Genomic DNA, 57,671 nt, shown 5'->3' on the forward strand with positions numbered 1-57,671 from the left:
GCCTTTTGTCCTGTTACAAAATAAGGTTAGAATGCCGGCTTCCTCCGTTTAATCAAAGAAGCAGTGGTCTATGTTCACAAAGCTTGCAACCAAGATGTTCGGCAGTAAAAACGCCAGAGAAATCAAGAGAATGCGTAAAGCTGTCATACGCATTAATGAGCTTGAAGAGCAATATGGCAATCTGTCTGACTCCGAGTTGCAAGGCAAGACCGCGGAGTTCCGTCGCCGGATTGACGAGGGCGAATCCCTCGATGCCCTGCTACCGGAGGCCTTTGCAACCGTGCGCGAAGCGGGTCGCCGGGTTATGGGCATGCGTCATTACGACGTCCAGCTGATCGGGGGTATTACCCTGCACGAAGGCCGGATCGCGGAAATGAAAACCGGTGAGGGTAAGACACTGGTTGCTACCGCCTCGGTGTATCTCAATGCATTGTCTGGCAGGGGCGTCCACGTTGTTACCGTGAACGATTACCTGGCCCGTCGTGACGCCGACTGGATGGGCAAACTCTACCGGTTCCTTGGCATGCAGGTTGGTGTCGTGGCTTCGGGCCAGCCAGCGGAGGAAAAACGGGCAGCCTACCAGGCGGACATTACCTACGGGACCAACAACGAATTCGGCTTCGACTACCTGCGCGACAATATGGCGTTCAGTACCGAAGACAAGGTCCAGCGTGGGCTGAACTACGCCATCGTGGACGAAGTGGACTCAATCCTCATTGATGAGGCCCGGACACCGCTGATTATCTCCGGTGCCGCTGAGGACAGTTCCAGGCTCTACCAGGCCATCAACGAATTGATTCCCAGCCTGGAAAAAGGCGAGGTTCCTGAAGAGGGCGAGCCCACCGGCGACTTTACCATTGATGAAAAGTCCCGCCAGGTCGAACTGACGGAAAGCGGCCATGAGAAAGTCGAGGAATTGCTACTCGAACGCGGCCTCCTGAAGGAAGGGGAAAGCCTGTATTCTGCGGCCAACCTGAGCCTGTTGCACCACGTGCACTCGGCATTGCGCGCTCATCACCTGTTCCAGAAGGACGTGGATTATATTGTCCAGGGTGGCCAGGTGGTCATTGTCGATGAGCACACCGGTCGCACCATGCCCGGCCGCCGCTGGAGTGAAGGTCTTCACCAGGCCGTTGAGGCCAAAGAAGGCGTCAAGATCCAGGCCGAAAGCCAGACGCTCGCTTCCACCACGTTCCAGAACTATTTCCGGCTTTACGACAAGCTGGCCGGCATGACCGGTACGGCGGACACGGAAGCCTTTGAGTTTCGCCAGATTTACGGCCTTGACGTAGTGGTCATTCCGCCCAACAAGCCGATCCAGCGGATCGATTACAACGATCTGGTGTATCTGACCCAGGAAGAGAAGTTTCACGCCATTATTGACGAGATCAAGGATGTCACCGCCGAAGGCCGTCCGATCCTGGTGGGCACTGCATCGATCGAGGCATCGGAGCTGCTCTCCATGCTCCTGAAAAAGGCGCGGATTGAACACAAGATCCTGAACGCCAAGCAGCATGAATCCGAGGCCCACATCATTGCCCAGGCGGGCCGTCCTGGTGCGGTAACCATCGCGACCAACATGGCCGGCCGTGGTACTGATATTGTGCTCGGTGGTAACTGGGAGCATGAAGTTGCGGCGATGGACAATCCTTCGGAAGAAGAGATTGCCCGGGTCAAGGCCGAATGGACCGAAAGGCACAATCAGGTTCTCGAGGCTGGCGGTCTGCACATCATTGGTACCGAACGTCACGAGTCCCGCCGGATTGATAACCAGCTGCGGGGGCGTGCCGGCCGTCAGGGCGACCCTGGCTCTTCCAGGTTCTTCCTGTCCCTGGAAGATAACCTCATGCGCATCTTTGCCCCTGACCGGGTCAAGAGCCTGATGCAGGCAATGGGCATGAAAAAGGGCGAGGCCATCGAGCACCGGATGGTGACCAACGCCATCGAGAAATCCCAACGCAAGGTGGAAGGCCGCAACTTTGACATGCGGAAAACCCTGTTGGAATACGATGATGTCGCGAACGATCAGCGCACAGTCATTTACGACCAGCGCAATGAAGTCATGTCTTCCGACGACATCTCGGACATGGTCAAGACCATCCGCGAAGATGTCGTTGATTCGCTGATCAGTGAATACATCCCGCCCCAGAGCATGCCGGAGCAATGGGATGTGGCCGGCCTGGAGTCGCAGCTTCAGTCAGAGATGGCGATTGATCTGCCGGTTCAGAAGTGGCTGGAAGAAGACAACAAGCTTTACGAGGAAAGTCTGCGCCAGAAGATTCTTGACGAGATTGTCGCCGCCTACGACGCCAAGGAAGAAATTGCCGGGTCCGAGGCCATGCGCAAGTTCGAGAAACAGGTATTCCTGCAGGTGCTGGATACCCTTTGGAAAGAGCATCTTTCCAATATGGATCACCTGCGCCGGGGTATCCACTTGCGGGGCTACGCCCAGAAGAACCCCAAGCAGGAGTACAAGCGCGAGGCGTTTAATCTGTTTGAAACCATGCTCGATACCATGAAGCGCGATGTGACCCGTGTGCTTTCCCACGTTCGGGTTCAGAGCCGGGAAGAGATGGAAGAAGTCGAGCGCCGTCGCAAGCAGGAGCTGGAAGAGGAGCTGGCCCGGGCCCGGCTTCGGCACGATGAAACCAGTGCCACTGCCCAGAGTCAGGGCGAGGGCGATGAGGATGGTGCCAGGCCCTCGACTCCGGAAACCTTTGTCCGACAGGAGCGCAAGGTGGGTCGAAACGAGCCCTGTCCCTGCGGGTCCGGCAAGAAGTTCAAGCAGTGCTGCGGCAAGGTCAGCTGATACACAACGCTGATTCGTAATCCGGAACCCGCACTCTGCCAGCAAAGACTGGCGGGCTGCGGGTTTTTCCGTTCTGAATTGGCGGTTTCTGGTTTAGACAAAGAGGAGTGGCAGAATGGCGGTAGGTCCGGGAACCTTACCTGAGTTTCACCCGGTGGCCGGGGTAAAGATTGGCATAGCCAGCGCTGGCATCAAGAAGCCGGGGCGCAAGGACGTGGTTGTGTTCGAACTGGCGCCTGAAAGCCGGGTTGCCGGTATCTTCACGAAAAACCAGTTCTGCGCAGCACCGGTAACCCTGAGCCGCCGGCATCTGGCGGCGACCTCACCCAGATACCTGTTGATCAATACCGGCAATGCTAACGCCGGTACCGGTGAGCAGGGGATGCGGGATGCGGCCGCCTGCTGCCAGGCCCTGGCAGCCCGGGCAGGCGTCACGGAAGCCGAGATTCTGCCGTTTTCCACGGGCGTGATTGGCGAGCCGTTGCCGGTTGAAAAGATTGTCGGTGCACTGCCGGAGGCTTTGGCGAACACCGCCGAGAATCGCTGGGCCGACGCCGCCAGTGGCATCATGACGACAGACACCCGCCCCAAGGGCGCCTCCTGCAAGTTTGATCTGGATGGCCACACGGTAACCATTTCCGGCATCAGCAAGGGCGCGGGCATGATCCGCCCAAATATGGCGACCATGCTTGGCTTTATTGCCACCGATGCCCGGATTGCGCCTGAGCTCCTGCAGACGCTTGCCTCGGAACTGGGAGAGAAATCCTTCAACCGCATTACCATTGATGGTGACACCTCCACCAACGATGCCTGCATGCTGATGGCCAGTGGCCAATATTCCGGCCCCGAAGTTACGGCTTCCAGCCCGTCGCTGCCGAAGCTTCGGGAGGCGCTGCAAAAGGTCTATCTGGAACTGGCCCACGCCATTGTCCGCGACGGCGAGGGTGCAACCAAGTTTGTCACCATTGATGTCAGCGGCGCGGCCAACCAGGAGGAAGCGCTGGATGTGGCCTACACCGTGGCGCATTCGCCGCTGGTCAAGACCGCGTTGTTTGCCTCTGACCCGAACTGGGGCCGGATTCTGGCGGCGGTGGGACGTGCCGGTGTTGCGGGTCTGGACCTCAATGCTCTGGAAATCTACCTGGGCGATGTTTGCCTGGTCCGCAACGGTGGCCGGGCCGGGGACTATTCCGAAGCCCGTGGGCAGGCTGTGATGGATCGGGAAGAGATCACTATTGCCATTGATCTCAAGCGGGGTGATGTTCGCGAGACGGTCTGGACCTGTGACTTCTCCCACGATTACGTCACCATCAATGCCGAGTACCGCACCTGACCATGTCTGCCTCGGAAGACCGGGTGAAGGAAGTTCACGTGGCTGTTGCGGTTATTGTAAGAGATGGCCGGGTATTGATTGCCCGACGGCCGGATCATGTGCATCAGGGCGGTTTGCTTGAGTTCCCCGGCGGCAAGGTTGAGCCGGGGGAGAGCGTCCAGGCAGCCCTGGTTCGGGAAATAGCCGAGGAAACCGGCCTCAGGGTGCCAGAGGCCTCACTGGAACCTGTTATCTGCATCCGCCACGATTACGGAGACAAGCGGGTTTTTCTCGATGTTTGGGAAACCAGAGCTGCCGAGGGCGACGCCGTGGGATGCGAGGGGCAGCCGGTTGAATGGTGCACCCCGGAGCAGCTTCGAGACGAGGATTTTCCCGCTGCCAACCGCCCGATTATCCGTGCGTTACGATTGCCCCTGCAACTGGCGATCACAGGTGCAGCAGCCGATCTGGATCAGGCCATTGCACGTCTGCGGGCCGGTCTTGAAGCGAGTCGTCCACCCCTGGTGGTGCTCCGGGCTCCGGCTATGGGCCCGCAGGCCTATCAGGCGTTTGTTGCCGCAGCGGTGCCGGTTTGCGAAACGGCCGGTTGTCACTTGATAGTGCATGGCGGCCCAGACGCATTCCATGCTGCCTCCGGTGTCCGTGGCCTGCATCTGCCCTGGCGCGAGGCAGCCAGACTGACGGCGCGCCCAGTCCCTTCTGAGGTCTGGCTCGGCGTTTCCTGTCATAACCGAAGAGAAATCGAGCACGCGGAGGCTATGGGAGCGGACTATGTCACCCTCGGGCCAGTGCAGGCGACGGAGAGTCATCCCGGCGCGCCGACCCTTGGTTGGCCGAGGTTTGCCGATCTGGTGTCCGAAGCCGGACTGCCGGTTTTTGCCCTGGGTGGGCTTTCTCCAGAGGATCTCCACGAGGCCCGCCAGCGAGGCGGGCAGGGGATTGCCGGTATCCGTTTCTGGTGGCCTCATAGCTGACGCTTGTCAGTGACTGGGGGTCCATCTCTGTTATGCTGTTGTTCCTGCATTCTTCACTATCTTGCGCAAACAACCCCGGGAGATTTCGTGAGTAAACTGACCCATCTTGATGACAAGGGCGAAGCCCGCATGGTGGACGTGACCGACAAAGCGGCCACCGAACGGGAGGCCCGCGCTGAAGCAACCATCCGCATGGCGCCGGAAACCCTCAGCATGATCATTGAGGGCGAGCACCCCAAGGGCGATGTACTGGCGGTCGCACGCATTGCCGGCATCATGGCCGCGAAAAAAACTCATGATCTGATTCCCTTGTGTCATGCACTGAACCTGACCTCTGTGAAAGTCGAGCTGACGCCGGGCAGCGATGGCGCATCGGTGCACATCCTCACCCGTTGCAAGCTTTCTGGCCAGACGGGTGTCGAGATGGAGGCGCTGACAGCAGCAAGCGTTGCGGCACTGACCCTTTACGACATGTGCAAGGCCGTCGACCGTGGGATGGAAATCGGTTCGGTTCGTCTGCTGGAGAAGAAAGGCGGCCGCAGTGGCCACTGGGTCGCCGATCAGGCCTGATCTGGCGGGCTGTCGCGCTCGTAAGTGTTGGTTACCAGAACCATGCCGGAGGAGCCACAGTGCCGAGACTACGCCAAGCGGGCGGGCCCGTGATAGAATGCGCGGCCCGATTGACTGAACCACGAGGAAACACTGTGGCTGTTCGTTACATCCAGACCTGCCGGTTGCCGACCCCGTTCGGGGTATTTGATATGCACGGCTTTGAAGAACCGGATACCGGAAAGGAACACGTTGCCCTGACCCTGGGCGACCTGGACAGTGACGAACCCATGCTTGCCCGCACCCACTCCGAGTGTCTGACCGGCGATGCCCTCTATAGCATGCGTTGTGATTGCGGTTACCAGCTGGAAGAAGCGCTGCGAAGTATCGCCCGGGAAGGCCGCGGCATCCTGATGTATCTGCGCCAGGAGGGGCGTGGTATCGGGCTGCTGAACAAAATCCGGGCCTATCACCTCCAGGATCAGGGCGCCGATACGGTGGAAGCCAACGAGCGGCTCGGGTTTGCGGCGGATCTTCGCGATTACAGTATGTGCAAGGACATGCTGGAGCACCTTGGGATCAGGAGCCTGCGGTTGATGACCAACAACCCCCGCAAGGTAAAGGCCCTGTCCTCGTACGGCATCGACATTACCGAGAGGGTGCCTCTGCACGTTGGCCGCAACCCCCACAACGAGCACTATCTCGATACCAAGCAGAGCAAGCTGGGTCATTGGCTGGAGACACACCAGGACGACGACCCGGAGATCTGAACCGGATCCGGACACCAAAAAAGCCCGCGACAGTCGCGGGCTTTTTTGGTGTCTGCAGGTGCGTTATGTCCTTTACTTGACCACTTTCAGATTCTGGTGGCGAAGGGTCTCCAGCCGCGTACGAATCGATGACTCGATGCCGGCGGCGTCCAGGCCACATTCAGTCAACAGCTCCCCATGCTTGCCGTGGTCCATGAACGTATCTGGAAGGCCCAATTGAAGGACCGGCATCGACACCAGGCGGCTGTTCAGGAACTCGGTGACGGCGCTACCGGCACCGCCGGCAATGGCGTTCTCTTCCAGGGTCACCAGCAGCTCATGCTGTTCGGCCAGCTCCAGTACCAGTTCTTCATCAAGGGGTTTCACGAAGCGCATGTCGGCGACCGTTGCGCCGATGGCCTCTGCCGCCTCCAGAGCCGGCGCCAGCAAGGTGCCAAAGTTGAGAACGGCTACCCCTTTGCCGCTGCGGATTTTCCGGCCCTTGCCGATTTCAAGCGGGGTCAGCTTCTGCTGTATCTCCGCCCCCGGCCCGGTTCCCCGTGGGTAGCGAACAGACGCTGGCCCGTTATAGAGCATGCCGGTCTGAAGCATTTGGCGGGTTTCGTTCTCGTCAGAGGGTGTCATGACCACCATGTTCGGCACGCAGCGCAGGTAGCTGATGTCAAAGGCGCCAGCATGCGTGGGCCCATCCTCGCCGACCAGTCCGGCGCGGTCGATCGCGAACAGGACATCCAGATTCTGGATGGCGACATCGTGGATCAACTGGTCGTAGGCCCGCTGCAGGAACGTGGAATAGATGGCAACAACCGGCTTGGCTCCGTCACAGGCCAGGCCTGCAGCCAGAGTGACCGCGTGCTGCTCGGCGATGGCGACATCGAAGTAACGTTCCGGAAAGCGCTGTGAGAACGCCAGCAGATCCGAACCTTCACACATGGCCGGTGTGATGCCCACCACACGCTCATCCTGTTCTGCGGAATCACAGAGCCACTGGCCGAAGACGTTGGCGTATTTGGGATTCTTCGGTTTCGGTTTGACCGGTTCGGGCTTGCTGGGTGGCACCGGTTCTATCTTGTTAATGGCATGATAACCGATCGGATCGGCCTCGGCCGGCGCGAAGCCCTTGCCCTTGGTCGTTACCACATGAAGGAACTGCGGGCCTTCCAGCTCGCGAATGTTCTCGAGGGTTTCCACCAACAGGGGCAGGTCATGGCCGTCAATGGGGCCGATGTAGTTGAAACCCAGCTCCTCAAAGAGGGTGCCCGGGGCGATCATGCCCTTGAAATGCTCTTCGGTCTTCTTCGCCAGAGCCATCAGCTGTGGCGCTCCCTGCAGCACTTTTTTGCTGCTATCGCGGACCTGGTTGTAGGTGCGGCTGGATAGCAACTTGGCAAAGTAATTGGACAGCCCACCGACATTCCTGGAAATCGACATGTCGTTGTCGTTCAGGATCACCAGCATGTCGGCGTGAAGGTGGCCGGCGTGGTTAAGTGCCTCAAAGGCCATGCCGGCGGTCATGGCGCCATCGCCAATCACCGCAATGCTTTTCCGGCCGGTCTGTTGCAGACGCGCTGCGATGGCCATGCCGAGTGCTGCACTGATGGATGTGCTGGAGTGGCCGACACCAAAGGTGTCGTATTCACTTTCTGCCCTTTTCGGAAAGCCCGCAAGGCCGCCTTTGCGCCGGATGCTGCCCATCGCCTCTTTCCGGCCAGTCAGGATCTTGTGGGGGTAGGCCTGGTGGCCCACATCCCAGACCAGCCGGTCGTTCGGGGTATCAAAAACATAGTGCAGGGCAACGGTAAGTTCGAGCACGCCGAGACCGGCACCGAAATGGCCGCCGGTCTGGCCAACCGACCACAACAGAAACGCCCTGAGCTCCCGGGCCAGCTGAGTCAGCTGCTCGGGGGCCAGCTCCCTCAGTTGGTCCGGTTCGTCAATCCGGTCCAGCAGCGGAGTGTTGGGCCGCTGGGACGGAATTTCCTTGAAAATATAAGTGTCCTGCATTTGCTCGGGTCTTTTCCGGTACGTTCAGTAACTGACTGGCATTATAAGGGAACAGTGGAGGCTGTTTCACACAAACCGGGCCAGTTGTTACGAAAATATTTACGGCCAGTGTGCGCCTTCGGGGTGCCGGGATTCAATGAGTTCTTGCTACCACGTACTCGGCCATTGTCCGTAATGGATCTGCTTCAGTGCCAAATTCCCGGAGACTTTGCTGGGCACTCTCAAGCAGGGCTGCCAGATGCTCTCGGGCACCAGTGATCCCGAGCAGGGCGGGATAGGTGGGTTTTGCGCGAGCGGCATCCGAACCCTGGGGTTTGCCGATCACGCTGGTATCGCCTTCAATGTCCAGCAGGTCGTCCTGTACCTGGAAAGCCAGGCCCAGGGCCTTGGCATACTGTGTCAGGGAGACCAGAGCCTGTTCGCTTACCGACGGCGCGGTCAGGGCGCCGAAGCGCACGCTCGCCTCGATCAGGGCGCCGGTTTTGTGTCGATGCATGGTCTCAAGCTGTGCCATCGTCAGGGTTTTGCCAACGGATTCAAGATCAATGGCCTGGCCGCCAACCATCCCGCCATGCCCGCTGGCCCGGGCCAGTTCCCTGACCATTGTAAGGCGCACGGGCTCAGACAGTCCGGGTGCGTCAGCGAGCCAGCCGAACGCCAGCGCCTGGAGGGCATCTCCGGCCAGAATGGCGGTCGCTTCGTCGAAGGCGATGTGGGTAGTGGGGCGCCCCCGCCGCAACTCATCGTCGTCCATGGCAGGCAGGTCATCATGAATCAGTGAGTAGGCATGAATCAGCTCTACGGCGCAGGCGGGAATCAGGGCTGCCTCACCGGACTGCCCGAGTGCTTTTGCGGCGGCGAGGCAAAGGGCCGGACGGATTCTCTTGCCGCCTCCAAGCACGCTGTAACGCATGGCTTCCTGCAGGCGGCCAGAGGCCGAATGTTGCTCAATGCAACGTTCCAGTTCCGCATCGACACGGGCCCTGCAGGTTTCCAGAAAGTCTGATGAAAGCTGGTTCTGTCCGGACATCAGTCAGCATCATCCGGCGAAAACGGGCGGGTGTCCAGGGAGCCGTCACTGTTCTGCACTAACTGTTCGACTCGCTGCTCAGCGCTCTTAAGGGCCTGTTGGCACTCACGAGTCAACTTCACACCCCGCTCAAATGCGGTCAGGGACTGTTCGAGAGACAGCTCGCCCTGCTCCAGATCGCGAACCAGCTTCTCCAGTTCATCAAGAGATTTTTCAAAATCGGCTATCGATGTGGCGCCTTGTTCACCGGCCATCAGGGGCCCTCCGATCGGGTGGCAGAATTTCGCGGATTATACCAGAGCCTGATCGCTATCGCTGCCAGTGGAAGTGACGGCGTTCGCCGGTTTCGGCATCCGGTCCCCAGCTCTGTTCGGTAACATGGATTTCACCGGTGGCTGCCACACTGACCACGGTTGTGGCCCGGGTGCCATAATCGGAGCCGACGATAAACGGTGACGACAGAAAGCGCTCTGTCTCCAGACCGACGCCAGTATCAGGCAGCAGGTGATCCGGTGCGGGCGTACTGTCCTGCAGCAAAGGGATCAGTTCGTCATGCAGTCTTTCTGCGTCGTGACCGGCAGCAGCGACGGCATTGCCGGCCGCCTGCCTGAGGCGCAGGAGTTTGGGCCAGGGTGTCTGCAGAAGGTGGTTGCTCAGGCCGTAGACTCCCCGGTGGATATGCCGGCCGGGATGGGCGTCCCGGTTACTGAAATACCATCCGTCCCGGGGCGTCAGGTGAACGAGGTTAAAGCCGGCAAAGTGATCTGCGTCAGTGTGCAGATCGGCCTCGAGGCTTTCACGGGTTTCGGTAAGCGCCCGCAAAGGAAGCACACCCCGACTGATGCGGCCGGTTTCCGGTGTTCCCTCGCGCACGTTGGTCACCGCGCTGACCTCGCCACTTGCGGTTACCGCAAGCCAGGTTCCTCCTGAAAGGAGGTCGCGACCGGCGAGGACCCGGGCGCCTGAGTCGGTCGTCCACCAATCCATGGCGGCCGTTGGGCGACGAAAGAATTCATCCCGGTTAGCGGCGACAACCAGCGGGAAGTGCGGGTTCTGGCCCAGGGCGAAAGCGATCAGGCACATGGTGGAGGCGGTGGCTCCCTGAGTTGATGAAGTTGACTCTTGCGCTGTGTATCATACCAGCCTTGGTTTTCCCGGGTGCGTCTCAATATGACCCTGATTTACGTAATAGCTTCGTATCTGGCCCTCGGCGCCCTGGCAGGCACTGTGGCAGGCCTGTTTGGCATCGGTGGCGGGCTGATCATTGTGCCAGTGCTGATGTTCAGTTTCGGCCTGCAGGGGCTCAATCCGGAGATTATTCCCCATCTGGCGGTTGGCACATCGCTGGCAACCATCGTATTCACATCGATCAGTTCCATCCGATCTCACAGCAAGCATGGTGCCGTGCGCTGGGACTTGTTCAGACCCATGACGGTCGGGATTGTTACAGGTGCGCTGGTTGGTGCCTGGACGGCATCATTGATGAGCGGTCGTGCCCTGGAGCTGGTGATCGGCATTTTCGTGATTCTGGTGGGGCTGAAAATGTTTTTTCAGGTTGACCCGAAGCCGGGCCGTGATGTGCCCGGCGGCGCCGGGCTGGGCGTTGCCGGTGGTGGCATAGGCTGGGCCTCGGCCATTTTCGGGATCGGAGGTGGGACCCTGACCGTGCCCTATCTCAGCTGGTGCAATGTCCGAATGCAGCAGGCCGTGGGTACTTCCGCCGCCTGTGGCCTGCCCATCGCCATTGCCGGGGCGCTGGGGAACATCTGGACAGGGTGGGACCATCCCGCGCTGCCGGAGCTGAGTGCCGGTTTCATTTATTTGCCGGCCCTGATCGGTATTATTCTGACCAGCGTTCTCTTCGCCCGTGTCGGGGCCAATCTTGCCCACAGACTGAACGCCCGTATTCTCAAGCGCACTTTTTCCATCATGCTTCTGCTGGTGGGCCTTCGTTTTCTCCTGAGCTGAGAGGTAATTGATGCTGCAGCATCCGCAGATAGACCCGGTGGCGATTGCCATTGGCCCCCTCAAAATCCACTGGTACGGCCTGACTTACCTGGCGGGCTTTCTCGCCGGCTGGTGGTTGGGGCGCATTCGAACCCGCAAGCCCTGGTCGCCCATTAACGAGGAGCAGATGGGTGACCTGCTGTTCTATCTGGCCCTGGGGGTTATCCTCGGTGGTCGGTTCGGCTATGTCCTGTTCTACAACTTTGATGCCTTCCTGGCCGATCCGCTCTGGTTGCTGCGGATATGGGAGGGTGGGATGTCCTTCCACGGCGGCCTGTTGGGCGTGATGTTTGCCATGTGGTGGTACGGGCGCAAAGTCGGCAGTGGCTTCTGGCGCATGGCCGACTTTGTGGCGCCCCTGGTGCCCGTGGGCCTCGGTGCCGGCCGTATCGGAAACTTTATCAATGGGGAACTGTGGGGCAAACCCACGGATGTTGCCTGGGGCATGGTGTTCCGGACCGCACCGGATTCCCTGGCCCGTCATCCCTCCCAGCTTTACCAGTTTGCTCTGGAGGGTGTGGCCCTGTTCGCTATCCTTTGGTGGTTCTCATCACGGCAGCGTCCGAAAATGGCGGTGTCCGGACTGTTTCTGATCTGCTACGGGGCGTTTCGGTTCCTGGTCGAATTCGTACGTCAACCGGATCCCCAACTGGGCTACCTCGCTTTTGACTGGCTTACCATGGGGCAGGTACTGTCCTTCCCGATGATCATTGCCGGTGCCGCCCTGATGTTTATTGCCTATCGGAGACCAGCCTGATGAAAGCCTATCTCGACCTGATGCAAGATGTTGTCGATAACGGATTCAACAAGGGGGACCGTACAGGTGTTGGCACACGGTCTGTCTTCGGTCGTCAGATCCGCTTCGATCTGCAGGAGGGCTTTCCCCTGGTGACCACCAAGAAGGTCCATCTGCGTAGCATTATCTATGAGCTGCTCTGGTTCCTTCGGGGTTCCACTGACAACACCTGGCTTCAGGAACGCAAGGTCTCTATCTGGAACGAGTGGGCGCTGGAGAATGGAGATCTGGGGCCCATTTACGGTAAACAGTGGCGCAGTTGGCAGTGCCCGAATGGCGAGGTGGTCGACCAGATCAGCGAGGTGATCGAGCAGATTCGTACCAAGCCCAATTCCCGTCGCCTGATTGTTTCCGCATGGAACCCGGCAGAACTTCCGGACGAATCCATCGGTCCCCAGGACAACGTCCGCGAAGGCCGCATGGCGCTGGCGCCCTGCCACTGCCTGTTCCAGTTTTACGTGGCCGACGGCAAGCTTTCCTGCCAGCTTTACCAGCGCAGCGCCGATCTGTTCCTGGGGGTGCCGTTCAATATTGCCTCCTATGCGCTGCTGACTCACATGATCGCCCAGCAGAGTGATCTGGGCGTCGGTGAGTTTGTCCACACTTTTGGCGACTGCCATCTGTACCAGAACCACCTGACCGACGACATTGTTTTCGAGCAATTGAAACGCGAGCCCCGGGCGTTGCCAAACCTTGTCATCAAGCGCAAGCCGGCGAGTATCTTCGAGTACGAACTGGAAGACTTCGAGTTCGAAGGCTATGACCCCTACCCGGGTATCAAGGCGCCGATTGCCATCTGACCGAATCCTGCACGAGGCGAATACATGAGAAAAGCCCTGATCGTAGCCATGTCCCGCAACCGGGTTATCGGCCGGAACAACAATCTGCCGTGGTATCTGCCGGGTGACCTCCGTTATTTCAAGCAGGCCACCATGGGCAAGCCCATTATCATGGGCAGGAAGACCTGGGATTCGATTGGCCGGCCGTTGCCGGGCAGGATGAATGTGGTGATATCCAGGAATGAAACCTGGGAAGCGCCAACCGGCACGGTGGCCGCCAAGTCACTTCAGGAGGCGTTGGTAAAGGCTGAAGCCCAGGCCGAACTGGAGGGTGGAGACGAAGTCATGGTTATCGGCGGCGGGCAGATCTACGCCGAGGCGCTGCCCCTGGTCGATCGTATGTACATCACCCAGGTGCACGCCGAGGTGGAAGGGGATGCCTTCTTTCCGGAAGTAAACTGGGATGAGTGGGAGGAAATCGGACGGGAGGATTTCTCCGCGTCCGATAACAACCCTTACGACTACAGTTTCGTCGTCTATCAGCGCTTGGCGTCTGCCTGACGGGGCGGGCGCTTGCCCGCAGGCTTGCCACCCTTTCCGGAAGGTTTGCCCTTGGGGCCGGGGCCGCTGCGACCTTTCGGTCCTTTCTTGAAGCCGCCTTTCGGGCCTTTGCGATTCTCGCCCGGGCGACCACCCTTGCGATCACGGCGCGGTGGTGGAGTTGCTGATACCACGGGCAGGGCCTCTGGCTGTTCCAGCGGCAGAGAGCCCGGCTGGGCTGCTTCCATCCAGCATGCCAGTGCACCGGCCACCATGGCCATATCCATCTCGTTACGTTCCGCAATTTCGTCCAGCAGGGCCATGGTCTTGGCCAGCTTCTTGTCTTCGGCGAACGCCAGCAGTTGGGTCTCGAACTGCTGCTCGCGCATCTTCTTCAGTTCAACCGGTGACGGAAGCTCATAGGCCTGCATGGGCGAATTGGTGGCGCGTTCCAGGGTACGGAGCCAGCTACGCTCCCGGGGTGTGACCAGAAGAATGGCCTTGCCTTCCCGCCCAGCACGGCCGGTGCGGCCGACGCGATGGATGTAGGCCTCGGTATCGTAAGGTACATCGTAGTTGATCACGTGGGTGATGCGGGGCACGTCCAGCCCACGGGCGGCGACGTCCGTGGCAACGATGATGTCCTTCTTGCTTCGCTTGAGGTCTTCAACGGTCTGCTCGCGCTGGCGCTGGTTCAGGTCGCCGTTCAGCGGCGCAACCGCGTGGCCGCGGGCTGACAGCTTCTCGGCCAGCAGCGTGGTTTCCGCCTTGGTACGCACGAAGATGATGGCGGCGTCAAACGGCTCCACTTCGAGAATCCGGGTCAGGGCGTCCAGTTTGCGCTCAGCGTACACCGGCAAAACGAACTGGGAGATGCGCTCGACCGTGCGGGTTTCGCTTTCAATGCGGACTTCCGTGGCGTTACGCAGATAAGTCTGGGCCACTTTTTTGATCTGCGGCGGCATGGTGGCCGAGAACAGGGCGCGCTGACAGTTTTCCGGCGTTTTCGCCAGAATGGCTTCCACGTCGTCGATAAAGCCCATGCGTAGCATTTCGTCGGCTTCATCAAGAACCAGTGCTTTCAGGCTGTCCAGCTTCAGGGTGCCCTTGCGCAGGTGGTCGAGCATACGGCCCGGCGTACCGACGATGACCTGGGCGCCGCGACGAAGGCCCTTGATCTGGGGATAGAAGTCCTGGCCACCGTAAATCGGCAGAACATGGAAGTTCCGGAACTTGCTGGCGTAGGTGGTAAAGGCTTCAGCCACCTGGATGGCAAGTTCCCGCGTTGGCGCCAGCACCAGAATCTGGGGGTCGGTTACAGAGGCGTCAATCCGGCTCAGAAGGGGCAGTGCAAACGCCGCGGTTTTACCGGTACCGGTCTGGGCAACGCCCAGCAGATGGTTGCCGGCCAGCAGTGCGGGAATGGCCTGGGCCTGGATGGGAGACGGAGTTTCATAGCCAACGGCGGACACAGCTTCAAGTACGGCTGGATCAAGCCCCAGTTCGGCAAAGGACAATTCAGACATTGATTCACTCGGAATTCGGGAGGTAGAGCATTGTCGGGCAATGCATGATGTGTCGATATTATAGCGGTTTTGTTGCTGCTTTAATACGCAAAAACCCCGGAAGGGGTGTAGGTAGTTGCCGGGGACCTGCCATTGCGTTGCCGTCCGATCTTCGGCAGTCTTCGTAACTATCCCGATAGGTTGCTAACAGGAACATGAAATGACCTTTGACGAATTATTGCGGGCGGCTCAGGGCAGTCAGGAACTGGTTATGCCCGGGAGCTGGTCCCAGGGCAGGGCGACGTTCGGTGGGCTGACGGCGGCCCTGATGTTTGAGCGCATGGAGAAACTTGTTGCCGAGGGCCGGGCCATGCGGTCGATGCAGGTGTCGTTTGTGGGGCCGGTGGAGCCGGAAGTACCTGCCAGCTTTGAGGCCGAAATTCTCCGCGAGGGTAAGGCGGTCAGTCAGGTGCAGGGGCGCATTGTCCAGAATGGTGAGACCCGGCTGGTTTGCCTGGCCAGCTTTGGCGGAGACCGGGATTCAGAGGTGCAGGTAGATGCTCTGCCGGCGCCTGAGGCGACTCCGGTCAGCCAGTGTCCGGGACTGGACTATATCGAAGGCGTTACCCCGGAATTTATCCGGCAGATCGAGATGCGCTGGGCGTTCGGTAATCTGCCGTTCAGTGGCAAGGGTGGCCGCGAACTTGGCGGCTGGATGCAGTTCCGGAAAAACCCGGAAATGTTCTCCGATGCTCATATCATTGCCCTGGTTGATGCCTGGCCGCCGGCGGTCCTGCCTTATGTGAAGCAGCGAGTGAGGACCAGCTCCCTGAGTTGGGCCCTGGATATCATGCATCCCAGGCCCGCCATCGAGCCAGGCGACTGGCTGCTTTACAAGGTCTCGATAGACCAGGCGGGAGCCGGTTACGGTCACACTCAGGCCGGGATATGGACAGCTGAGGGTGAACTCGTGGCCCTGAGCAGGCAGACGGTAACTGTTTTCGGCTAGGAGTAGGGGCGGCTTACGCCGCCATTTCCGATTTCAGGGCATCAATTATGATGCGGGCGAAATCTTCCGGTGAGTCTTCCTGCAGGAAGTGCCCGCCCCGGAGAGTGATGTGGGGCTGGCCATGGGCGCCTGGAATCCGGCGCTGCATGTGCCTGTCGCCGCCTCGTGTAATCGGGTCGCCATTGCTGAAGCAGGTGATGAACGGCTTTTTCCATTTTTCCAGAACCTGCCAGGCGGCCTTATTGGCGTCGCTGTCAGGAGTGCCCGGTTCTGTCGGTACCAGCTTCGGAAATGCTCTGGCTCCTGCCTTGAACTCTGCCGACGGGAAAGGCGCCTCGTAGGCAGCAATTTCAGCCTTGCTCAGCGTACGGTCAGTGCCCAGTTGTACAATGCGCCCAACCGGAAACCAGGGACTGTGGGTGGCAAAGGCCTTCCACATGGAGAATACCGCAGGAACAGGTGCCTCGCCGGTTGGCAGCATACCATTCCCCACGATAATACGGCTGAAGCGCTGGCGGTGCTCTGCCGCCAGACGCAGGCCAAGAAGTGACCCCCAGTTCTGGCACACCAGGGTGATGTTGGTGAGATCCAGCTGTTCCAGCCAACTGGCCAGCCATGCCAGATGGCGGCCATAACTGTAGTCCGCAACCGAGGCCGGCTTATCGGATTTGCCGAAGCCGATCAGGTCCGGCGCCAATACCCGATGCCCTGCGTTTGCCACCAGGGGAATCATGTGCCGGTAAAGATAAGACCAGGATGGCTCGCCATGGAGCATGAGTACCGGCGAACCAGTCCGCGGGCCCTCGTCAACGTAGTGCATCCGGAGCCCGGGTTCTACGTCGAGATGGTGTGGAGCAAAAGGGTAGTCCGGAAGACCTGCGAAGCGGGCTTCATCGGTTCTCAGAATACGCATGCCATCGACTGTCCTGACTGATTGGTTGCGTGATTGCCGGGGGACATCCGGTAAGCGGAATGCCCTAATACAATCGTCGAAGATCAGGATAAAGCAGATGGAAAATTTGTGTGTTTGAGTTGCGTAACAGAGCGTTGCCGCTTTGAATCAGGACGCAATGCCAAACAGGCGTTCGGGGTTGTCAACGCGGGCCAGGGCCTGATCGCAGCAATTGACGGCGCCGCAATCGTCGGCTGAGCAAAGGCCGATGGTCTGGCATTCCATATCCTGATGCTGGTTACCTTCGTTCCGGAAAATCCGGGCCCTGGAAAGAATTGAGCGGCAGTGACCGCACAGCAGGGTAGGAACCGCACTGCCTTCAGCCAGAATTGCCGTGTAATGTTGTTGTTCAGTCATAAATATCCTCCTGATACTGCCCAACATATGGGCCGAGTATGACATTTCAAAGTCGGGATGCCCGTTTATACGGCTCAACTGTCAGGATCGACCAGTGGCCGGCGGTTGGAGCGCTTGTCGTCCCAGTCGAGCTCCTTGGGGTCATACCAGCCAATCGCCCCCAGGACTCTCTCCCGTGTCTGTGGCGACAGCGTGGGCCAGAGCTCCTGGAAGTCCTCAAGGCCCAGCTCGCGTTGTTTCTGTTGTTTGCTCTGAAGCCGGTTAATGATGCGCGGCAGCTGCAGCGCCTCGCCGAGCTGTCCTGGCACCATGACTTCCTGGCCCATCACCTTGCGCCGGTGAGTTCGGGCAGCCAGTACTTTACGCAACTGCGTGGCAGCTTCCAGAGCAGTTTCGATGGTGAAGGTTTCCAGTTCCAACCGCACGACCTGTCAAGTAGTTGATCAATAACCGTTCACTATAACCCGAAGAGAGCTACAGTGGCCACGCCAGCGTGGTAGGCTAGAGTGACTTGTGGAATTCCGGAACCATGATTGGGGAACAGCAGGAACTATGTACGCAAAACTTGAAACACGGACTTTTCTGGCCTTGCTGGTGGGCGTCTCCCTGGCTTTTGTGTTTCTCATGAAACCTTTCTTCGGGCCTATATTCTGGGCGGTTGCCATTGCCCTGATTTTTCATCCGGTGCAACAGATGCTGGTTTGCAAGCTGGGTGAACGGCCCAACGTGAATGCCCTGATTACACTGTGCATCTGTATGTTCATCGTGGTGATTCCCGTCCTTGTTCTGATCACCTCTCTGGTGGCTGAGGGCGTTGCGATTTACCAGCAAATCCAGAGTGGTGAGCTGCGTCCGGGGGAGTACATCGATCGGGTCAATCAGTCTTTCCCGGCAATTCAGGCGTTTCTGGCCCAGTTTGACATCAACTTCGGTGAGTTGCGGGATCGGATCGTCAATGCCTTTGTGGGCGGCAGTCAGTTCCTCGCGAAACAGGCGTTCGGTCTTGGCCAGAATACCTTCCAGTTCTTTCTGGGGCTTGCTCTGATGGTCTATCTGGCGTTTTTCCTGCTGCGTGACGGGAAGGCACTGGTGGAACTGATGATCAGGGCCCTGCCACTTGGGGATGAACGCGAAAGGTTGTTGTTTGCCAAATTTGCCGAAGTTACCCGAGCCACTGTGAAGGGTAACTTGCTGATTGCCATCATCCAGGGGGCTCTGGGGGGGCTGATATTCTGGGTCCTCGGAATCAGTGGCGCCTTGCTCTGGGGTGTGGTGATGGCGATCGTATCGCTTTTGCCTGCGGTGGGTGCAGCGCTGGTCTGGGTGCCAGCCGCCATCTACCTGGCCGCAGTTGGAGATGTGATCGAAGCGGTGGTGCTGACGCTATTTGGCGTGGTGGTCATCGGGTTGGCAGATAATCTGCTTCGTCCGGTACTGGTTGGTCGGGATACCAAGCTTCCGGATTATATCGTGCTGCTTTCGACCCTCGGCGGCATCGTGATGTTTGGTATCAATGGTTTTGTGATGGGGCCGCTGGTTGCAGCCCTGTTCATGGCTTTCTGGGGAATTTTCATACGCGAATTCAGTGAGGAGGCCCATGCTTCACAGGGCACCGCAGCGGTTGGGGAGTCTGAGCAAGGTCGGGATGCGAGCCCTGATGTCGAGTAAGGCGACATGCGACAAAAGTATGGTAGGCTTTTAGGCGTTTGCCCCAGCCTGTGGAGATAGGCACCACATAACAAGAAAGAAACGGATATCGATGAGATATCAGGAGTCAAGCAGGTGAGTACCATGAGAAAAGCAACTACCCGATTGGGACGCCTGGCCGCTGCGGCCGGATTGGCGGTCACACTGGGCTTTGCCCCTGCGGCTTTCGCAGATGAGATCGTTGCACTCAAGAATGCGCTCTACGGAGCCGGTTACGACATTACCAATGTCACCCCGCAAATGGATGACTCGACCCGGTCCGCACTGACCCGATTCCAGCAGGATAACGGCCTCCAGGCTACAGGGAACCTGGATGACGCCACCAAGGAAGCGTTGGGCATGGTTTCAGTTCAGGTTGCTGCGTCGGCGCCAGCACAGTCTGCCAGTGGCTCCAGCGCAACCACGCAGGATTCGGCCGCTTCCTCGGCAGAAGCCTCCGCCCCGGAGCCGGAGCAGGACGACGCTATTGAGGAGGAGGAAGACGGCGGCTGGTCGCTCTGGTAATCGGGATCAAATGAACTGAAAAAGCCCGCCGGGTTTCCCCGCCGGGCTTTTTTGCCGGTTGGCGATCCCGATGATCAGTCGAGCTTGTCGAGATCCCGAACGGCACCTTTATCGGCACTCGTGGCCAGCAGTGCGTAGGCTTTAAGCGCTGCCGACACCTTGCGATCCCGGGGCAATTCCGGTTTCCAGCCCTTGGCGTCCCGGGCTTCCCGGCGACGATCCAGTTCGTGTTGGTCCAGCTCGACATTGATGGTCCGGTTCGGGATGTCGATTCGGATGGTATCGCCGTTTTCGATCAGCCCGATGGCGCCTCCTGCGGCAGCTTCTGGCGACGCATGGCCGATGGACAGGCCGGAAGTGCCGCCGGAGAAACGCCCGTCGGTCAGGAGGGCGCAGTCTTTACCCAGCCCCTTGGATTTCAGGTAGCTGGTCGGGTAGAGCATTTCCTGCATGCCCGGGCCGCCACGGGGCCCCTCATAACGGATAATCACGACCTCGCCGGACTGGACCTCGTCAGCGAGGATGCCGGCAACGGCGGTATCCTGGCTCTCGAATACCCGTGCCTTGCCCTCGAACACGTAGATGCTCTCGTCCACGCCCGCGGTTTTGACCACGCAGCCGTCCAGGGCAATATTGCCATACAGTACCGCGAGGCCTCCCTCCGAGCTGTAGGCGTTCTCAACCGACCGGATGCATCCGGTTTCCCGGTCGCCATCCAGGGTCGGCCAACGGGTGCTCTGGGAGAATGCGGTCTGGGTGGGTATGCCGGCGGGCCCGGCTTTGTAGAATTCGACCACTTCGGTGGGCGGCGATCGCATGATATCCCAGGTCTCCAGGGCTTCTTTCATGGTCTTGCTGTGCACGGTGGGAAGATCGGTGTTGATCAGGCCGCCCCGTTCCAGTTCGCCGAGAATGCCCATGATACCACCGGCCCGGTGGACATCTTCCATGTGATATTTGGGTGAGTTGGGGGCCACCTTGCACAGTTGCGGAACCCGGCGTGAAAGCTGGTCAATTTCGTTCAGGGTAAAGGGAACCCCGCCCTCCTGGGCCGCCGCCAGCAGGTGGAGAATGGTATTGGTTGAGCCGCCCATGGCGATGTCCATGACCATGGCGTTTTCAAAGGCCGCCATCGAGGCAATGCTCAAAGGCAGTACACTGGCGTCGTCTTGTTCGTAATAGCGGCGTGCATTCTCCACAATCTGTCGACCAGCCTTCAGGAACAGCTGTTCCCGGTCAGCGTGCGTGGCCAGCAGCGAGCCGTTGCCGGGAAGGGCCAGGCCGATGGCCTCGGTCAGGCAGTTCATGGAGTTGGCGGTAAACATGCCGGAACAGGATCCGCAGGTAGGGCAGGCACTGCGCTCATATTCCTCCACCTGCTCGTCGGAGGCGTTGGGGTCTGCCGCAATGACCATGGCGTCCACCAGGTCCAGCTTGTGCTCCGACAGCTTGGTCTTGCCGGCTTCCATTGGGCCGCCGGAGACAAAAATCGTTGGGATGTTCAGGCGCATGGCGGCCATGAGCATGCCCGGGGTGATTTTGTCGCAGTTGGAAATGCACACCAGGGCGTCGGCGCAGTGGGCGTTGACCATGTACTCTACGGAGTCTGCGATGATTTCCCGGGAGGGGAGGGAGTACAGCATGCCGTCGTGGCCCATGGCGATGCCATCGTCCACGGCAATGGTGTTGAATTCCTTGGCAACGCCGCCGGCGGCCTCGATTTCGCGGCACACCAGCTGGCCCAGGTCTTTGAGGTGCACGTGGCCTGGCACGAACTGGGTGAAGGAGTTGGCAACCGCGATAATGGGCTTGCCGAAATCCCCGTCTTTCATACCGGTAGCGCGCCAGAGGGCGCGGGCGCCGGCCATGTTGCGGCCTGCGGTGGATGTCCGCGAACGATACTGAGGCATGGTGTTCTGTTCTCTCTGTTGTTACCTGATGGCAATGAGCAAAAAACAGAGGATACCAGATTAGACTCGAGGCGCATGGTTGTTTTCCGGGTCGCTGTTTACAATAGTTAACAGACTTGCCAACTTATTTTCCGGTTTGAACCGACAAGGAGTATGCCTATGGCTGGCCAGGAAAGCCTGCCGCTTCGTCGCCTTAAAGAGTTTCAGCCGTTGAATCGGCTGACGGATGATCAACTGGTTCTGCTTGCCAGCCGTGCCGAGAGAAGAACCCATGGCCCCGGACAGCGGGTTCTGGAGCGTGGCGTCCGGGATGGCCTCGACTTCTTCCTGATCGCAGGTAAGGTAGAGCTGGAGTCTGTGGACGGTCGCAAATCGGTTATAGAAGCCGAGACTGAAAAGGCCCATAACCCCATTGCCCGGCTTCAACCCAGGATGTACGACGTCACGGCGGTAAAGCCCTGCGAGTTCCTGGTAGTTGAGCAGGAAATCCTCAACCAGCTCCTGCGCTCGGCACCGGTAGAACAGGTCGAAATGGATTCCGGTGAAGGCACCGGTGGCATCGAAAGCGAGGAGCACCACCTGCTGATGGAGTTCCTGTCGGAGCTGAGATCGAATCAGGTCAAGCTCCCCAGTGTTCCGGATGTGGCCTGGAAAGTCCGGCGGGCGGTTGACCGTGAGGAGTCGACGGCGGATCAGGTGGCGCTGGCAGTGTCTGCCGATCCGGCCATGGCCGCCAAGCTGGTGCGCGCCTGCAACAGCCCCCTGTATCGCGGTTTCAGTGATGTCCGTAATGTCCGGGAGGCGGTTGTCCGCCTCGGCATGCGCACGACCCGTCAGCTGGTGACCGTGTTTTCCATGAGGGAGGTGTTCAAAACCCGCCAGGCAGCGTTGCAGAAAGAAATGGAAAAGCTCTGGCGGCATTCCCGGGAAGTGGCGGCATTGTGCTGGGTGCTGGCGGATCATGCCACGCAGCTCAACCCTGAAGAGGCGTTACTGGCAGGCCTGCTCCATGATATCGGTGTGGTCCCGGTACTTGTTCAGGCAGAGCATCATGTGAATCTCTTTGCCGACGAGGCCAATCTGAGCCACGCTATCAGGGAGCTCAGAGCGGAGGTGGGTACTGCAGTTCTGGAGAACTGGTCGTTCCCGCCGGCATTCGTTGAAGCCGTCCGCCACGCCGAAGACTGGGGCTATGAATGCCGTGAGGCGTCGCCCCAACTGGTGGATGTGGTTATTGTGGCGCAATTGCATTCGATGATCGGTTCCAGCCAGAATGCCGAGTTACCCCCGTTCGATCAGGTGCCTGCGTATCAGCGTCTGGGCGAGCTCGAACTCAATGCCTCCCGCAGTTTGCAGCTTCTGACGGAGGCCAGGGCCCGAGTCGACGAAGTTCAGCAATTGCTGTCCATCCGGTAATTGTCGGGACTGTGTAAACTTTGGAGTCTGCTTACCGGTGACTGTTGCACTTATGAATGTACCCTTGTTCCCCCTGAACTCAATCGTCCTGCCCAGGGGGAGGATTCCCTTGCAGCTGTTCGAGCCCCGCTACATCGACATGCTGACCCGTTGTCTCAAGGAGGATCGGGGTTTTGTCGTGGTGCTGTTGCAGGAAGGTGGGGAAGCCGGGCGCACGGCATCCTTCTATGATATCGGAACCTATGTGCGGATCATCGATTTCCAGCAGCTTGAAAACGGTCTTCTTGGGATTACCGTTGAAGGCGAGTCAAAGGTGTCCGTGGTCCGCAGCTGGCAGCAGGAAGACGGGCTGAACGTTGGCGACGTGGAGTGCCTGATTGAAGAGGCGGAAAGCGAAGTGCCGGAGCGTTTCACGGAGTTACCCTCAGTGCTCAAGGCGTTGTTCCGGCACCCTGTAATCCGGGATCTGAACATGGACGTTGACTATGGCGATGCCCGGGACGTTGGTTGGCGCCTTACAGAATTGCTTCCCCTGGACAAACAGGAGAAACAGAAGCTCGTGGAGTTGCAGGATCCGCTGGAGCGGCTCAGCAGGCTTCAGGAGTTATTGGAAGCGTTGGAGGAAGGCTGAAGCCTCTAGTCCACAGGCCGGAAATTCGTGACCGCCTGGTCCCAGGAAAGCGTGATATAGCCTCCCGCAAACACCAGCCATAGTGCGGTGGCAGCCGCGATGGTTACATCGGGTGCCAGAGGTACCTTGTCATACCGGCTGTAACTGGCCCGCACCGCCCCGGTGACGGCCAGTGCCAGCAACAGCCCTCCAATCACGTCGGTGAACCAGTGAACCCCCAGGTACAGGCGGCTCAGAGCCACGGGCACCAGTGGTAGTGAAAGCAGGACATAATACTGCCAGCGCTTTCGGTGCCGGCTTTCACCAGCAACAAAACTTGCAAGCAGGGTTACAAGCACCGTAATTCCCGCCGTGTGACCGCTGGGAAAGGCTCCGGAATCCGGCGGCCCGATCACTTCTTCCGGCCGCGGAACCCCGAGCAGGGATTTCAGGCCCCAAACCAGCACAACGGTCACAGCAGCGGCCATCAGAATATGGATGGCAGCGGCATAATAGCCCCGGAATAGCAGGGCCGCGCAGGCCAGTGCGCCGGCCGCGATCAGCACCGGGGCATCACCAAGCAGTGTGATGACAATGAAAGGGCCGTCCAGCAGGGGCTGGCGGAGTTGCTCGAACCAATGAAGAGTGGCCTGGTCGAAATCATCCAGCAGATTTGTTGCCGTGGCCAGTTGCCCCCAGATCAGAAGCAGTGCGGAGGCTCCAAGTGCCAGCATGAAGGAGGCAAGGGGAAACTCGCCTTCCCTGGCGGGGCGCTGATTGGTGTACAGGCGCCAGAACCGGTTCGTGGCTTCGTATTGGGTCATCCGTTGCTTCAGCCACTGGTAGAAACGACTCGTTTCCCCGAGCCCCAGCTGAAACCGCAAAAGCACGAAATAGACCACCGTCAGCCCGGCAAGGCTGATTCCGATCACGGCATAGAAGTGTGCAGGAGGCCTGATCTGGCTGGCGAGGGCGCTACCCACCAGAAAGCCCGGAAAAATATAGACCGGTGCCCAGGCGATGGCCGAGCCAACGTTGAAAGCCAGAAAGCGACGCCAGGACATCATCAGGGCCCCGGCAATGAGTGGAATCACCGGTCGTACCGGGCCTACGAAGCGCCCGATGATTACGCTTTTGCCCCCATGGCGGTTAAAAAAACGCTCTCCGGTGTCGATAATCCCCGGATAACGGCTCAGCGGCCAGACCGTGGTCAGGCGGCCCTGCAAGAGGCGACCGAGACCGAAGCTCGCCGTGTCACCTGCAACAGCGCCAAGCCCTGTCCAGAGCAGGGCTTCCGGCAGGGGCATGCCGGTCTCTCCGGCCAGTACGGCCACTGCAAACAGGATGGCGACACCGGGGACGATAATGCCGGCTATGGCGAGGGACTCGATGAAAGCGGTCGCGAAAAGGGCCAGCGCCAGCCAGCCGGGATGGAGGCTCAGCCACGCCGACAGCTCGTTAAGCCAGGCACTGCTCATGTTTCGATGGTTTCACCGGGGCTGAACCAGACCGAATCAGCACCTCGTCTGCGGGCTTCCTCCATGGCCTGATGGGCCCGTTTGCGGAGCGTGTCGGTCCGGGTGTCGCCGCTGCCGCGGGTGGTGCAACCGAGGCTTACCGTTGCTTTGCCCACCACGGGCCAGTTGTGTTCAGCGATGGTTCGGCGAATTCGTTCGGCAATCACCCTCACGCCTTCTTCCGGCGTGAATGGCAGGATCAGGAAAAATTCCGAATCGTTGAGGGTGTAAAGTGTATCGCCGGCGCGAATCACTCCGAAGAGGTGTTCGGTCATATCACGGAACAGACCCTGCACCTTATCCCTGCCGTGGAGATCCGCCACCTCATCCGCATAATCGATACTCAGATCAATGACAGACAGGCAATGCCCCGTGGCAATGGCACGGCTGATCTCCTTCTGAAGTGTTTCATCCAGAAAGCGGGCGTTGTGAGCACCCGTGACCGGGTCGGTAATGGCGAGGTCTTCTGCCGACTGGGCCATGTGGTCGTAGTGCCAGATATACAGGGCCGCGACCGCCAGAAGAATGAACAGCCCTCCGGTGATGGTGATGGCATCAGCCGGCGCTTGCCCCAGAACGAGGATGATCGACATGGGTACGAGCAGCAAAAGGGACAGCCCCACGCCCTGACGCAATGGCAGGATAAGCAGGTTCAGTACCAGCAGAGGCATGGCCCAATGGCTGATGCCGGGGGCATCCATGGTCAGCAGCGCGGCCAGCATGCCACTGTTCAGGCCAGACAGGATGACCAGGTGCCCGGGCGCTGACAGCTGATGCCGACGACAGATAATCGTGTAAATGGCTCCAGCCAGGGTCAGAACGGCCATTCCAGAGGCCAGGTAGAACAGTTCGTAGAAGCCATAACGAAGGTTCTGCATGGCCAGGGTGAAAATGAACAGGCAGGCGATGCTGTAGCCAAAGGCGTGGGTCCAGGTTCTGAGGCGGGTCTCTGTCATGATACCGGCCCCTGTGCCTGTGGCTGGCTCGGTTGGGCCGGCTGTGACCAGGAACTGTAGGCCTGGCTTCGGTTGCCCCCCTGCTGCTGGGCCCGGCGCAGGGCATTCGCTGCACTCTGTTGCAGGCTGTTGGCGTCGTCGCCGATGTTCAGTCCGGCAATGCCGGTACTGACGGTCAGATTCAGGCCGTGGGATTCCAGAAGTGTTGCCAACCCCTTGCGAATGGTCTCTGCCCGCGCGATGGCTTCGCTGGTGGAAATGCCCGGCAGAATCACCAGAAACTGCAGGTCTGCAACGCGGTAGTAGGTGTCGAAATCGCGTATCTGGGAGTGCAGGTAGCGCCCAATCCGCGGAAGTATCGAGCGAATATCCTCATCCGGATCATTATCGCTCAGGTGGGTGTCCAATCCGATCATGATAAGGGACATGTCCGTGCCTTCCCTTTCGCTGCGCTGGATTTCCTTGTGCAGGTCGGCGGAGAGGTATTCCCGGCTGGCGGCCTGGGTCAGTTCATCGGTCCGGCGTAACGGAGCCAGTTGCCGGGTTTTGTAATCGCGCAGAAACACCAGCAGGCCCGAGAGCAGAACGGTCAGCAGGAAGGCGCTGATCATCTGGTGACGGTCCGCGAGGCCGAAAGCCCACTGTGTGGCGATCATCGCCAGAACAACAATTGCCAGGGTCACCAGTGCCGCGGCAGCGGGAGGAACCAGGGCAAAGGCAACCAGGGGAAGGGCATACAGCCAGTGGCTGAGGATCCACGGGCCGGTCCAGAAGCTGGCCAGCAGAATCAGCAGGAGAACCACAAAGAAAACTTGTTGGACCCGGGGCCAGGGCTGGTTTATCCGGTTGGGATGGAATGTTTTGCCGGCAATCACAATGCCTGCGGCCGCGGCGGCTGCAGCCGCAACCATGGGCTCACCGAGTGCGCCACAGAGGATCGCGATGGCGATCAGAGCCACGAAGCCTGCCCGCGACAACTTGCTTAACAGGAATTTTTCGGCCATCTGGGCCATGGTGTCCTTCCTTTTCCTCAACTCCCTGAAATAACCTTCCCTAAGGAGCCCTTAAGGTTCCGAGTATGGCATATCGCAGCGGTATAATATCTGTTTGGGATGCGTACTTGAAACGGGAAAGGTAAAGTTAGGCACTTATTCCCGATTCCGGTTGAAAACAGAAAGGTATTTGGATGGATATTGCAGCGTACATGGCTGAAGTAGGGCAGCAGGCCCGTGCAGCGGCAACCAGAGTGGCTCGTTCGACCACCGCGGAGCGTAATCAGGCGCTACTTGCGACGGCTGAGGCTCTGGATGCGGCCCGGGAGGAGCTGTCAGTGGCCAACGGCAAGGATCTGCAACGGGGCCGCGAAAATGGTTTGGATGCGGCGATGCTGGACCGGCTGGAACTCACGCCCCAGCGAATCGATACCATGATCGAGGGCTTGCGCCAGGTGGCGTCGTTGCCGGACCCAATTGGTGCCATTACCGACATGGCCTACCGCCCTTCCGGCATCCAGGTTGGCAAGATGCGGGTCCCGCTTGGGGTGATCGGTATCATTTACGAGTCCCGCCCGAACGTGACCGTTGAAGCCGCCAGTCTCTGTCTGAAATCCGGAAATGCCACCATCCTCCGGGGTGGCTCGGAGTCGATACATTCCAATCAGGCCATTGCCCGCTGTATTTCCGAGGGCCTGGCCAAAGCGGGGCTTCCCGAGAATGCGGTGCAGGTGATCAGGACCACCGATCGCGCGGCCGTGGGTGAGTTGATCACCATGCCGGACTATGTGGACGTCATTGTGCCCCGCGGTGGCAAGGGGCTGATCGAGCGTATCAGTCGTGATGCCCGGGTACCGGTTATCAAACACCTCGATGGTGTCTGTCATGTCTACATCGATAGCCATGCCGACCCGGAGAAGGCGCTGAGAGTGGCGGTTAATGCCAAGACTCACCGCTACGGCACCTGCAATACCATGGAAACGCTCCTGGTGGACTCGGAAATCGCCGAAGACATGCTTCCCCTCCTGGCCCGGGCCTTTATTGAAAAAGGCGTGGAGCTGCGGGGCTGCGAGCAGACCCGCGCAATTGTCGGAGGGGTTGTCCCGGCCACCGAGGCGGATTGGGAGGCCGAATACCTGGCTCCGGTGCTGGCGGTGCGGGTAGTCGAAGGGCTGGACGGCGCCATCGATCACATCAACCGCTACAGCTCCCAGCATACGGACAGCATCGTTACCGAGAACTACACCCGGGCCCGCCGGTTTATCACCGAAGTGGACTCCAGCTCGGTGATGGTCAATGCGTCAACGCGCTTTGCAGATGGGTTTGAATATGGCCTGGGGGCTGAAATCGGCATCTCGACCGACAAGATCCACGCCCGGGGTCCAGTGGGGCTAGAGGGTCTTACGTCCCAGAAGTACGTGGTCTTTGGCGACGGGCATGTCCGGACCTGATGCCCATGCATGTGATTTATGGCGGAACCTTTGATCCGGTCCATCATGGCCACCTGAGGCTGGCCCTGGAAATCAGTGATCGTCTCGGCGTGGAATACGTCAGCCTGGTGCCCTGTCATATTCCGCCGCACCGGGGCCAGACCGGGGCTTCCTCGGGTCAGCGCCTGGAGATGCTGCGGCTGGCCGTCGCCAATGAGCCCCAGTTGAGGATTGATGACCGGGAGCTGGCGCGGGAGGGCGCGTCATACACCGCGGACACTCTACGCCAGCTTCGGGCTGAACTTGGGCCTGATGAGCCCCTCGCTATGGTGGTTGGCACGGATGCATTCGCCGGTTTCGATCGCTGGCGGGAATGGCAGCAGATTCCGGAGTTGGCCCATGTGGTGGTGGTTCGTCGGCCTGGCCCTGCGCTGGATCCATCTGGTGAGCCAGCCCGGCTGCTGGCAGAACGGGGTGTGGCCGCCCCGGAGTGCTTGCGTGGCCGACCCTGTGGTGCCTTTCTGGAGCTGGATCCGCCACTTCTGGATATTTCCGCAACTGGCATACGGGAGCGCATTGGCGATGGCCGTTCGCCCCGTTACCTGATGCCCGATCCAGTCTGGGCAGAAATTCGCCGCCTGGGGCTGTATGGTGCATGCCCCGACGGGAACTTTTAGTGCTACAATCGCGTCTGAATATGACATTTCGGGCGGCCATACCGGCAAACGCCCGTCCAACAGGGTGATTATGCAGGCAGAGCAACTGAAAGATCTGGTAATTAATGCGCTTGAAGATGTGAAAGCACAGGACATCAGCGTGATCGATGTCCGTGACCGCACCAGTGTCACCGACTTCATGGTTCTGGCCTCCGGAACGTCCAACCGACATGTTAAATCCCTTGCTGACTCGGTCGTTGTTGAGGCCAAGGAGCAGGGTGTGCGTGCAAGCAACGTTGAGGGTGCCGGTGTCAGCGACTGGATTCTGGTGGATCTTGGTGATGTGGTTGTTCACGTGATGATGCCTGCCACAAGAGAGTTTTACGATCTGGAGCGCTTCTGGCGTGATGCTCCGGATCTTGGTGTTGCGGGCAGCGAGTAATCATGCGGCTACGTCTGATCTGCGTGGGGCAGAAAATGCCCGACTGGGTCAGTACCGGGTTCGGAGATTATGCCCGCCGCATGCCGCCGGAGTTGCCCGTGGAGTTGGTTGAAATCCCGGTTGCCCACCGGGGCAAGAATCCCGATATTCCCAGACTGATGCAGCGAGAAAGCGACGCTATTCTGGCGGCCACTGGTCCGAAAGACCGGGTGATTGCGCTGGAGGTCGGTGGTCGTCCCTGGTCGACGGAAAAACTCGCCAATCAGTTGGAGAGCTGGCAACAGGATGGCCGCGATGTCAGCTTCCTGGTGGGTGGCCCTGATGGGCTGGCGGAAGACTGCCGGAAGCGAGCCGATCAGCAGTGGTCCCTGTCACCGCTCACCTTGCCTCACCCTCTGGTGCGTATTGTGCTGGCCGAACAGCTTTACCGGGCCTGGTCGATCACCCGCAACCACCCATACCACAGGGCCTAGGGGGCGTTTATGCCATGGGGCGAATTCAAGGATACGGCGGCGGAACGCCGGCTTTTCCAGCGCCGGACTGTGGTGATGCTGGTGTTTGTGGTGCTGGCCGTTGGCGGTCTGCTGGCGCGTATGTACCAGTTACAGGTTGTGGAGCATGAGGTATACACAACCCTCTCTGACAAGAACCGGGTGCAGGTCCAGTCTGTTCCTCCGCCCCGTGGGCTGGTATACGATCGCAACGATGCCCTGCTGGCGGAAAATCGACCCGTTTTCAGTGTGACACTGGTGCCTGAACGGGTTCGTGGTATGGACGATACCCTCGGTCAGCTCGGCACGATCCTTGATATTTCTGAAGAAGACCGGGAGCGCTTTCAGCGCCGGCTTCAGGAACCCCGTCGCCCGTTCCAGGAAATCCCTCTCCGTTACGATCTTGATGAGCAGGAAATGGCCCGTCTGGCGGTCCATCGTCATGAGCTTCCGGGGGTGGAAGTCAAGGCCGAGCTGGTTCGCTTTTACCCGCACAGCGAACTGACGGCCCACGCCCTGGGGTTTGTCGGGCGGATCAACAGGGACGAGCTGCAACGTATCGATCCGGTCAATTATGCCGGGACCAACTACATTGGCAAATCAGGCATCGAACGGTTCTATGAGGAAGTCCTCCACGGTCACGTGGGTTATCAGCATGTGGAAACCAACGCCCGGGGCCGGACGCTGAGGGTCCTCGAACGGGAGAACCCCACACCCGGAGAGGACCTGCAGCTTCACCTGGATCTACGGTTGCAGCAGCGTGCCCACGAACTCCTGTCGGGGCGCCGGGGCGCAATCATTGCCATTGAGCCCGCTACCGGAGGCATTCTTGCGCTTGCCAGTGTGCCTGGCTTTGACGCTAATAAATTTGTCACCGGCATCGGCGTCAGTGATTACCGGGAACTGAGTAGCAGTCTGGACAAGCCCCTGTTCAATCGGGCCCTGAGGGGTCAATACCCGCCGGGTTCAACGGTAAAACCGATGCTCGCAGTGGCAGCCCTTGATAGCGGGGCCACCACCCGGGATTACACCATGTGGGATCCGGGACACTTCCGGCTCAAAGAGGGTGGCCGTGTCTGGCGCGACTGGAAGCGGACGGGCCATGGCTGGGTGGATCTGATGGATGCGGTTGCGGAGTCGTGCGACGTTTATTTCTACGAAATTGCCGTGGAAATGGGGGTCGACACCATGTACAGCTATCTCGCCCACTTCGGGTTTGGGGAAGACGCGACGCTCGACGTTTCCGGCGCCCTTAGCGGTCTGTTGCCCTCCAGGGACTGGAAACGGGCCGTCCGGAACGAACCCTGGTATCCGGGTGATTCCGTCAATATGGGTATCGGGCAGGGGTTCATGCTTGCCACACCGTTACAACTGGCCACCGCAACTGCCCTGATTGCCAACCGGGGCCGGTGGGTGGAGCCGCGACTTCTGAAGGACATCAAGGGGGATCGGCCAGTGGAGGAGTTTCTGCCCGCCGAGACCCACGAGCCGCTTACCCTGAAGAATCCTGAGGATTGGGAATACGTCGTGGATACCATGGTCGAAGTGATGCACGGCGCCAAAGGTACTGCCCGCAGTGCCGGTCGCGGTGCGCCATACAAAATGGCAGGAAAAACCGGAACGGCCCAGGTGTTCAGCCTCGCAGAGGATGAAGAGTATAACGAGGAAGAAATCCGTGAGAGGCTTCGTGACCATGCCCTGTTTGTGGGCTTTGCGCCTGCCGATAACCCGCAGATAGCGGTTGCTGTGATTGTCGAAAACGGTGGTAGCGGCAGTGGTACCGCGGCTCCGGTGGCTCGCGCCCTGTTTGACTCCTGGCTGCTCGAATACGGGCAGGCAGATGGTGCGCTTGTCAGCGACATTGAAGCACAGGTGGCCGACTGATGGCGTTCAAGGCGTTACTGGACTCAACCGCAAGCAATCCCCTTGGCCGGCAGCGGAGTATCTGGACCGCGCTGCACCTGGATCCGATCCTGTTACTGTTGCTCATCCTGCTGGTTTCCGGCGGACTGTTCGTGCTCTACAGCGGGGCTGACCGCAACCTTGAGGTGGTCAAGGCGCAGGGCATCCGGTTGGGCGTGGCATTCGTGGTGATGCTGGTGTTTGCCCAGCTTGACCCCTCGGTCTTTCGTCGCTGGGCACCCTGGTTGTACGCGGTTGGTATTGTCGCTCTGGTTGCAGTGATGCTGGTGGGCGTGGGTGCCAAGGGCGCCCAGCGCTGGTTGGCGATTCCGGGGCTACCCCGATTTCAGCCTTCTGAGTTGATGAAACTGGTGGTGCCGATGATGGCGGCCTGGTACCTGTCCAGGCATTTCCTGCCGCCAAGGTTGCGGCATGTGGCCGTGGGACTCGCTATTGTGTTGGTGCCCATGGTCATGATCATGCAACAGCCGGATCTGGGGACCTCCCTGCTGGTTGGCCTGGCCGGCATATTTGTCGTGTTTTTTGCCGGTATCAGCTGGAAGCTGATTGCGGCGTTCGTGGCCATGGTGTCGGTGTCGGCGCCGCTGATGTGGTTCTTTGTCATGAGGGAATACCAGAAGCAGCGGGTGCTCACGCTTCTGGATCCGCAAAGTGACCCCCTCGGTGCAGGGTGGAACATCATCCAGTCCAAGACTGCCATAGGCTCGGGCGGGATCGATGGTAAAGGCTGGCTGCAGGGTACCCAGTCACATCTCGAGTTTCTGCCTGAAAGCCATACGGACTTCATCGTCGCCGTGCTGGCGGAGGAGTTCGGATTTGTCGGCATGCTGATTCTGATGGCCGTGTATTTCCTGATTATCCTCAGATGCCTGTACATCGCTGCAACGGCTCAGGATTCGTTCAGTCGTCTCCTGGCCGGGGCGCTTACCATGACGTTCTTTATCTACATTTTTGTGAATGTCGGGATGGTAAGTGGACTTTTGCCGGTGGTTGGTGTGCCATTACCCCTGATCAGTTATGGTGGCACCTCGGGTGTCACCCTGATGGCAGCGTTCGGCGTTTTAATGTCAATTCATACCCATCGGCGAATGATTGGCGCCTGACCGGGGCCCGCTACCATGGCGATCGGGTAATGGTGATTCCGGCGGATAACCCGTTACAATAAAGAATGGGCCGCCGGAAACCCGATGATGGTGGCCAACGTGGTCAAGAGGAACTCCGGACAGTGAACTGCAAGCCTTCATTTTCTCTCCTGCTGGTGGTTGTTGCGGCGCTGATTCTCAGCGGCTGTGCGTCAGCCCCGGAAACGGATCACTCGTCCCGTTACACCATGGCGACCGACAGGGCACCTTCGGGCAACTTCGATGTCTCAGGGCTTGACGATGCGGTACCGGTGTATGAGGTTCCCCGCACGGCTGGTAACAAATCGCCCTATAAGGTCTGGGGCAAGCAGTACCACGTAGTCGACAGTAACGACGGGTATGTGGCCAGGGGCACGGCGAGCTGGTACGGAGAGAAGTTCCACGGCCACAAAACCTCAAATGGCGAGACGTTCGACATGTACGCCATGACCGCGGCGCATAAATCCCTGCGGATACCCGGGTATGCCCGGGTAACGAATCTTGATAACGGCCGTTCTGTGATTGTCCGGGTCAATGATCGGGGGCCGTTCCACAGTGACAGGATCATCGATCTTTCCTACGCTGCGGCCAAGAAGCTGGGGTACCAGGCCCGCGGTACCGCCCGGGTGGAAGTCGCTGCCATTACGGTCAGGCCCGATGGTGCCATGTTCCTCGCCGGCAAGCCTTTCTCACCCGGAGGCTCTGGGGGACAGGCTGAAAGCCGCGTGAAAGCGAGTGGTGATATGGCAATGACGAACCGGTCATTGTTCGTACAGCTGGGCTCGTTCAGCAGCCGGGATCCAGCCGAGAAACTACTCAGCCAGGTACGGGCCGTGCTGGAAGATCCAATGCGGGTTCGGGCCGTTGATACGTCCTCAGGGCGCTTTCATCGAGTTCAGGTAGGCCCGTTCAGCGATGAAGATGCCGCCAGGAAAACCCAGAGCCTTCTTGAGGCCCGTGGGTTCGATCAGTCGATCCTGCTGACGGATTCGCACTAAGCGTGCCAGAAAAAGACGCCTATAAAAGAAACACACCTAACGACGAATGAATGGACCCATGGCCTTGAAACCTACTCTTCGAACATTATCCGTTGTCTTTGTTCTGATGCTCGCCCTGTCCGGCAAGGCGATGTCCCAGTCAGTACTGATACCTTCGCCGCCCCAGATTGCCGGCAGCTCTTATGTCCTCATGGACCCAGCGAGTGGCAAGATCATCATGGAGAAGAACAGTCATGAGCGCCTGCCTCCGGCCAGTCTGACCAAGATGATGACGGCCTACATCGTCGAGCGGGAACTCGATGAAGGTCGCATCGCCATGTCCGACATGGTTCCCATCAGTGTCAAAGCCTGGCAAACAAAAGGCTCCCGGACGTTTGTACGGGAGGGGTCGTCCGTCTCGGTGGAGAATCTTTTGAAGGGCGTCATCATTCAGTCGGGCAACGATGCCTCGGTCGCTTTGGCTGAATTTGTTGCCGGCAGTGAAGATGCGTTCGTCGATATCATGAACCAGCAGGCTCAGATTCTGGGCATGAAGAATACCAATTTCGAGAATGCAACAGGGCTGCCTTCTCCAGATCATTTCTCAACGGCCCATGACCTGGCCCTTCTGGCCGAGGCGATCATTTATGACTATCCGGAGAACTACCCGTTATATACGGTGAAGCACTTCACCTATAACAACATCCGGCAGCCAAATCGCAATACGCTTTTGTGGCGCGATGATAGCGTTGATGGGCTTAAAACAGGTCATACCGAGGAGGCGGGCTACTGCCTCGTGGCCTCTGCCAAGCGCAATGACACGCGACTGATTGCAGTCGTCATGGGGACGAGCAGTGAGCAGGCCCGGGCCCAGGAAGTTCAGAAAATGCTGAACTACGGCTTCCGCTACTACGAGAGTGAGCGCCTGTTCCGGTCTGGCCAGGAACTGATTGAAGCCCGCGTTTGGGGCGGTCAGTCAGATCAGCTCTCCGTTGGCATGACCGAAGACGTTTTCGTCACCATTCCTCGCGGTTCCCGAAACGATCTGGAGTCTACCGTAGACCTTGATTCTGTCATCAAAGCACCCATCAAGGTTGGGGATGAGCTGGGACGGGTCAGGGTAACCTATAACGGAGAAGTGCTGGTGGACCAGCCGGTGCTGGCCCTGACCGAAGTTCCCGAAGGTGGCTTCTTCAAACGCATCTGGGACGCGATCAAGCTCTTTTTTGTTCAGTTATTTCAGTAAGGTGATGATGATCCCGGGGAGTAAAGCGGCATGAGTCAGCCGAAAGCACCAAAAATCGAGTTTCCATGCGACTATGTGATCAAGGTCATCGGCAACGCTGCGCCGGACTTCACCGAGTTCGTCGTGGAGGTTGTGGAGCAGCATGCGCCCGGGATCAGTGAAACGGATATCACGGTTAACGACAGCAGCAAGGGCCGGTTTTCCTCGGTACAGCTCAAAATTGTTGCAACCGGGGAAGCGCAACTGAAAGCCCTGTTCGAAGACCTCAAGGCCAGTGGCCGCGTGCACATGGTGCTCTGATCGCCATGGCCGACCTGATTGTCCGATCCCTGGGGGAACAGCCCTATCTGGAAACCTGGGAGGCCATGAAATCGTTCACCGCCGACCGGGATGACAGTGTGGCGGACGAGCTCTGGTGCCTTGAGCATCCCCGGGTGTACACCCAGGGCCAGGCGGGCAAGGCAGAGCATATCCTCGCCCCGGGGGATATTCCGGTGATCCCGGTTGATCGAGGTGGGCAGGTAACCTATCACGGCCCAGGTCAGCTTGTGATTTACCTGATGATCAACCTGACCCGCAAGAAGCTGGGCGTACGCTCCCTGGTGGATGAGATCGAGCAGGCGATCGTCCGGACCCTGGCAGGCCTGGGTGTGGAGGCTGCACCCCGGGCGGATGCGCCCGGCGTCTACGTGGGAGAATCCAAGATTGCCTCCCTTGGTTTGCGCGTTCGCCGGGGCTGCTCTTTTCACGGGCTGGCACTGAACGTGGATATGGATATGGAACCCTTCCAGCGCATTAACCCCTGTGGCTACGCGGGCATGACGATGTGCCAGGTGCGGGACTTCGTTCCGGGCGTGACTCTGGCCGACGTTCAGCAACGACTGTCAGAGGAGCTCGTCAGTGGCCTGGCTCACGAGGCCGTCGAGTTCCGTGAGGGCTGGTAGTTCAGGCGGCAGCTTCATTTTTGTAACCGCATACGCGGTTGCGGCCTTCCGATTTGGCCTGATACAGAGCCTCATCCGACCGCTGTAGCAGGCGATCGATGGATTCGGATCCATGGATGGATGCCACACCTACACTGATCGTGGCCTGAACCGGTCCCTGCCCAGTAACCACCGATTTAGCCGCGAATGCTTGCCGGATTCGATTGGCGGACGACATGGCCTCTTCGGTGGTGGTTTCAGGCAATAGCACCAGATACTCCTCGCCGCCCCAGCGTGCCAGGGTGTCGACCTTGCGGCACTGTTCCCGCAGTGTTCTGGCTACCAGGATGATCAGCTCGTCCCCGACGTGATGCCCGTAGTTATCGTTTACACTCTTGAACAGGTCAATATCCATCAGCAGCACAGAAAAGGGTCGGGCGTTGCGGAGGTAGCGCTGGTACTCGATGTCGAGCTGTTCAAGGGCTTCCCGCCGATTGGCAAGGCCGGTCAGGGCATCATGCTTGGCCGCATACTCGAACTCCGCAGCCAACTTCAGGAGGCCCAGTTTGCTGCGTCTGCGACTCTGGTCGAGGATGTAGCAGGTGACCATTTCAAAGCCCAATACCGCCACCATGGTTATTCGGAAACTGGTGCTGTGGGGGGGCTCGAAGAGAAAATCTCCCAGCGGACTGAACAGGAAAATAACGGCAACAAATCCTCCGCAGCAGGCGAGCACGCCAACCCGGGATTCGCTGATATAAAAGATGATGGGCGGATAGGCGAACAGCCAGATAATGGCAGAGCCGTCCTCTACCGCATGGATGGCCAGATAGGTGAACAGCGCGGTGATCAAGGTGATGAAGCCACGCCGTTGCAGGGTTTTATTGCCGGAAAGCAGATAGGTCACAGAGTTGACCGCCAGAAGGACAGCGAAGCCAATCAGTAGTGGCGGCGTAATCGGATCGTTCTGCAGGCTTGAACGCCAGGCAAAGAAAAACAGCAGGGGAACGGCAACGGTAGTCAGCCAGTTGATCAGAATCGGGACAGGAATCTCGCCCTTGACCCGGAACTGGGACAGTTCCGTATCCGGCGTTTTTCTTGCGGATTGCGGCATGTTCAGATCTTGTTGTTGTGATAGTCGTTGTTGGACCTTACGTATGTAGGAATAGTAGACCGGTTTCCTGCCAGAAACTGTGTCGAAACGTAAACGATCCGGTCGTTCAGATGTAAACCGGCAACGGCGCCGGCACATTGGCCCCGTGGCCGCAGCGAACCGGTCGACTCGGTTAGGTCAGCACCCCTGACTATCCGTATAATGGTGTCAGCCGCCAAACGCGGTGAAATTCTCTGATCCGAACAGGTCACTATGTCTTCCAGACGTTCAGGAAATTCGGTTTCCCGCATCAAGACAGGCAGTTTCGAGCGCAGGCTGAGTCTGACCCGTGCCGGATTGTTTGCCGGTACCCGTATGGCTTCGCATATGGCAACCAACTGGTTCAGCAGCCGGGAAAACCGGGAAAAGCGTCACCGTGCCATGCTGTCGAGCCAGGCGCGGTTCCTGGTGGATGAACTGGGCCAGTTGAAGGGCAGTGTGGTCAAGATCGGTCAGGTCATGGCCCTGTACGGCGAGCATTTTCTGCCGGAAGAAGTCACCGAAGCCCTGCATACCCTGGAAGACCAGACCACTTCACTGGAATGGCCGGCCATTGAGCGTGTACTGAAAGACGAATTGGGCGCAGACCGTCTGGCCCGGCTGGATGTGGAGCCCGAGCCCATCGGGGCAGCATCGCTGGGCCAGGTGCACCGGGCCTGGCGCAAAAGCGACGGCCTGGAACTGGTACTGAAGGTACAGTACCCCGGCGTTGCCGATGCGGTAGACAGTGACCTGAATGCAGTTGCGCAGCTGCTTCGGGTGGCAAGATTGGTCAGTTTCGGCCCGGAATTCAATGACTGGCTGGAAGAAGTCCGGCAGATGATGCACCGGGAAGTGGATTATCGCCTGGAGGCGAAGACCACTGAAAAATTCCGCACCATGCTGGCGTCGGACCCGAGGTTCATTGTGCCCAGGGTGCTGCCCGAATTCTCCACCGCACACGTTATTTGCTCGACCTATGAGCATGGGCATTCGGTCAGCTCCCAGGCGGTCAGGGACCTTCCCCTGGAGCGTCGGAGCGCCCTTGGCAAGGCAGCTCTCGAGTTGTTTTTCCGGGAGCTTTTCGTTTGGGGCGAAATACAGACCGATCCCAATTTCGGTAACTATCGGATCCGGATTGCCGGCGAAGAGGGCGAAGATCCGGGATACGACCGAATTGTCCTCCTTGATTTCGGCGCTGTGCAGGCTTACTCGGATGACTTCCTCAAGCCGGTTATCCAGATGATCAGAGCCTCTTACGAGAACGATCTTGAGGCGGTGATTGACGGAGGGGTCAAACTGCGTTTCATGAGCAGGGAGTGGCCCGATGAGGTGCTGGAGAAGTTTGGCCAGGTATGCATGTCGGTGCTTGAGCCCCTCGCCAGGGAAAAGGAGTCCTGGCCGGATTATGCGGTTAACAGCCAGGGCCAGTACCGCTGGAAACAGAGTGAACTGCCCTCGCGGGTCGCCCGTCAGGCCGCCCGGTCTGCTATCAGTCGTTATTTTCGCGTTCCCCCGAAGGAGTTTGTTTTTCTCAACCGCAAGTTGATCGGGGTCTACACATTTGTTGCCGTTCTGAATTCCGAATTCAATGGCGAACCGCTACTGCGGAAATACCTTTACGGCGAGGGTGACGATGCACCCGATGCCTCCGCGACAAGCCAGAGCACGAAGGCATAACGGGCCCCCTTTCCGATACCCACGAGGATGACGAAATTCAGCCAGGGCACACGCATGATGCCGCCCACCAGGGTGAGTGCGTCACCGCCCAGGGGTAGCCAGCCCAGCAGAAGTGACCATTGACCATAACGGTTGAAGCGGTTTCGCGCCTTGTGAAGCTGCATTTCGCTGATGGGAAACCAGCGTTTATGCTTAAAGCGATCCACCTGCCGGCCGATAACTCCATTAACGACCGAGCCCAAGGTGTTCCCTAGCGTTGCCCAGAACCAGAGCCACCACCAGGAGTAACCCTGAGTGATCAGGGTGCCAAGCAGGACTTCCGAGTAGGCAGGCAGCAACGTGGCGGCAGCGAACGCGGTCAGAAATAGCGTCAGGTAGGCCACCGGGCCCTCCGTGCTTTAAAATGAAATGAACCTCCAACACTCTGCAGGTCCGGCCTTACCATGAAACAGTTATCGCTCCGCTTCAAGCTCTATGCCCTCGTTGTGTCCCTGCTCCTGATCATGGGTATCAGCATCGTGGTAACCGCTCAGTTATCCCTTGGCGATATGGAGGAGAGGCTGACCGAAGAAACCCGGGATACGGTGCAGGGTATTGTGATGGATCAGCTCAGCGCAACCGCCGGTAAATACGGTGAGCTGGTCAGTGGTCAGTTTGCGACCGCATTCCGGACCCCGGAAGTGGTTCGAAACGTCGTTATCCGTAACATTCAGGCTGACAGTTCAGGGCGTATCAGCCGGACGGACCTGCAGGAGACCGTTGGCGCTGTCCTGGAGGAACAAAAAAGCCTGAGTTCGATTTACGCACAGTTCGAGCCCGATGGCTACGATGGCCAGGACCGTTACTTTACCGGGGGTGTTGAGGAGCACAGCAGCGACGAAGGTACCCTGGAGATTTATTACTACCGGGATCCGGACGGTAACGTCGAGTTCAGTCGCACCGAAGACCCGTCGACCAAGTACCTGGACAATTTGAATGAATTCGGGATCCGGGAAGCCGAGTGGTACCTGTGTTCACGGGACAGCAAAGCGCCCTGCATCATGGAACCCTATGAGTACGAAATCAGCGAAGGTTATTCCGAATTGATGACCAGCCTGGTGGTACCGATCCTGGATAATGGCGCATTCGCCGGTGTCGTTGGTGTCGACATCAATCTCTCGACACTTCAGAGAACCATTGCGGGAGTCAGCCAGGAGCTGTTCGATGGCCTGTCCCGCGTTACCCTGGTCAGCCAGCAGGGTCTTATTGCGGCCTCCAGCCACTACGAGGATTATCTTGGACGTCCCCTGCAGGAGGCGGTTCCCGGGCATGGAGATACCTTTACGGCCCTGCACCAGGATGGTGGCACCTATGACGACGGAGAAACGCTGGCTGTGGCATACCCCGTCGAGATCCGGTTGCCGAACGCCCAATGGTCACTGCTGATTGAGTTGCCGCGGGACACAGCGCTTGCGAGCGTGTCGGAAATTACCGGTCTGTTGTCGGAGGAAGTCACCGCGACGGCCACCCGCCAGACCCTTGTCGGGATCGTGGTCGTAATCCTCGCCATTGTGGCCCTGGTGCTTCTGGTGCGCTCGGTTACCCGCCCGCTGGACGAGATCCGGGACCGAATGAAGAACCTGGCCAGCGCCGAGGGGGACCTTACCCGTGAGCTGGAAATCGACACCCATGCAGAACTGATCGAGCTGGCGGGAGGCTTTAACGCCTTCCTGGCCCGGCTGAGAGAGATGATCAATGACCTGAAGGGCGTGAATGCCAAAGTCCGCGAACAGGCCAGGGATGTCGGCAGTATCGCGGTAGAGACCGATGAGCAGACGGGCAGGCAGCATCAGGATATCGACAGTGTCGTGACCGCCATGAATGAAATGTCTGCCGCCGCAGGGGAAGTAGCCGGATTCGCCGGCGAGGCGGCGGAGAATGCCCGTATGGCTCAGGACGGTATCCGGTTCACTCAGGATACGCTGTCCTCTGCAGTGAATGGTGTGAGTGCCGTGGCCAATGACATGGGGCAGGCGAGTACGGCGATCGGACAGGTGGCCAACCGCAGTGAAGATATCAACCGGATTCTTGATGTCATCCGTGGCATCGCCGAACAGACCAACCTGCTGGCGCTCAACGCTGCTATCGAAGCGGCCAGGGCTGGCGAACAGGGGCGCGGGTTTGCGGTGGTTGCCGATGAAGTGCGGACCCTGGCCTCCAGGACCCGGGAATCCACCGATGAAATCAGCACCATGATCGATGGCCTCAAGCAGGATGTGAATGGAGCCGTCTCGGTTATCCAGAGTGGCGTGGACCGGGCCACCTCGGCTGTTGACGGCACTCAGGAAGCGGCGCATTCGCTGGCCACCGTTGTTGACCGGATTGGAACGATTGTGGAACACGTCACCCAGGTGGCAACTGCGGCAGAAGAACAGAGCTCGGTGAGCGAAGAGATCAACCGCAACCTGACCCACATTGGCGATGCCGCCAACGATCTCAGGGAACTCGCCGGGCGAGTCAAGGGCAGTGGCCAGGCACTGGACAATGAGGTGCAGGTCCTGGAGCGGGAGCTCAGTCGACTGAGAACCTGATGGCCGGCTACTATGGCGTCGATTCAAAGCATCAATTTTCAATTACCGGGTGCCGTGTCATGATTCGTTCATGCGAATTTAATCCCGGAACTTACCGCCAGAGACCTTGGGGAGGTGTTTATGGAGCAGGTCACGATTTACGGCCGCTCAAGTTGTGGATTCTGTGTACAGGCGAAGCACCTGTGTGAGGCCAGAAACATTCCCTATGTCTGGGTCGATATGATCGAGAAGGGTATGAGCAAGCAGGATATCGCCGACAGGATTGGCCGGCCAGTGTATACCGTGCCGCAGATCCTGGTGGGCGCTCAGTATGTGGGAGGGTTCGATCAGTTCTATGCCTACGTGCGCGACCACGAAGCTGAACTGGCCCGCTAACGCCTGTCACTGTTCCGCAGAACGAAAAAAGCCTGGCAGAGTGTCTCTGTCAGGCTTTTTTGATGCTTCTCGATTTATCCGGCGAATTACAGCTGGAAATCGGTTTTCAGTTTCTTCTCGGTCAAGGTGTTCTGGAGTTTGGCGACCCGTGGCAAGCCATTATCGAACGGCGGGAAGCTCTCACCCGCAATCAGCGGCTCCAGGTAGTCCCGGCAATCCTGAGTGATGCCAAAGCCGTCGTCTGTGATGTAGTGAATCGGCATCTTCTTTTCCTGATTCGCCACTTCGCTGAGCGGTGCTTCGCCAATCTTCCAGCGGTAAGGCTTCCCCTGTTCCCGGACGATGGTGGGCATGAGTGCCTGCTTGCCTTCCAGGGCCATTTCCACCGCGGCCTTGCCAACGGCATAGGCCTGTTCCACATCAGTGGCGGAGGCAATGTGGCGGGCGCTGCGCTGGAGGTAATCCGCTACGGCCCAGTGGTACTTGTGGCCCAGGGCCTGCTTGACCATGTTGGCCAGGGCCGGGGCAACGCCACCAAGCTGGGTGTGGCCAAACGCGTCCTTGGCACCGGCGTCCGCCAGGAAGCGACCGTCTTCGTATTGGGCTCCCTCGGACGCCACGACAACACAGTAGCCGTATTCCTTCACACAATGATCAACGCGCGCCAGGAAGGCTTCGCGATTAAAAGGAATTTCCGGGAACAGGATAATGTGGGGCGGTTCGCCCTCGCCCTGTCCGGCCAGGCCGCCGGATGCGGCAATCCAGCCGGCGTGGCGGCCCATGACTTCCAGAATGAATACCTTGGTGGACGTCTCACACATGGACTTGATGTCGAGGCTGGCTTCCAGGGTGGACGTGGCGATGTATTTGGCAACGGAGCCAAAGCCGGGGCAGCAGTCGGTGAACGGCAGGTCGTTGTCGACGGTCTTGGGCACGCCAATGCAGGTAATGGGGTAGCCCATCTTGTCGGCGATCTGGGAAACCTTGTAGGCGGTGTCCTGGGAATCGCCGCCGCCGTTGTAGAAGAAGTAGCCGATGTCGTGGGCCCGGAACACCTCAATCAACCGCTCGTATTCGCGACGGTTCTCGGAGATGTTCTTGAGCTTGTGGCGACAGGAGCCAAAAGCGCCCCCCGGGGTGTGAATCAATGCCTGGATGGCATCGTCGCTCTCGAGGCTGGTATCAATCAGCTCTTCCTTCAACGCCCCGATAATGCCGTTGCGTCCGGCAAACACCTTGCCGATTTTGTCCGGATGCTTGCGGGCCGTCTGAATGACGCCACAGGCACTGGCATTGATGACGGCGGTGACACCGCCGGATTGAGCGTAGAATGCGTTCTTGATGGCCATCTCGGGCTGGAGCCTCCTGCTGGTTCGACAATGGCGCAGATGATACGCCAATCGCCGGCAATTTTCATGAGCAGGATTGCGGATAGCGTGGCTCTTGACGGGGTGGGGCGGATACGGGAGGCTTGTCGGGTTTCAATATAGAGGGCAGTCGCCGAATGCACATTCATATCCTCGGAATCTGTGGCACCTTCATGGGCAGCCTTGCCGTTCTGGCCCGGGAACTGGGCCACACCGTGACCGGCTCGGACCAGGGCGTTTATCCGCCCATGAGCACCCAGCTGGAGGCCCAGGGTATCAGCCTGATGGAAGGGTATAGTGCGGATCACCTGGAGCCGAAACCGGATCTTGTGCTGATTGGTAATGCCATGTCCCGTGGCAACCCGGAAGTGGAGGCGGTGCTCAACCGCAATATCGATTACATGTCCGGGCCGGAGTGGCTGAGCCGTGAGGTGCTCAGGCACCGCTGGGTGATGGCGGTAGCTGGCACCCATGGCAAGACTACAACCACCTCCATGCTGCTCTGGATACTGGATCAGGCCGGGTTTGAACCGGGATACCTGGTTGGCGGCGTTCCCCGGGATTTTCCCGTGTCAGCGCGTCTGGGCAACAGCGACTTTTTTGTGATTGAGGCCGACGAGTACGACAGCGCTTTCTTCGACAAGCGCTCCAAGTTTGTCCACTACCGTCCCCATACCCTGATCCTCAACAATCTGGAATTTGACCACGCGGATATCTTCGACAATGTCGAAGCCATAGAGCGACAGTTCCATCACCTGGTGCGAACCGTCCCCTCCCAGGGGTTGATCATCCGGCCCGCGGTGGACGGACATTTGGACAATGCCCTGGAGATGGGCTGCTGGAGCCCGGTGCAGGACACCGCCATCGGCAGCGAGACTCCGCGCATGTCGGACTGGCGGGCCGAATTGCTGTCCGAGGATGGCAGCCGGTTTCTGGTGATTCACCACGAGCAGCCGGTAGCGACGCTGAAATGGGACCAGACCGGTCTTCATAATGTCCGCAATGCGCTGTCTGCCATCGCCGCTGCCCGTCATGTCGGGGTTACCCCGGATCATGCGGTGGCGGCCCTGTGCCGGTTCTCCGGTGTCAAACGGCGGATGGAGTTGCTGGCGGATATAGATGGCGTGCGTGTCTACGACGACTTTGCCCACCACCCGACCGCCATTGCCACCACCCTTGAGGGCTTGCGGAACCAGGTGGGAGAGGAGCCCATCCTGGCGCTGATTGAACCGCGCTCAAACACCATGAAGCAGGGCGTCCACCAGCAAACACTGCTGCCTAGCGCGGAAACCGCAGACCGGGTTCTGTGGGCCAACCTGAATGACATGGACTGGTTGCCGGAACTGATTGCCGGTTGGCAGGACCTGAATGCCGGTTCCGAAAGGCATCGGGTGGAGGCCACGGTGGAGGACTTGCTGGCACGGACCCTGGAAGATCTTCCCAGTCCCTGCCACATTGTGATCATGAGCAACGGCGGCTTCGGTGGTATTCACGGTAAACTTATTGCCGAGCTTGAGCGTATTCGTGGCTGATCCGGCAAGACCGGCGACTTCCTCTGACTGACAAGTGGCGACATTCATGACCAACGACCAGAACCGGCCATCAACCGTGAACCTGGCCTTCACTGGCGCCTCGGGTGCCCAGTATGGCCTGCGTCTGCTGCAGTGCCTGGTGTCAGCAGGCTGCCGGGTGAATGTGATGGTCAGCCGGGCCGCGCAGGTGGTGATTGCCACGGAAACCGACCTCAAGCTACCGGGAACCCCGCCGGCAATGCAGGAAACACTGTCTGCCTATGCCGGGGCGGAACCGGGCCAGGTTCTGGTGTTTGGCCGGGAAGACTGGTTTGCGCCGCCGGCTTCCGGCTCCGGAGAGAAAGCACCGCTGGTGGTTTGCCCCTGCAGCACCGGAACGCTCTCGGCCCTGGCGACCGGGGCCAGTAACAACCTGATCGAGCGGGCCGGTGATGTGGCCCTGAAGGAACGGCGCCCGCTCATTCTTGTACCCCGGGAGGCGCCTTTCTCAGAGGTGCATCTGGAGAACATGCTGAAACTGACCCGCATGGGTGCCGTCATCATGCCCGCGAGCCCCGGTTTCTACCACAAACCGCAGTCGCTCGAGGATCTGGTGGATTTTATTGTTGCCCGTATCCTCGATCATCTGAACCTGCCCCAGGACCTGATGCCCCGCTGGGGCGAAGCTCGTGCCGAGGACAGGCGTAAGGGCTGAGGCTGCCCGGGACGATGGTTTTGGCCAGCCCGATTGATGCTTTTCATCATTGAGCAAATGGGCCTCCGGGCAGAGACTTGGTGAACGACAATCACAACACAGGTTATTCACCGAGGTTCACCATGATTCCACGTACTCTCTTCGACGCCGACCTTGAAGGCTTCCGCGATTCCGTCCGCAAGTTTCTGGAGCAGGAAGCCGTGCCTTACCATGATCAGTGGGAGAAGGACGGCCAGGTCAGCCGCAAACTCTGGCAGAAGGCCGGTGAACTGGGCTTCCTTTGCCCTTGCCTGCCTGAAGAGTTTGGCGGCGTAGGCGCGGATTTCCGATACAGTGCGGTGTTGATTGAAGAGGTGGCCAGGGCCGGCCTGACCGGGATAGGCTGGGGCCTGCACTCCGACATTGTTGCGCCCTACGTGCTGAACTACGGCTCCGATGAGCTCAAAAACCACTATTTACCGAAGCTGGCCAGCGGTGAGATGATCGGGGCTATCGCCATGACCGAGCCGGGCGCCGGTTCGGATCTGCAGGGTGTGAAAACCACGGCGGTCAAGAACGGCGACCATTATGTTCTGAACGGTTCAAAAACCTTTATTACCAACGGCCAGCTTGCCGATGTGGTCATTGTTGTCGCCAAAACCGACCCCAAGGAAGGCGCCAAGGGCATCAGTCTGTTCATGGTGGAAACCGCCTGGGAGGGTTTCGAGAAAGGTCAGAACCTGAACAAGGTGGGCATGAAGGCCCAGGACACTTCCGAGCTGTTCTTCCAGGATGTGAAAGTACCAGAGAAGAACCTGATTGGCCCGGGTGAGGGCCAGGGCTTTTTCCAACTGATGCAGGAACTGGCAGCGGAGCGTCTTCAAGTAGCTCTGGGCGCTGTTGCCGCTGCCGAGGCGGCCTGGCAATGGACCCTGGATTACGTCAAGGAGCGCAATGCCTTCGGCAAGCCGGTGATTGCTTTCCAGAATACCCGCTTCAAGATGGCGGAAATGAAAGCGGAGATCACCGCAGCCCGGGTGTTCACCGACCGGTGCCTGGAACTGCATCTGGACAAAAAATTGGACATCCCCACCGCGGCGATGTTGAAGCAGCTCACGACAGACCTTCAGTGCAAAGTGATGGATGAGTGCGTTCAGCTTCACGGAGGCTATGGTTACATGTGGGAGTACCCGATTGCGCGGGCCTGGGCAGACTCACGGGTGCAGCGCATCTACGCTGGCACCAATGAAATCATGAAGGAAATCGTTGCCCGTTCATTCTGAGTGCATTGTTTGGGGGCCCTGCAGTGTAGATCGAACCCTTCTTATAGGGGATTTGCACGGATTTCGGGTGGCGTCAACCGGCAAAAGCGTAACCACGGTTCCTGAAGGTATGTACCGGCAGGGCTTCCCCGGTTTCTCTGGCGATATTGCTGCGCAACCGGCTGAGCACCGAGTCCAGACGGCGGGTGTCGTTTGCCTGGCCGCTGGGGGGCAGGGCCTGGCAGAGCTGTTCCCGCGTTACCGGGGTGTGCGGGGTTTGCATCAATAGCTCGAGAAGTTTTGCCTCGGTGCTTGTGACCCCCACCGTTCCGCCACCCGGGGCATGAAGCGTGAGAGTGGTGGTGTCAAGGTGCCAGCGTGGAGTTGAATCCCGGAAGTCTGCCGCCTGCAGCCTGGCTACGAGCTGATCCGTTTGCGCTTTCAGTTCTGGCAGGTTAACCGGTTTGACCATGTAGGCATCGGCGCCAACGGTCAGCCCGGCGATACGGTCTTCCAGCTGCCCCCGGGCGGTCACCATAATAATGCCCAGATTCAGCCCGAGGGTCTGTCGCAACTGCCTGGCCACCGCAACACCATCGCCATCCGGCAGGTTCAGGTCAAGGATCAGTACATGCCAGTTGCTTGTCTGTAACTTTTCCCGCATCTCGGCTACATTGTTGGCACCTTCAGCGTTAAAACCGTAAAAATTGAAAAAATCCACCATCTCGATGCAAAGGTCGACCGAGTCTTCCGTTATCAGTATGTTTGCGGGAGTCATTTCTGTTAGCCGTCTGTTTTGCCTATTTCTGACAATGTTGGTGGTTTCAATATGCCACGGCGCCCAGGAGCTGTCCCGCGGAGATGGACTGGTGATTTCGCCTGGCCAGAGTGGGCCGGTCGATCTGGGCCCTTACGCAAGTGTGTACAGGCATGTCGGGCCTGAAACAAGTATAGATGAGTTCCCGGCAGCGTCACCCTTGCCCGGGGCGGCGGCTTTCGAAAAGCTGAATGTGCCTCTGTCGTTCGGATTCACCCGGGATGAGATCTGGCTGCGCTGGCAGATCTCGCAAACGGGGGCTCAGCCCGCTAGCTGGTGGCTGCAAGTGGCGCCCACATTCCTGGACGAGGTGGAGCTGTACCTGCAGGACCCGGATGGCGGCCTGACCCGCCTGGAGTCGGGAGATCACGTACCGCTTCTGAAACGGCCGATGGCCTCCCGCCACTTTCTTTTCCCGGTGACTCTGACCAGAGAGCCCCAACAGCTATTGATGCGGTTACGGTCCACCAGCACCGTAACTGCCAGCATTAACCTTTGGCACCCCATTGCCTTTCTGGACTATGCCGATCAGCAGAATCTGCTTTACGGATTGTTGTTCGGTCTGACTTTACTTGCCTTGATGATTTCCCTGCTGAGCTGGTTCTGGTTACGCGGGGGCTTTTTCATGAGTGTGTCATTTTACCTTTTGGCCTATGGCAGCCTGCATTTTTCACTGAACGGTTATGACCAATGGCTATTGTACCCCGCATCGCCATGGCTTTCGGACTCTGTGGTGGGTGTGACCGGCTATGCCAGTGGCGCAACTCTTATAGCGACAGTACTCAGCTATCTGCGTCCAAGACATGATCACCCCTGGCTCTGGGGCCTGCTGGTGACCTGTGTAGGGCTTACCACTGCGGGTGCGGTGGTGGCGGCAGCAGGGTATTACGCGATGATTGCCCCTCACCTGATGGCCATCATTTTGTTTGTTTTGGCGGGCCTGTTGACCCTGTGCCTGCTAATGCTGCGCAAAAAGCCCCTGGAAGCGAGCCTGATGCTGCTACTATTCGGCCCGGCTTTCCTCGCAATTGCGCTGCAGGTGCTGAGAAACCTGGGCTATTTGCCGTTTAACTTCTGGACGTCCCATCTTTGGGCCCTTGCCTCGTTGTTCCAGGTGCTGTTCACAGCGTTGACTGTATTGTTGAAGGTTCGCACGGAACAGGCGCTGCTGCGGGCAGAGCGGGAGCGCAGCCAGACAGAACGGGAATTCCTGGGCATGATGGCCCACGAGCTGCGCACGCCCCTGGCCATCTTTGAATCCGCGTTGACCAATATCCGGTTAAGGGTGCAATCCGTTCAGCCCGAGCTTGTACCCCGATTCCAGCGGGTAACCTCGGCACTGGCGCGAATGAACACCCTGATCGACAATGCCCTGGCCGAAGACCGTATCAACGGTGACGGGCTGGGTTTCGAATTTCAGCCCGTTCGCCCCTCCGAGGTGGCAGAGCAGGTAAAAAGCCTGGCCCTGACCAGTGACAAACAGCGGTTACAGATCCTGTTGCCGGAAGACGACAGGCCGGTGTCAGCGGACCCCTACTGGCTGGTACTGGCACTACTGAACCTGCTGGACAACGCGGTGAAATACTCGCCGGCAGGAGGTCTTATCCAGCTTGCCTTTGAATGGGATTCGGCAAGCCTGCGGATACGGGTGCAGGACGGCGGAATCGGCGTACCAGCGGATGCCGCAGGCCGGCTGTTTGAGCGGTTTTTCCGTGCACCCAATGCCCGGGCCCTGCCCGGCGCATCCGGCATTGGCCTGGGGCTGCACCTGGTAAAACAGGTGGTTGAGGGCCATGGCGGCGCCGTGTGGTATGAAGCCGCCCCGGAAGGCGGATCCCGGTTCACCATTTCCGTGCCTGCGGATACGCCATCCTGAATGTCTCTCTCGAATACTGAGTCTTAAACCCTGAATACCCCAACCACCATCAAGACTGCATCGATGCATCTGCAAGGTTATGCAAGGTTATGCAAGGTTATGCATGTTATCGCAATAAAAAAGCCTATTATTCAACGTGTTATAGGTATCCTTCCGACCCGATTGGGCTATGATTGAGTCTGGGGGTAGCCCCGTGCTTTTGCCCCGCCCACTGCTAATAACAACCGACTCTCCCGGACCCTGGCAAAAAAAACAGCAAAGGTCCCATCGGCAACATCAAGAGGTTTTGCTATGAAGGCGCATCATTCCGACAAGAGACAGCTTCGCCGGGCTGAAAGGGGCAAATGGCTGGCCCTCAAGGTGGTGATGGCACTAATGGGGCTGGTACTGGCTAGTGAGGTGGTATTGGCGGATCTTGCAGTCGGGCGGTTTGGTCCGGCACAGGTGTTTGACGTACAGCGGTCACCGGCTCTTCCTCAGGCTGGGGAGTCGTTTAGTGTTTCCAGCTTTCAAGCTCCGTATGACGCCGACTTCAGCGCCTATACCATCGCCGATGGGGCCTGGATTAAGTTTTTTGAGGTCAGTGGCGATCCGGACTGTCGCTACGGGATTGAACTGTTCAACCCCGATGGAACCTCGGATCGCGTCATTCATGCCAGCGGTCAAATATACGGTCTGGGCCAGGCAGGCTTTCTGCATGTATCCGACCCCGGAGATTTTGGCACCTTTGTGGCAAACAGCGGCGGGTTCGGCTTGGGCTCGTCGTTTACCTACACGCCGGAAAGCGGCCTTGCGACCTGCTTGGAGACCACAAACTACCCCGCCAATACAGATCCTATCGACGAGCCGACCACTAACTATGACGTTGGTGGATCCCTGACGGGACTTAGTGATGGTCAAACTGTGGTGTTGCGTCAGGGCGCGGAAACGCTCAGTTCAACCAACAATGGTGCTTTTAGCTTCCCGACACCGCTGGCGGATGGCAGTAGTTACAGCGTTGTTATTGATGAACAGCCAAGCAATCAGGTTTGCGATGTGACCAATGGAAGTGGTTCTATTTCGAGCTCCGACGTCACCAACGTCTCTGTGAGTTGCGTCACCAGCGATTTTAGTATTGGCGGCACGGTTACAGGCCTTGAAGGCAGTGGCCTGGTACTGCAGAACGATGGTGGTGACGATCTGTCGATTGCCGCCAATGGCAGTTTCACCTTTGCCACGGCGCTGGCCGACGGCAGTGGTTACGACGTCACAGTGCTGACCCAGCCGGGTTCGCCCAGTCAGACCTGTAATATCAGCAATAGCAGTGGCACGCTTGCCGGTGCCAACATCACTGATGTGACAGTGAACTGTATTACCGACACTTTCACTCTGAGTTTTGACAGTGCCGGTGGCACGCAGGTGGACGACATCACTCAGGATTCTGGCACAGCCATCACCGAACCATCTAACCCAACTCGGGAAGGCTATAGCTTTCTCGATTGGGATCCAGAGCTACCCGCCACTATGCCTGCCGGTGATCTTGATTTGACTGCCCAATGGACCGCCAACACCTACAGCATTGCTTATGATGCCAATGAAGGCACGGGTACGACCGCTGACAGCAGTCACACATATGATACTGCGTCTGCACTGACCAGCAACGGCTTTACCCGGGAAGGCTACAGCTTTGCCGGTTGGAACACTGCTGCCGATGGGTCTGGTACCAGTTACGCCGATGGCGAAAGTGTCACCAATCTATCTGCTACCGATGGCGCAACGGTCAACCTTTATGCCCAGTGGACGGCGAACGAGTACACCCTGACCTTTGACAGTGCCGGGGGCTCAACAGTGGCCGACATTACTCAGAACTTCGGCACCGACATCACGGCACCCGAAGACCCGACCCGCGAAGGCTTTACCTTTGCTGGCTGGGATCCGGCGGTGCCCGCCACCATGCCGGTGGATGGCCTTGCGCTGACGGCGCAGTGGACGGTGAACGAATACGCCCTGACCTTCGATAGTGACGGTGGCACTGAAGTGGCCGACATTACTCAAGACTTCGGCACCGACATCACGGCACCCGAAGACCCGACTCGTGAAGGCTTTACCTTTGCTGGCTGGGATCCGGTGGTGCCGGCGACCATGCCGGTGGATGGTCTGGCGCTGACGGCGCAGTGGACGGTGAACGAATACGCCCTGACCTTCGATAGTGACGGTGGCACTGAAGTGGCCGACATTACTCAAGACTTCGGCACCGACATCACGGCACCCGAAGACCCGACTCGCGAAGGCTTCACCTTTGCCGGCTGGGATCCAGCGGTGCCCGCCACCATGCCCGTGGATGGCCTTGCGCTGACAGCCCAGTGGGAGGAGATAATCCTGAATATCACAGCTACGGCACTGGAAGGCGGCAGCGTTTCCCCTGAAAGCGCAAGTGTGGGCCTGGGCGACACGGCGGAGTTCCAGTTCACTGTGGACGGGGGCTATCTGTTCGATCAGGCCAGTGGCTGTGGCCTGGCCGTATCCGGGCAGACTCTGACCACCGCTGAGATCACGGAAGACTGCTCGATCCAGGTCAGCTTTGAGCGTGTGGCCTCTGCCGGTTCCGGTACCGAAGAAGATCCGTTTGTTATCACCGATGGCGCGGACCTGCCCAATCTTGACAGGTATAAAACAAGCTTCTTTGTGCTGGATGGTGGCGAAGATTCGACCCTGGAAGTCGGAAGCGGCTGGCAGCCTATTGGCAGCGATGAAGATCCGTTCACCGGCTCGGTGACCAGCATTGACGGCAACCCCGTTATCCTGACCGGGCTGGGTGGCCAGCCGGTGTTTGATCAGATTGGCCCCGGCGCCCGGGTTTCCAACCTGATCATTCAGGGCAGCCAGAATCCGTCGGCGGGCGACAACGCCGGGCTGCTGGCAAACAGCATTCGTGGTACGGAAGAAAACCCCGCGAACGTAAGTAATATCACCATCGACGCAACCAGCAGCATCAGTGGCAGCGGCGCCGTGGGTGGCCTGGCAGGCACGGTTGAACACGCCAACCTGACCGGTATTACCATCGAAGGCGATGTGAATGGCGGTGACCAGGTGGGTGGCGTAGCCGGCACACTGGAGCGCAGCACCGCCAGGGATATTCTGGTCAATGGTGATGTGACGGGTAGCGGCGTTCAGATCGGCGGCATAGCCGGTCGCATTGACGATGCCGGTATCAGCGACGGTGCCGTGAATGGCAATGTCGCCGGTAGCGGTGAAGTCGGCGGCATTGGCGGCAATGTGTCAGCCTCGGATCTGCGCAACCTTGCCTTTAATGGCGGCGTTACGGGCGGCAGCAGTGATGATGACCTGGTCGGCGTGGTGGACCAGAGCTCGGATATCCAGCAGGTTTCCACAGGCATCGGCGAGTCACCAACCCAGCCTTTCAGCTGGCAACTGCTGAGTGCCAATGGTGAGCCGCTGGAGAACGATATTCTGGCCACGGACGACGATATTCTGATTGCCATTGAGGGTGGCGTTCTGCCGCTGGCGATTAACGGCACGGTTCAGCGCGGCAATGCAACCGAAGATCTCGCGCAGGAAATCCGCCAGGGCGTGGTACTGAAAGACGCTGATGGCGACCGCCATGTACTGACCTTGCGCGACAACCGTTACGTGTTCCGCGCCCAGCGGGGTGGCCTGTACGAGCTGAGCTTTGAAGACAGCGATGGCCAGGCATTCACTGCCCAACTGGATATTCGCGCCCAGGTTGCCTTCACCAGCACCCGGCAGCCCGCCGCAACCGGTGAGGAAGTGACGGTGAGGGCTGCGCTGCAGGGTATTCCGGCGCAGTTCCCGGTTACCGTGCCTTACCAGGTGCAAAACCACAATCTGCTGGGCAGTTCCGACCTGGATGCCTCTGGCAGCTTCCGGTTTGAAGCCGGCGGCGAACAGGAAAGCATTCTATCCCTTAGCCTTACTCCGGCCGCCAGCGTTGGTGAGGTAACCATCGCGCTGCAGCAGGGCCAGGGCGCCGACGATGCGCTGCTGGGTAACCCCGCCGAGCATCGCCTGGTACTGCGCCAGCCCGCCGAATTGCCCTTGCCCGTGCGTCTGGGCATTGAGCAGGGCGTTGACGATCTGTCTGACCTGCCGGTTGCCTCCCGCAACGAGGGTGTAGTAACCGTCACCGCAATCAGCCCTGCAAGCGGTGTAGCGTTTGACCCGGCTTCGCACCGTTTCGACTGGAGCCAGTCGTCGCTTGTGCTTGGTGTTCAGAACGAAACTGGCGCCAGCGTGCAGATTGACCCGGCCCGGATGACAACCGAAGACCTGGGCACGGTGCGGGTTCTGGTTACTGAAACTTCAGGTGCCCAGCGCCAGGTGACTGCCGCAACGCGGCTGCGGTTTGTGGGCGACGACGACCTTGAAGCCATTGATGCTTTCGACGGATTCCTGACCGACGGGCAGGATAGCCGTAACCGGCGGCCGATCTGTCCCGAGGGCAGCGGTAACTTCAGGGACCAGCCAGACCGCAATTGCAGCGAGACTGATCGCACCGAAGGGGCCGTCTACCTGGAAGCACCCATTGGCTACAGGCTGGCCCTTGGCCAGATGTCTGAACGGGCTTCCTGGGAAACCGGCGATTTTGGCCTGGAAATCAGCACTGATGAAATCCGCGATGAGGGGGCTGATGTTCCTGTCAGAAACGCCCGTGATACTTTGTTCCGTCACCTTGGTTACCTGGTGGACTTCGAAGTGTCCGGGCTGGATTTTGCCGGCCAGTCGGTGCCGGTGGTTATTCCCCTGCCAAGGGGTGAGGCGATACCGGCGGATGCCGTGTGGCGCAAGTATATCCGTCAGAACTGGGAAACCTTTGCTGAAGACGACGCCAACCAGCTGTTCTCTGCTTCGTCTGCCGGCGACTGCCCATGGCCCGGGTCCGACCGCTGGACAGCCGGGCTCACCGAGGGTGATAACTGTGTCCGTCTGGTGATCCAGGACGGCGGCCCCAATGATCTGGATGGCGTTGCCGACGGGGTGATCCGTGACCCGGGCACGTTGGCCGTCAATAATGGCAGTGACGGCCAGAAGCTTGTCAGTAACGGTGGCGGTGGCGGCCTGAGCTCCATGGGCGGCATGCTGATTGTGCTGGCGGCCTTGAGTCTGTTCAGGCGGCGCCGGTTGCTGCTAGTGCTGGCGCTGCTGGCCGCCGGTTCCGCGCAGGCGCAGACCGGCGGTAACTGGTCCCTGGGCGCCCAGCTGGGCCAGGCCTCGACGGATATCAGCAGCGCAGATATCAACGACCGCCTGAATAAAGCGGGGGTGACTGGCCAGGCAACGGTGACTGACAGTGATCGCGTGGCTGGCCGGATTTTCATTGGTTACCAGTGGAACCGGTATCTGGGCTTCGAAGGCGGGCTGGTCGATCTTGGCGAGATTAGCGCCCGTCTGTCGGGCACCGACCCCGGCCTGAGCGCCGCTGATCTTGATGACGTCCGGCCCGGAACAGGCCGTGGCCTGGAGTTTTCTGCTGTTGGCCGTTATCCACTGACCGAGGATCTGGATGTGACCGGTCGGTTGGGCATGCTGCGCTGGCGTACAAGCCTGAATTTCGAGGGTGGTGGCTCGGACGTTAACATGGGTAATGACGCGGTTTTCGGCCTGGGCCTGGAATACCGGCTTCATGAATCCTGGTCTGCCCGCGTGTCGATTGACCGCTACCGGGTAGAACGCGACGACACAGATCTGGCCGCCGTTGGGATAAGTTATCATTTTGGCGGGCGCTGAGTTCCCTTACAGCCTCATAATGCAGCGCCGGGCCCGCCTGTTTTCCTGCGCCTTTCCGTTGGGCGCAGGGCTGATGATGGTGGCCGTTTTCCTGTCGGGCGCCGGGGTTGCTGACGCCCTGATGTATCACCGGCCGTCTGTTCTGGGCGGGGAAGGGTGGCGGTTGTTGACCGGCCACTGGGTTCACCGAAGTGGCTACCATCTGGCCCTGAACCTGGCGGGGCTGGTTCTGGTCTGGCATCTGTTTGGTGAGTTTCTTCAGGGGCGCCACTGGCTGATACTGATAATTTTCGTGGCGTTGGGCCAGTCCATCAGTTTGCTGGTTGGTTACCCGGATATCCTGTGGTTCGAGGGACTGTCCGGGCTTTTACACGGATTGCTGGCTGCCGGTGCCGTCATCGGTTTTTCGCGGTCGCCAGTGGTTTCCGGCCTCGTCCTGGTAGTGCTTGCCTTTAAACTTGCTTCCGAGGCCTGGTTTGGTGGTTCCGCCCAGATGCAGGCATTGCTGGGGCAGCCGATTCTGATTGAGTCCCACTGGTGCGGAGCAATCGCGGGATCGATTGGTGGCTATTTTATCGCTCACACTCGAACAAATTTCTAAACTAAAACCTTTTAAAGGCGATGGATCCATCTTATCTTTTCTTAAGAGGCAATTCGGCTTCCGGTTAATCAGACACAACAGACGCTATCCCCTATGTGTTCCGGAAATGCACTTCGGCACCAATTTACCTGAGGCAGAACAGACAGCGATGAAAGATCCATTGTCGCGCAAAACCAGCTTTGTTGTGACCAGCCTCGAAGAGCTTGCACCGATGGCAGACTATTCGCTGATGAGTAGCCTGGCCTGCGATCCGGATGCCACTGCCGATGGCGTTGACTATAAGCCGAGGCAGGTCTTTTCAGGGCACTACGTTCCGGTCAGGCCAACGCCCATCGAGACCCCCGAATACGTGGCCCACAGCGAGAGTTTGTTCCGCGAATTGGGTTTTGCAGACAGCCTGGCCCGGTCTGATGACTTTGTCCGGATGTTCTCCGGCGACCTCTCACTCGTGCCGGAGCCCATGAGCAAAGTCGGTTGGGCGTGTGGCTATGCGCTCTCCATCTACGGCACCGAATACACCCAGCAGTGTCCGTTTCAGACCGGCAACGGCTATGGTGACGGCCGTGCCATTTCGCTACTGGAAGCGGTTATCAACGGTCGACGGTGGGAAATGCAGCTCAAGGGCGGCGGACGGACTCCATACTGTCGAGGCGCCGACGGCCGGGCCGTTCTGCGCTCCAGCGTTCGTGAATTCCTCGCCCAGGAGCACATGCACGCACTGGGGGTGCCGACCTCCCGGTCTCTGAGTCTGTATGTATCGAAAACGGAAAGGGTGCGGCGACCCTGGTATTCCCGGGGCTCCCATTCCCTGGATCCGGACCAGCTCATTTCGGAGCCGGTTGCCATCTCCACGCGTGTGGCCCCGTCCTTTATTCGGGTGGGCCAGCTAGAACTTTTCGGGCGCAGGGCCCGAAAGCAGGAGCACCCCCGTGCGCATGAAGAACTCGAGCAGCTGGTACTGCACCTGATTGATCGGGAGTACAAAGGCGTTATTGACCAGTCATTCGATACTCCCACAAAACTCGTGATGCTCGCGCGGGAGTTCCGCAGCCGCCTTGCCTCCCTGGTTGCGAACTGGATCCGGGTTGGTTACTGCCAGGGCAATTTCAACAGTGACAACTGCGCCGCCGGCGGCTTTACGCTGGATTACGGCCCCTTCGGCTTCTGCGAAGTGTTTGAACCCTTTTACCAACCATGGACCGGTGGCGGGCAACACTTCTCTTTCCTGAACCAGCCCGCGGCAGCAGAACGGAACTTCAAGAGTTTCTGTTCGGCCCTGAGGCCTCTGTTGACCGCTCATGAGGACGAACTGGCTCAACTCGAGGAGATTCATAGCGGTTTCCCGGCGGTGATCCAGGCGGAAATGGAAAAGATGTGGTCGGCCAAGCTGGGCCTTGAGGCGTTTGACGTCGAACTCTTCAGGGAGTTGATGCTGCTGATGACGCAAACACCTGTGGATTACACGGTCTTTTTTCGCGAGCTCTCCTCAATACCCGACGATATCGGGCCGATCGAAAAGAGCTTTTACAGGTCACTGAATCAAGCCGGAGGGGCCGATTCGGACGCGCTACTCAAGCGCTGGTCTGACTGGCTTGCCAAGTGGAAATCACAAATTGGAATCGAGGGGGCTGGCAACGGTTCCCGGCTCCGCGAGGAACTGTCCCGAAACATGAAACTGGTGAACCCGAAATACACCATGCGCGAGTGGTTCGTGGTTCCTGCCTATCAGCGGGCAGCCGAGGGTGATTATCAGCCACTGAGAGCGCTGCAGGATGTATTGACTCACCCCTACGCCGAGCAATCGAA

50 protein-coding genes (1 of these 50 cut by a window edge) are annotated in these 57,671 nt (G+C 59.0%); 34 read left to right on the forward strand and 16 right to left on the reverse strand.

The window, feature by feature from the left end; all coding sequences use genetic code 11:
* The first annotated feature begins 70 nt into the window (after positions 1-70).
* From secA to ribA, 5 genes are all read left to right on the forward strand, one after another.
* Positions 71-2,809: a preprotein translocase subunit SecA gene (secA, locus tag ACESMK_RS16275; protein ID WP_373001043.1), complete on the forward strand. Its 2,739-nt coding sequence runs from the start codon at positions 71-73 to the stop codon at positions 2,807-2,809.
* A gap of 115 nt (positions 2,810-2,924) precedes the next feature.
* Complete coding sequence (gene argJ, locus ACESMK_RS16280; RefSeq protein WP_373001045.1) at positions 2,925-4,142, forward strand: bifunctional glutamate N-acetyltransferase/amino-acid acetyltransferase ArgJ; 1,218 nt, start codon at positions 2,925-2,927, stop codon at positions 4,140-4,142.
* 2 nt (positions 4,143-4,144) lie between these two features.
* Positions 4,145-5,116 (forward strand): Nudix family hydrolase, encoded by a 972-nt coding sequence (locus tag ACESMK_RS16285; protein WP_373001047.1) that lies wholly within the window; start codon positions 4,145-4,147, stop codon positions 5,114-5,116.
* 87 nt (positions 5,117-5,203) lie between these two features.
* On the forward strand, positions 5,204-5,686 hold the full coding sequence (moaC, locus tag ACESMK_RS16290; protein ID WP_373001049.1) for a cyclic pyranopterin monophosphate synthase MoaC: 483 nt from the start codon (positions 5,204-5,206) through the stop codon (positions 5,684-5,686).
* Positions 5,687-5,820: 134 nt separating this feature from the next.
* A complete protein-coding gene (gene ribA, locus ACESMK_RS16295) occupies positions 5,821-6,435 on the forward strand; it encodes a GTP cyclohydrolase II (RefSeq protein WP_008176485.1) in 615 nt (204 codons plus the stop codon).
* A gap of 72 nt (positions 6,436-6,507) precedes the next feature.
* On the opposite strand, the gene dxs is transcribed toward ribA, so the two are convergent.
* The 4 genes from dxs to ACESMK_RS16315 form a co-directional block, all read right to left on the reverse strand.
* A complete protein-coding gene (gene dxs, locus ACESMK_RS16300; RefSeq protein ID WP_373001051.1) occupies positions 6,508-8,439 on the reverse strand; it encodes a 1-deoxy-D-xylulose-5-phosphate synthase in 1,932 nt (643 codons plus the stop codon).
* 133 nt (positions 8,440-8,572) lie between these two features.
* On the reverse strand, positions 8,573-9,469 hold the full coding sequence (gene ispA / locus ACESMK_RS16305) for a (2E,6E)-farnesyl diphosphate synthase (RefSeq protein ID WP_373001053.1): 897 nt from the start codon (positions 9,467-9,469) through the stop codon (positions 8,573-8,575).
* The gene (locus tag ACESMK_RS16310; protein ID WP_373001055.1) at positions 9,469-9,723 is read right to left on the reverse strand and encodes an exodeoxyribonuclease VII small subunit; all 255 of its coding nucleotides are present in this window, start codon (positions 9,721-9,723) and stop codon (positions 9,469-9,471) included. Before ACESMK_RS16310 ends, ispA begins: the two co-directional genes overlap by 1 nt.
* Before the next feature lie 55 nt (positions 9,724-9,778).
* Positions 9,779-10,552, reverse strand: coding sequence for an NRDE family protein (locus ACESMK_RS16315; RefSeq protein WP_373001057.1), 774 nt, complete (start codon positions 10,550-10,552; stop codon positions 9,779-9,781).
* Positions 10,553-10,639: 87 nt separating this feature from the next.
* Here ACESMK_RS16315 and ACESMK_RS16320 point away from each other — a divergent pair, with 87 nt between their 5' ends.
* The 4 genes from ACESMK_RS16320 to ACESMK_RS16335 are packed head-to-tail and all read left to right on the forward strand — an operon-like array spanning position 10,640 to position 13,612.
* Positions 10,640-11,437, forward strand: coding sequence for a sulfite exporter TauE/SafE family protein (locus ACESMK_RS16320; RefSeq protein ID WP_373001059.1), 798 nt, complete (start codon positions 10,640-10,642; stop codon positions 11,435-11,437).
* Between the two features lie 10 nt (positions 11,438-11,447).
* A complete protein-coding gene (gene lgt / locus ACESMK_RS16325; protein ID WP_373001061.1) occupies positions 11,448-12,233 on the forward strand; it encodes a prolipoprotein diacylglyceryl transferase in 786 nt (261 codons plus the stop codon).
* Positions 12,233-13,072, forward strand: a complete 840-nt coding sequence (locus ACESMK_RS16330) for a thymidylate synthase (protein WP_373001063.1) — start codon at positions 12,233-12,235, stop codon at positions 13,070-13,072. The genes lgt and ACESMK_RS16330 overlap by 1 nt, the downstream gene beginning before the upstream one ends.
* 24 nt (positions 13,073-13,096) lie before the next feature.
* Positions 13,097-13,612 (forward strand): dihydrofolate reductase, encoded by a 516-nt coding sequence (locus ACESMK_RS16335; protein ID WP_373001065.1) that lies wholly within the window; start codon positions 13,097-13,099, stop codon positions 13,610-13,612.
* Here ACESMK_RS16335 and ACESMK_RS16340 read toward each other — a convergent pair.
* Complete coding sequence (locus tag ACESMK_RS16340) at positions 13,591-15,117, reverse strand: DEAD/DEAH box helicase (RefSeq protein WP_373001067.1); 1,527 nt, start codon at positions 15,115-15,117, stop codon at positions 13,591-13,593. The genes ACESMK_RS16335 and ACESMK_RS16340 overlap by 22 nt on opposite strands.
* A 199-nt stretch (positions 15,118-15,316) precedes the next feature.
* On the opposite strand from ACESMK_RS16340, the gene ACESMK_RS16345 reads away from it, so the two are divergent.
* Complete coding sequence (locus ACESMK_RS16345) at positions 15,317-16,105, forward strand: acyl-CoA thioesterase (protein ID WP_373001069.1); 789 nt, start codon at positions 15,317-15,319, stop codon at positions 16,103-16,105.
* 13 nt (positions 16,106-16,118) lie between these two features.
* On the opposite strand, the gene ACESMK_RS16350 is transcribed toward ACESMK_RS16345, so the two are convergent.
* The 3 genes from ACESMK_RS16350 to ACESMK_RS16360 all read right to left on the reverse strand — a co-directional run bounded on the left by ACESMK_RS16350 (position 16,119) and on the right by ACESMK_RS16360 (position 17,839).
* Positions 16,119-17,018, reverse strand: coding sequence for a haloalkane dehalogenase (locus ACESMK_RS16350; RefSeq protein ID WP_373001071.1), 900 nt, complete (start codon positions 17,016-17,018; stop codon positions 16,119-16,121).
* 147 nt (positions 17,019-17,165) lie between these two features.
* Complete coding sequence (locus ACESMK_RS16355) at positions 17,166-17,414, reverse strand: hypothetical protein (RefSeq protein ID WP_373001073.1); 249 nt, start codon at positions 17,412-17,414, stop codon at positions 17,166-17,168.
* A gap of 74 nt (positions 17,415-17,488) precedes the next feature.
* Complete coding sequence (locus ACESMK_RS16360) at positions 17,489-17,839, reverse strand: hypothetical protein (protein WP_373001075.1); 351 nt, start codon at positions 17,837-17,839, stop codon at positions 17,489-17,491.
* 127 nt (positions 17,840-17,966) lie between these two features.
* On the opposite strand from ACESMK_RS16360, the gene ACESMK_RS16365 reads away from it, so the two are divergent.
* Together ACESMK_RS16365 and ACESMK_RS16370 are read left to right on the forward strand one after the other, a co-directional pair.
* Entirely contained in the window at positions 17,967-19,082 is a 1,116-nt protein-coding gene (locus ACESMK_RS16365; protein ID WP_373001077.1) for an AI-2E family transporter, read from the forward strand.
* A gap of 123 nt (positions 19,083-19,205) precedes the next feature.
* Positions 19,206-19,625 carry a peptidoglycan-binding domain-containing protein gene (locus ACESMK_RS16370; protein ID WP_373001079.1) on the forward strand — a complete coding sequence of 140 codons (420 nt, stop codon included), beginning with the start codon at positions 19,206-19,208 and terminating at the stop codon, positions 19,623-19,625.
* Positions 19,626-19,699: 74 nt separating this feature from the next.
* On the opposite strand, the gene ilvD is transcribed toward ACESMK_RS16370, so the two are convergent.
* Entirely contained in the window at positions 19,700-21,535 is a 1,836-nt protein-coding gene (gene ilvD, locus ACESMK_RS16375; RefSeq protein ID WP_373001081.1) for a dihydroxy-acid dehydratase, read from the reverse strand.
* A 159-nt stretch (positions 21,536-21,694) separates the two neighbouring features.
* On the opposite strand from ilvD, the gene ACESMK_RS16380 reads away from it, so the two are divergent.
* Together ACESMK_RS16380 and ACESMK_RS16385 are read left to right on the forward strand one after the other, a co-directional pair.
* Positions 21,695-22,951, forward strand: coding sequence for an HDOD domain-containing protein (locus ACESMK_RS16380; protein WP_373001083.1), 1,257 nt, complete (start codon positions 21,695-21,697; stop codon positions 22,949-22,951).
* Between the two features lie 52 nt (positions 22,952-23,003).
* Positions 23,004-23,582 (forward strand): LON peptidase substrate-binding domain-containing protein, encoded by a 579-nt coding sequence (locus ACESMK_RS16385; protein ID WP_373001085.1) that lies wholly within the window; start codon positions 23,004-23,006, stop codon positions 23,580-23,582.
* A gap of 5 nt (positions 23,583-23,587) precedes the next feature.
* Here ACESMK_RS16385 and ACESMK_RS16390 read toward each other — a convergent pair whose 3' ends face one another.
* From ACESMK_RS16390 to ACESMK_RS16400, 3 genes are read right to left on the reverse strand one after another with little or no spacing between them, the layout of a single operon-like run.
* Positions 23,588-25,039 (reverse strand): bifunctional DedA family/phosphatase PAP2 family protein, encoded by a 1,452-nt coding sequence (locus tag ACESMK_RS16390; RefSeq protein WP_373001087.1) that lies wholly within the window; start codon positions 25,037-25,039, stop codon positions 23,588-23,590.
* On the reverse strand, positions 25,036-26,034 hold the full coding sequence (locus ACESMK_RS16395; RefSeq protein ID WP_373001089.1) for a GGDEF domain-containing protein: 999 nt from the start codon (positions 26,032-26,034) through the stop codon (positions 25,036-25,038). Before ACESMK_RS16395 ends, ACESMK_RS16390 begins: the two co-directional genes overlap by 4 nt.
* On the reverse strand, positions 26,031-27,047 hold the full coding sequence (locus tag ACESMK_RS16400; RefSeq protein WP_373001091.1) for a GGDEF domain-containing protein: 1,017 nt from the start codon (positions 27,045-27,047) through the stop codon (positions 26,031-26,033). The genes ACESMK_RS16395 and ACESMK_RS16400 overlap by 4 nt, the downstream gene beginning before the upstream one ends.
* Before the next feature lie 173 nt (positions 27,048-27,220).
* On the opposite strand from ACESMK_RS16400, the gene ACESMK_RS16405 reads away from it, so the two are divergent.
* The 10 genes from ACESMK_RS16405 (at position 27,221) to lipB (ending at position 36,256) form a co-directional block, all read left to right on the forward strand.
* Positions 27,221-28,477: a glutamate-5-semialdehyde dehydrogenase gene (locus ACESMK_RS16405; protein WP_373001093.1), complete on the forward strand. Its 1,257-nt coding sequence runs from the start codon at positions 27,221-27,223 to the stop codon at positions 28,475-28,477.
* A gap of 5 nt (positions 28,478-28,482) precedes the next feature.
* Complete coding sequence (nadD, locus tag ACESMK_RS16410; protein WP_373001095.1) at positions 28,483-29,133, forward strand: nicotinate-nucleotide adenylyltransferase; 651 nt, start codon at positions 28,483-28,485, stop codon at positions 29,131-29,133.
* 70 nt (positions 29,134-29,203) lie between these two features.
* Positions 29,204-29,554, forward strand: coding sequence for a ribosome silencing factor (gene rsfS / locus ACESMK_RS16415; RefSeq protein WP_088829597.1), 351 nt, complete (start codon positions 29,204-29,206; stop codon positions 29,552-29,554).
* A gap of 2 nt (positions 29,555-29,556) precedes the next feature.
* A complete protein-coding gene (gene rlmH / locus ACESMK_RS16420; protein ID WP_373001097.1) occupies positions 29,557-30,027 on the forward strand; it encodes a 23S rRNA (pseudouridine(1915)-N(3))-methyltransferase RlmH in 471 nt (156 codons plus the stop codon).
* 9 nt (positions 30,028-30,036) lie between these two features.
* Complete coding sequence (gene mrdA / locus ACESMK_RS16425) at positions 30,037-31,929, forward strand: penicillin-binding protein 2 (RefSeq protein ID WP_373001099.1); 1,893 nt, start codon at positions 30,037-30,039, stop codon at positions 31,927-31,929.
* Positions 31,929-33,071: a rod shape-determining protein RodA gene (gene rodA, locus ACESMK_RS16430; RefSeq protein ID WP_373001101.1), complete on the forward strand. Its 1,143-nt coding sequence runs from the start codon at positions 31,929-31,931 to the stop codon at positions 33,069-33,071. The genes mrdA and rodA overlap by 1 nt, the downstream gene beginning before the upstream one ends.
* A 122-nt stretch (positions 33,072-33,193) precedes the next feature.
* Complete coding sequence (locus ACESMK_RS16435) at positions 33,194-34,087, forward strand: septal ring lytic transglycosylase RlpA family protein (RefSeq protein WP_373001103.1); 894 nt, start codon at positions 33,194-33,196, stop codon at positions 34,085-34,087.
* 58 nt (positions 34,088-34,145) lie between these two features.
* The gene (locus ACESMK_RS16440; RefSeq protein WP_373001105.1) at positions 34,146-35,312 is read left to right on the forward strand and encodes a D-alanyl-D-alanine carboxypeptidase family protein; all 1,167 of its coding nucleotides are present in this window, start codon (positions 34,146-34,148) and stop codon (positions 35,310-35,312) included.
* Positions 35,313-35,342: 30 nt separating this feature from the next.
* Positions 35,343-35,612: a YbeD family protein gene (locus ACESMK_RS16445; protein WP_069183958.1), complete on the forward strand. Its 270-nt coding sequence runs from the start codon at positions 35,343-35,345 to the stop codon at positions 35,610-35,612.
* Positions 35,613-35,617: 5 nt separating this feature from the next.
* Positions 35,618-36,256 (forward strand): lipoyl(octanoyl) transferase LipB, encoded by a 639-nt coding sequence (gene lipB, locus ACESMK_RS16450; RefSeq protein WP_373001107.1) that lies wholly within the window; start codon positions 35,618-35,620, stop codon positions 36,254-36,256.
* Position 36,257: 1 nt separating this feature from the next.
* Here lipB and ACESMK_RS16455 read toward each other — a convergent pair whose 3' ends face one another.
* The gene (locus ACESMK_RS16455; protein ID WP_373001109.1) at positions 36,258-37,349 is read right to left on the reverse strand and encodes a GGDEF domain-containing protein; all 1,092 of its coding nucleotides are present in this window, start codon (positions 37,347-37,349) and stop codon (positions 36,258-36,260) included.
* A 252-nt stretch (positions 37,350-37,601) separates the two neighbouring features.
* Here ACESMK_RS16455 and ACESMK_RS16460 point away from each other — a divergent pair, with 252 nt between their 5' ends.
* Positions 37,602-39,047, forward strand: coding sequence for an ABC1 kinase family protein (locus tag ACESMK_RS16460; RefSeq protein ID WP_373001111.1), 1,446 nt, complete (start codon positions 37,602-37,604; stop codon positions 39,045-39,047).
* On the opposite strand, the gene ACESMK_RS16465 is transcribed toward ACESMK_RS16460, so the two are convergent.
* Positions 38,987-39,430: a YqaA family protein gene (locus ACESMK_RS16465; protein WP_373001113.1), complete on the reverse strand. Its 444-nt coding sequence runs from the start codon at positions 39,428-39,430 to the stop codon at positions 38,987-38,989. The two genes, ACESMK_RS16460 and ACESMK_RS16465, sit on opposite strands and share 61 nt — an antisense overlap.
* A 60-nt stretch (positions 39,431-39,490) precedes the next feature.
* Here ACESMK_RS16465 and ACESMK_RS16470 point away from each other — a divergent pair, with 60 nt between their 5' ends.
* Positions 39,491-41,617, forward strand: coding sequence for a methyl-accepting chemotaxis protein (locus tag ACESMK_RS16470; RefSeq protein WP_373001115.1), 2,127 nt, complete (start codon positions 39,491-39,493; stop codon positions 41,615-41,617).
* Between the two features lie 120 nt (positions 41,618-41,737).
* Entirely contained in the window at positions 41,738-41,992 is a 255-nt protein-coding gene (locus tag ACESMK_RS16475; RefSeq protein ID WP_372988512.1) for a GrxA family glutaredoxin, read from the forward strand.
* A gap of 86 nt (positions 41,993-42,078) precedes the next feature.
* Here ACESMK_RS16475 and ACESMK_RS16480 read toward each other — a convergent pair whose 3' ends face one another.
* The gene (locus tag ACESMK_RS16480) at positions 42,079-43,341 is read right to left on the reverse strand and encodes a 6-phosphofructokinase (RefSeq protein ID WP_373001117.1); all 1,263 of its coding nucleotides are present in this window, start codon (positions 43,339-43,341) and stop codon (positions 42,079-42,081) included.
* A gap of 155 nt (positions 43,342-43,496) precedes the next feature.
* Here ACESMK_RS16480 and mpl point away from each other — a divergent pair, with 155 nt between their 5' ends.
* From mpl to ACESMK_RS16495, 3 genes are all read left to right on the forward strand, one after another.
* Positions 43,497-44,891: a UDP-N-acetylmuramate:L-alanyl-gamma-D-glutamyl-meso-diaminopimelate ligase gene (gene mpl, locus ACESMK_RS16485; protein ID WP_373001119.1), complete on the forward strand. Its 1,395-nt coding sequence runs from the start codon at positions 43,497-43,499 to the stop codon at positions 44,889-44,891.
* A 46-nt stretch (positions 44,892-44,937) separates the two neighbouring features.
* The gene (locus ACESMK_RS16490; RefSeq protein ID WP_373001121.1) at positions 44,938-45,585 is read left to right on the forward strand and encodes a flavin prenyltransferase UbiX; all 648 of its coding nucleotides are present in this window, start codon (positions 44,938-44,940) and stop codon (positions 45,583-45,585) included.
* Between the two features lie 122 nt (positions 45,586-45,707).
* A complete protein-coding gene (locus ACESMK_RS16495; protein WP_373001123.1) occupies positions 45,708-46,847 on the forward strand; it encodes an acyl-CoA dehydrogenase family protein in 1,140 nt (379 codons plus the stop codon).
* Positions 46,848-46,920: 73 nt separating this feature from the next.
* On the opposite strand, the gene ACESMK_RS16500 is transcribed toward ACESMK_RS16495, so the two are convergent.
* Positions 46,921-47,604, reverse strand: a complete 684-nt coding sequence (locus tag ACESMK_RS16500) for a response regulator transcription factor (protein WP_373001125.1) — start codon at positions 47,602-47,604, stop codon at positions 46,921-46,923.
* Positions 47,605-47,695: 91 nt separating this feature from the next.
* Between ACESMK_RS16500 and ACESMK_RS16505 the strand changes: the two genes are divergently transcribed.
* The 4 genes from ACESMK_RS16505 to ACESMK_RS16520 form a co-directional block, all read left to right on the forward strand.
* Positions 47,696-49,519 carry a 7TM-DISM domain-containing protein gene (locus ACESMK_RS16505; RefSeq protein WP_373001127.1) on the forward strand — a complete coding sequence of 608 codons (1,824 nt, stop codon included), beginning with the start codon at positions 47,696-47,698 and terminating at the stop codon, positions 49,517-49,519.
* Between the two features lie 291 nt (positions 49,520-49,810).
* Positions 49,811-55,264: an InlB B-repeat-containing protein gene (locus tag ACESMK_RS16510; protein ID WP_373001129.1), complete on the forward strand. Its 5,454-nt coding sequence runs from the start codon at positions 49,811-49,813 to the stop codon at positions 55,262-55,264.
* A gap of 19 nt (positions 55,265-55,283) precedes the next feature.
* On the forward strand, positions 55,284-55,865 hold the full coding sequence (gene rrtA, locus ACESMK_RS16515) for a rhombosortase (RefSeq protein WP_373001131.1): 582 nt from the start codon (positions 55,284-55,286) through the stop codon (positions 55,863-55,865).
* Positions 55,866-56,013: 148 nt separating this feature from the next.
* Positions 56,014-57,671, forward strand: partial view of a protein adenylyltransferase SelO gene (locus ACESMK_RS16520; protein ID WP_373001133.1) — the 5' portion only. The gene runs 85 nt beyond the window's last position; only the first 1,658 of its 1,743 coding nucleotides appear in the window; it begins with the start codon at positions 56,014-56,016; the stop codon falls past the right edge of the window.

It is taken from the genome of Marinobacter sp. (assembly GCF_041687235.1).
GTDB lineage: Bacteria > Pseudomonadota > Gammaproteobacteria > Pseudomonadales > Oleiphilaceae > Marinobacter.

Bases quoted from the DNA above. Each gene is read 5' to 3' on its own strand.
- secA (WP_373001043.1), top strand. From the start codon at position 71: ATGTTCACAAAGCTTGCAACCAAGATGTTCGGCAGTAAAAACGCCAGA.
- argJ (WP_373001045.1), top strand. From the start codon at position 2,925: ATGGCGGTAGGTCCGGGAACCTTACCTGAGTTTCACCCGGTGGCCGGG.
- ACESMK_RS16285 (WP_373001047.1), top strand. From the start codon at position 4,145: ATGTCTGCCTCGGAAGACCGGGTGAAGGAAGTTCACGTGGCTGTTGCG.
- dxs (WP_373001051.1), bottom strand. From the start codon at position 8,439: ATGCAGGACACTTATATTTTCAAGGAAATTCCGTCCCAGCGGCCCAAC.
- ispA (WP_373001053.1), bottom strand. From the start codon at position 9,469: ATGTCCGGACAGAACCAGCTTTCATCAGACTTTCTGGAAACCTGCAGG.
- ACESMK_RS16310 (WP_373001055.1), bottom strand. From the start codon at position 9,723: ATGGCCGGTGAACAAGGCGCCACATCGATAGCCGATTTTGAAAAATCT.
- ACESMK_RS16315 (WP_373001057.1), bottom strand. From the start codon at position 10,552: ATGTGCCTGATCGCTTTCGCCCTGGGCCAGAACCCGCACTTCCCGCTG.
- ACESMK_RS16320 (WP_373001059.1), top strand. From the start codon at position 10,640: ATGACCCTGATTTACGTAATAGCTTCGTATCTGGCCCTCGGCGCCCTG.
- lgt (WP_373001061.1), top strand. From the start codon at position 11,448: ATGCTGCAGCATCCGCAGATAGACCCGGTGGCGATTGCCATTGGCCCC.
- ACESMK_RS16330 (WP_373001063.1), top strand. From the start codon at position 12,233: ATGAAAGCCTATCTCGACCTGATGCAAGATGTTGTCGATAACGGATTC.
- ACESMK_RS16335 (WP_373001065.1), top strand. From the start codon at position 13,097: ATGAGAAAAGCCCTGATCGTAGCCATGTCCCGCAACCGGGTTATCGGC.
- ACESMK_RS16340 (WP_373001067.1), bottom strand. From the start codon at position 15,117: ATGTCTGAATTGTCCTTTGCCGAACTGGGGCTTGATCCAGCCGTACTT.
- ACESMK_RS16345 (WP_373001069.1), top strand. From the start codon at position 15,317: ATGACCTTTGACGAATTATTGCGGGCGGCTCAGGGCAGTCAGGAACTG.
- ACESMK_RS16350 (WP_373001071.1), bottom strand. From the start codon at position 17,018: ATGCGTATTCTGAGAACCGATGAAGCCCGCTTCGCAGGTCTTCCGGAC.
- ACESMK_RS16355 (WP_373001073.1), bottom strand. From the start codon at position 17,414: ATGACTGAACAACAACATTACACGGCAATTCTGGCTGAAGGCAGTGCG.
- ACESMK_RS16365 (WP_373001077.1), top strand. From the start codon at position 17,967: ATGTACGCAAAACTTGAAACACGGACTTTTCTGGCCTTGCTGGTGGGC.
- ACESMK_RS16370 (WP_373001079.1), top strand. From the start codon at position 19,206: ATGAGAAAAGCAACTACCCGATTGGGACGCCTGGCCGCTGCGGCCGGA.
- ilvD (WP_373001081.1), bottom strand. From the start codon at position 21,535: ATGCCTCAGTATCGTTCGCGGACATCCACCGCAGGCCGCAACATGGCC.
- ACESMK_RS16380 (WP_373001083.1), top strand. From the start codon at position 21,695: ATGGCTGGCCAGGAAAGCCTGCCGCTTCGTCGCCTTAAAGAGTTTCAG.
- ACESMK_RS16385 (WP_373001085.1), top strand. From the start codon at position 23,004: ATGAATGTACCCTTGTTCCCCCTGAACTCAATCGTCCTGCCCAGGGGG.
- ACESMK_RS16390 (WP_373001087.1), bottom strand. From the start codon at position 25,039: ATGAGCAGTGCCTGGCTTAACGAGCTGTCGGCGTGGCTGAGCCTCCAT.
- ACESMK_RS16395 (WP_373001089.1), bottom strand. From the start codon at position 26,034: ATGACAGAGACCCGCCTCAGAACCTGGACCCACGCCTTTGGCTACAGC.
- ACESMK_RS16400 (WP_373001091.1), bottom strand. From the start codon at position 27,047: ATGGCCCAGATGGCCGAAAAATTCCTGTTAAGCAAGTTGTCGCGGGCA.
- ACESMK_RS16405 (WP_373001093.1), top strand. From the start codon at position 27,221: ATGGATATTGCAGCGTACATGGCTGAAGTAGGGCAGCAGGCCCGTGCA.
- nadD (WP_373001095.1), top strand. From the start codon at position 28,483: ATGCATGTGATTTATGGCGGAACCTTTGATCCGGTCCATCATGGCCAC.
- rsfS (WP_088829597.1), top strand. From the start codon at position 29,204: ATGCAGGCAGAGCAACTGAAAGATCTGGTAATTAATGCGCTTGAAGAT.
- rlmH (WP_373001097.1), top strand. From the start codon at position 29,557: ATGCGGCTACGTCTGATCTGCGTGGGGCAGAAAATGCCCGACTGGGTC.
- mrdA (WP_373001099.1), top strand. From the start codon at position 30,037: ATGCCATGGGGCGAATTCAAGGATACGGCGGCGGAACGCCGGCTTTTC.
- rodA (WP_373001101.1), top strand. From the start codon at position 31,929: ATGGCGTTCAAGGCGTTACTGGACTCAACCGCAAGCAATCCCCTTGGC.
- ACESMK_RS16440 (WP_373001105.1), top strand. From the start codon at position 34,146: ATGGCCTTGAAACCTACTCTTCGAACATTATCCGTTGTCTTTGTTCTG.
- ACESMK_RS16445 (WP_069183958.1), top strand. From the start codon at position 35,343: ATGAGTCAGCCGAAAGCACCAAAAATCGAGTTTCCATGCGACTATGTG.
- lipB (WP_373001107.1), top strand. From the start codon at position 35,618: ATGGCCGACCTGATTGTCCGATCCCTGGGGGAACAGCCCTATCTGGAA.
- ACESMK_RS16455 (WP_373001109.1), bottom strand. From the start codon at position 37,349: ATGCCGCAATCCGCAAGAAAAACGCCGGATACGGAACTGTCCCAGTTC.
- ACESMK_RS16460 (WP_373001111.1), top strand. From the start codon at position 37,602: ATGTCTTCCAGACGTTCAGGAAATTCGGTTTCCCGCATCAAGACAGGC.
- ACESMK_RS16470 (WP_373001115.1), top strand. From the start codon at position 39,491: ATGAAACAGTTATCGCTCCGCTTCAAGCTCTATGCCCTCGTTGTGTCC.
- ACESMK_RS16475 (WP_372988512.1), top strand. From the start codon at position 41,738: ATGGAGCAGGTCACGATTTACGGCCGCTCAAGTTGTGGATTCTGTGTA.
- ACESMK_RS16480 (WP_373001117.1), bottom strand. From the start codon at position 43,341: ATGGCCATCAAGAACGCATTCTACGCTCAATCCGGCGGTGTCACCGCC.
- mpl (WP_373001119.1), top strand. From the start codon at position 43,497: ATGCACATTCATATCCTCGGAATCTGTGGCACCTTCATGGGCAGCCTT.
- ACESMK_RS16490 (WP_373001121.1), top strand. From the start codon at position 44,938: ATGACCAACGACCAGAACCGGCCATCAACCGTGAACCTGGCCTTCACT.
- ACESMK_RS16495 (WP_373001123.1), top strand. From the start codon at position 45,708: ATGATTCCACGTACTCTCTTCGACGCCGACCTTGAAGGCTTCCGCGAT.
- ACESMK_RS16500 (WP_373001125.1), bottom strand. From the start codon at position 47,604: ATGACTCCCGCAAACATACTGATAACGGAAGACTCGGTCGACCTTTGC.
- ACESMK_RS16510 (WP_373001129.1), top strand. From the start codon at position 49,811: ATGAAGGCGCATCATTCCGACAAGAGACAGCTTCGCCGGGCTGAAAGG.
- rrtA (WP_373001131.1), top strand. From the start codon at position 55,284: ATGCAGCGCCGGGCCCGCCTGTTTTCCTGCGCCTTTCCGTTGGGCGCA.